The organism is Streptomyces sp. NPDC017448 (assembly GCF_044330565.1).
Classification (GTDB): domain Bacteria; phylum Actinomycetota; class Actinomycetes; order Streptomycetales; family Streptomycetaceae; genus Streptomyces.
Genome location: NZ_JBIRLM010000022.1, coordinates 1 through 57,671, shown reverse-complemented (window position 1 = coordinate 57,671; position 57,671 = coordinate 1). Strand labels below are relative to the sequence as shown.

The 57,671-nt window shown below is 74.2% G+C and carries 38 protein-coding genes (1 of these 38 running past the window's edge); 24 read left to right on the top strand and 14 right to left on the bottom strand.

The genetic code is table 11. The features are described from left to right. Positions 1–518, bottom strand: partial view of a hypothetical protein gene (locus ACH4K1_RS27935; RefSeq protein WP_398092343.1) — the 5' portion only. 313 nt of this gene lie to the left of the window's left edge; the window shows 518 of its 831 coding nt (coding positions 1–518); the start codon lies at positions 516–518; its stop codon lies off the left edge, out of view. Positions 519–955: 437 nt separating this feature from the next. Further along, positions 956–2,059 carry a M23 family metallopeptidase gene (locus ACH4K1_RS27930; RefSeq protein ID WP_398092342.1) on the bottom strand — a complete coding sequence of 368 codons (1,104 nt, stop codon included), beginning with the start codon at positions 2,057–2,059 and terminating at the stop codon, positions 956–958. A gap of 303 nt (positions 2,060–2,362) precedes the next feature. On the opposite strand from ACH4K1_RS27930, the gene ACH4K1_RS27925 reads away from it, so the two are divergent. The 4 genes from ACH4K1_RS27925 to ACH4K1_RS27910 all read left to right on the top strand — a co-directional run bounded on the left by ACH4K1_RS27925 (position 2,363) and on the right by ACH4K1_RS27910 (position 8,935). Beyond that, positions 2,363–2,902 (top strand): GNAT family N-acetyltransferase, encoded by a 540-nt coding sequence (locus ACH4K1_RS27925; RefSeq protein ID WP_398092341.1) that lies wholly within the window; start codon positions 2,363–2,365, stop codon positions 2,900–2,902. A gap of 116 nt (positions 2,903–3,018) precedes the next feature. Then, the gene (locus tag ACH4K1_RS27920; RefSeq protein ID WP_398092340.1) at positions 3,019–8,022 is read left to right on the top strand and encodes a caspase family protein; all 5,004 of its coding nucleotides are present in this window, start codon (positions 3,019–3,021) and stop codon (positions 8,020–8,022) included. After that, entirely contained in the window at positions 8,019–8,327 is a 309-nt protein-coding gene (locus tag ACH4K1_RS27915; protein ID WP_398092339.1) for a hypothetical protein, read from the top strand. The genes ACH4K1_RS27920 and ACH4K1_RS27915 overlap by 4 nt, the downstream gene beginning before the upstream one ends. After that, positions 8,324–8,935: a hypothetical protein gene (locus ACH4K1_RS27910; RefSeq protein ID WP_398092338.1), complete on the top strand. Its 612-nt coding sequence runs from the start codon at positions 8,324–8,326 to the stop codon at positions 8,933–8,935. The genes ACH4K1_RS27915 and ACH4K1_RS27910 overlap by 4 nt, the downstream gene beginning before the upstream one ends. A gap of 93 nt (positions 8,936–9,028) precedes the next feature. Here ACH4K1_RS27910 and ACH4K1_RS27905 read toward each other — a convergent pair whose 3' ends face one another. The 3 genes from ACH4K1_RS27905 to ACH4K1_RS27895 form a co-directional block, all read right to left on the bottom strand. Beyond that, the gene (locus tag ACH4K1_RS27905) at positions 9,029–10,501 is read right to left on the bottom strand and encodes an FGGY-family carbohydrate kinase (protein ID WP_398092337.1); all 1,473 of its coding nucleotides are present in this window, start codon (positions 10,499–10,501) and stop codon (positions 9,029–9,031) included. A gap of 130 nt (positions 10,502–10,631) precedes the next feature. Continuing rightward, the gene (locus ACH4K1_RS27900) at positions 10,632–11,405 is read right to left on the bottom strand and encodes a DeoR/GlpR family DNA-binding transcription regulator (RefSeq protein WP_398092336.1); all 774 of its coding nucleotides are present in this window, start codon (positions 11,403–11,405) and stop codon (positions 10,632–10,634) included. Further along, positions 11,402–12,064, bottom strand: a complete 663-nt coding sequence (locus tag ACH4K1_RS27895) for a histidine phosphatase family protein (protein WP_398092335.1) — start codon at positions 12,062–12,064, stop codon at positions 11,402–11,404. The genes ACH4K1_RS27900 and ACH4K1_RS27895 overlap by 4 nt, the downstream gene beginning before the upstream one ends. A 208-nt stretch (positions 12,065–12,272) precedes the next feature. On the opposite strand from ACH4K1_RS27895, the gene ACH4K1_RS27890 reads away from it, so the two are divergent. The 6 genes from ACH4K1_RS27890 (at position 12,273) to ACH4K1_RS27865 (ending at position 21,883) form a co-directional block, all read left to right on the top strand. Beyond that, positions 12,273–13,328 carry a 2-hydroxyacid dehydrogenase gene (locus ACH4K1_RS27890; protein ID WP_398092334.1) on the top strand — a complete coding sequence of 352 codons (1,056 nt, stop codon included), beginning with the start codon at positions 12,273–12,275 and terminating at the stop codon, positions 13,326–13,328. Positions 13,329–13,380: 52 nt separating this feature from the next. After that, positions 13,381–14,838, top strand: a complete 1,458-nt coding sequence (locus ACH4K1_RS27885; RefSeq protein ID WP_398092333.1) for an FGGY family carbohydrate kinase — start codon at positions 13,381–13,383, stop codon at positions 14,836–14,838. Between the two features lie 120 nt (positions 14,839–14,958). Beyond that, a complete protein-coding gene (locus tag ACH4K1_RS27880) occupies positions 14,959–16,038 on the top strand; it encodes a substrate-binding domain-containing protein (RefSeq protein WP_398092332.1) in 1,080 nt (359 codons plus the stop codon). A gap of 59 nt (positions 16,039–16,097) precedes the next feature. Beyond that, complete coding sequence (locus ACH4K1_RS27875; protein WP_398092331.1) at positions 16,098–16,946, top strand: ATP-binding cassette domain-containing protein; 849 nt, start codon at positions 16,098–16,100, stop codon at positions 16,944–16,946. Continuing rightward, entirely contained in the window at positions 16,943–18,202 is a 1,260-nt protein-coding gene (locus ACH4K1_RS27870; RefSeq protein WP_398092330.1) for a sugar ABC transporter permease, read from the top strand. The genes ACH4K1_RS27875 and ACH4K1_RS27870 overlap by 4 nt, the downstream gene beginning before the upstream one ends. Before the next feature lie 312 nt (positions 18,203–18,514). Continuing rightward, positions 18,515–21,883, top strand: coding sequence for a S8 family peptidase (locus tag ACH4K1_RS27865; RefSeq protein ID WP_398092329.1), 3,369 nt, complete (start codon positions 18,515–18,517; stop codon positions 21,881–21,883). A gap of 181 nt (positions 21,884–22,064) precedes the next feature. On the opposite strand, the gene ACH4K1_RS27860 is transcribed toward ACH4K1_RS27865, so the two are convergent. The 4 genes from ACH4K1_RS27860 to ACH4K1_RS27845 form a co-directional block, all read right to left on the bottom strand. Beyond that, on the bottom strand, positions 22,065–22,646 hold the full coding sequence (locus ACH4K1_RS27860; protein ID WP_398092328.1) for a hypothetical protein: 582 nt from the start codon (positions 22,644–22,646) through the stop codon (positions 22,065–22,067). Continuing rightward, a complete protein-coding gene (locus tag ACH4K1_RS27855) occupies positions 22,643–24,133 on the bottom strand; it encodes an ATP-binding protein (RefSeq protein WP_398092327.1) in 1,491 nt (496 codons plus the stop codon). The genes ACH4K1_RS27860 and ACH4K1_RS27855 overlap by 4 nt, the downstream gene beginning before the upstream one ends. Then, on the bottom strand, positions 24,130–24,813 hold the full coding sequence (locus tag ACH4K1_RS27850; RefSeq protein ID WP_398092326.1) for a response regulator: 684 nt from the start codon (positions 24,811–24,813) through the stop codon (positions 24,130–24,132). The genes ACH4K1_RS27855 and ACH4K1_RS27850 overlap by 4 nt, the downstream gene beginning before the upstream one ends. Before the next feature lie 102 nt (positions 24,814–24,915). Beyond that, the gene (locus ACH4K1_RS27845; protein WP_398092325.1) at positions 24,916–25,542 is read right to left on the bottom strand and encodes a class I SAM-dependent methyltransferase; all 627 of its coding nucleotides are present in this window, start codon (positions 25,540–25,542) and stop codon (positions 24,916–24,918) included. A 174-nt stretch (positions 25,543–25,716) separates the two neighbouring features. On the opposite strand from ACH4K1_RS27845, the gene ACH4K1_RS27840 reads away from it, so the two are divergent. Further along, positions 25,717–26,262: an MOSC domain-containing protein gene (locus tag ACH4K1_RS27840; protein WP_398092398.1), complete on the top strand. Its 546-nt coding sequence runs from the start codon at positions 25,717–25,719 to the stop codon at positions 26,260–26,262. A 151-nt stretch (positions 26,263–26,413) separates the two neighbouring features. On the opposite strand, the gene ACH4K1_RS27835 is transcribed toward ACH4K1_RS27840, so the two are convergent. After that, entirely contained in the window at positions 26,414–26,926 is a 513-nt protein-coding gene (locus ACH4K1_RS27835) for a hypothetical protein (RefSeq protein ID WP_398092324.1), read from the bottom strand. A gap of 1,076 nt (positions 26,927–28,002) precedes the next feature. On the opposite strand from ACH4K1_RS27835, the gene ACH4K1_RS27830 reads away from it, so the two are divergent. Both ACH4K1_RS27830 and ACH4K1_RS27825 read left to right on the top strand, forming a co-directional pair. Further along, positions 28,003–28,659 carry a DedA family protein gene (locus ACH4K1_RS27830; RefSeq protein ID WP_398092323.1) on the top strand — a complete coding sequence of 219 codons (657 nt, stop codon included), beginning with the start codon at positions 28,003–28,005 and terminating at the stop codon, positions 28,657–28,659. A gap of 147 nt (positions 28,660–28,806) precedes the next feature. Next, a complete protein-coding gene (locus ACH4K1_RS27825) occupies positions 28,807–29,358 on the top strand; it encodes a tellurite resistance TerB family protein (RefSeq protein ID WP_398092322.1) in 552 nt (183 codons plus the stop codon). Positions 29,359–29,555: 197 nt separating this feature from the next. Here ACH4K1_RS27825 and ACH4K1_RS27820 read toward each other — a convergent pair whose 3' ends face one another. Continuing rightward, a complete protein-coding gene (locus ACH4K1_RS27820) occupies positions 29,556–30,047 on the bottom strand; it encodes an FBP domain-containing protein (protein WP_073771667.1) in 492 nt (163 codons plus the stop codon). A gap of 82 nt (positions 30,048–30,129) precedes the next feature. On the opposite strand from ACH4K1_RS27820, the gene ACH4K1_RS27815 reads away from it, so the two are divergent. Together ACH4K1_RS27815 and ACH4K1_RS27810 are read left to right on the top strand one after the other, a co-directional pair. Next, on the top strand, positions 30,130–30,702 hold the full coding sequence (locus ACH4K1_RS27815; protein WP_398092321.1) for a TetR/AcrR family transcriptional regulator: 573 nt from the start codon (positions 30,130–30,132) through the stop codon (positions 30,700–30,702). Between the two features lie 55 nt (positions 30,703–30,757). Beyond that, a complete protein-coding gene (locus ACH4K1_RS27810; RefSeq protein WP_398092320.1) occupies positions 30,758–31,942 on the top strand; it encodes a GDSL-type esterase/lipase family protein in 1,185 nt (394 codons plus the stop codon). A gap of 102 nt (positions 31,943–32,044) precedes the next feature. Here ACH4K1_RS27810 and ACH4K1_RS27805 read toward each other — a convergent pair whose 3' ends face one another. Further along, positions 32,045–32,626, bottom strand: a complete 582-nt coding sequence (locus ACH4K1_RS27805) for a snapalysin family zinc-dependent metalloprotease (protein WP_398092319.1) — start codon at positions 32,624–32,626, stop codon at positions 32,045–32,047. 248 nt (positions 32,627–32,874) lie between these two features. Between ACH4K1_RS27805 and ACH4K1_RS27800 the strand changes: the two genes are divergently transcribed. Further along, positions 32,875–33,768, top strand: a complete 894-nt coding sequence (locus tag ACH4K1_RS27800; protein ID WP_398092318.1) for an NAD-dependent protein deacetylase — start codon at positions 32,875–32,877, stop codon at positions 33,766–33,768. 202 nt (positions 33,769–33,970) lie between these two features. After that, positions 33,971–34,801 carry an aldo/keto reductase gene (locus tag ACH4K1_RS27795; protein ID WP_398092317.1) on the top strand — a complete coding sequence of 277 codons (831 nt, stop codon included), beginning with the start codon at positions 33,971–33,973 and terminating at the stop codon, positions 34,799–34,801. Positions 34,802–34,960: 159 nt separating this feature from the next. Here the strand turns inward: ACH4K1_RS27795 and ACH4K1_RS27790 are convergent, their stop codons facing one another. Further along, positions 34,961–36,088 (bottom strand): endonuclease/exonuclease/phosphatase family protein, encoded by a 1,128-nt coding sequence (locus ACH4K1_RS27790; RefSeq protein WP_398092316.1) that lies wholly within the window; start codon positions 36,086–36,088, stop codon positions 34,961–34,963. An 87-nt stretch (positions 36,089–36,175) separates the two neighbouring features. Between ACH4K1_RS27790 and ACH4K1_RS27785 the strand changes: the two genes are divergently transcribed. The 6 genes from ACH4K1_RS27785 (at position 36,176) to ACH4K1_RS27760 (ending at position 53,500) form a co-directional block, all read left to right on the top strand. After that, positions 36,176–36,874, top strand: coding sequence for a response regulator transcription factor (locus ACH4K1_RS27785; protein ID WP_398092315.1), 699 nt, complete (start codon positions 36,176–36,178; stop codon positions 36,872–36,874). 64 nt (positions 36,875–36,938) lie between these two features. Further along, the gene (locus ACH4K1_RS27780; protein WP_398092314.1) at positions 36,939–38,012 is read left to right on the top strand and encodes a sensor histidine kinase; all 1,074 of its coding nucleotides are present in this window, start codon (positions 36,939–36,941) and stop codon (positions 38,010–38,012) included. Positions 38,013–38,049: 37 nt separating this feature from the next. After that, complete coding sequence (locus ACH4K1_RS27775; RefSeq protein ID WP_228994413.1) at positions 38,050–38,379, top strand: antibiotic biosynthesis monooxygenase; 330 nt, start codon at positions 38,050–38,052, stop codon at positions 38,377–38,379. 420 nt (positions 38,380–38,799) lie between these two features. Further along, positions 38,800–51,411 (top strand): amino acid adenylation domain-containing protein, encoded by a 12,612-nt coding sequence (locus tag ACH4K1_RS27770; RefSeq protein ID WP_398092313.1) that lies wholly within the window; start codon positions 38,800–38,802, stop codon positions 51,409–51,411. Positions 51,412–51,685: 274 nt separating this feature from the next. Further along, positions 51,686–52,573, top strand: a complete 888-nt coding sequence (locus ACH4K1_RS27765; protein ID WP_398092312.1) for an SIS domain-containing protein — start codon at positions 51,686–51,688, stop codon at positions 52,571–52,573. Positions 52,574–52,630: 57 nt separating this feature from the next. Then, positions 52,631–53,500, top strand: a complete 870-nt coding sequence (locus ACH4K1_RS27760; RefSeq protein ID WP_398092311.1) for a ketose-bisphosphate aldolase — start codon at positions 52,631–52,633, stop codon at positions 53,498–53,500. Between the two features lie 100 nt (positions 53,501–53,600). Here the strand turns inward: ACH4K1_RS27760 and ACH4K1_RS27755 are convergent, their stop codons facing one another. Further along, a complete protein-coding gene (locus ACH4K1_RS27755) occupies positions 53,601–54,734 on the bottom strand; it encodes a substrate-binding domain-containing protein (protein WP_398092310.1) in 1,134 nt (377 codons plus the stop codon). 398 nt (positions 54,735–55,132) lie between these two features. Here ACH4K1_RS27755 and ACH4K1_RS27750 point away from each other — a divergent pair, with 398 nt between their 5' ends. Continuing rightward, positions 55,133–57,544: a polysaccharide lyase 8 family protein gene (locus ACH4K1_RS27750; RefSeq protein WP_398092309.1), complete on the top strand. Its 2,412-nt coding sequence runs from the start codon at positions 55,133–55,135 to the stop codon at positions 57,542–57,544. Positions 57,545–57,671: the final 127 nt, after the last annotated feature.

Below are 57,671 nucleotides of genomic sequence, written 5' to 3'. Positions count from 1 at the left end.
GTGGGGGCGGCCATCGTCGCGACCAGTTCACCCGCCTCGTCACGGAAGTCGACGCCCCCGGCGGGAGCGGCCGCGGCCCGCATGCCCTCGGGCAGGACGAGGGGCAGCACCATGGGCGCTCCCGCCTGCGGGGCCTTGTGGAGCTTGAGGTACTGCTCGAAGCCGGTGCGGGTGGCTTCGACGATCAGATCGCCTCCGGGTACCGCTTCCGGGTAGGTGGCCGTGTTCCCGGACGGCCTCGGGGCGGGCAGGCCGCCCTTCCACCGCATGGCTGTCTTCCGGTCGCCCTCGCCGAGCGGGACCAGGTCGCGGGCGGCATCCCGCGGAGCCCCTGCGGCGGCCTTCAGGGAGCGGGCCACGGTGCCGCCCGCACCGGCGAGACGCAGACCCCCGGGGTGTGCGGCGGCGTCCAGGGGTTCCGTGACCGCCTGTTCCGCTTCGGGTCGCGCGTTCGCGTTGCCGCCGTCCGCGACAGCCCGGTGCGGCGTGGCCAGCAGAACGGCGCCGGCCGTGATCATGGCGACGCTCCCCGCGCGCCAAGCCGACTTCAACTGCTGTTCTCCCCTTGATGAGCTTGCTCGCCGTGCAGATGTTCCGGAAAGCAAAGCGTCCTTATATGGATCATATAAGCACATATTTGCGCGTTGAACCCAACCGCGTATCGGCATATCGGCACCCTGCTCCAGCACACGCCGGAGCGGATCGCACCTGTTGTGCCGAGGGGTCGGGTTGAAGGTCTTCCGTGCGCCCCTCCGGCCCCGGCCGGAGGGCGGGCCACGAGGAAAGCCCCCTGCAGGGCAGGGGGCTTGGCCGCCGGATCGCCGAATGACGGCTGCCGACTCGTCAGCAGCCGTCAGGCTCACCGCGTGTTCGTCCGTCCCGACCGGGCGGCCTCGTGCGGCGCCGCCCCTGGTGGGCGGCGCTCCCGGGGTGCACGGGTGGAACGGCGGGGGGGTCAGCCGGTGCGGTTGTAGATCGCCGTACCGGGGCAGGCGGTGACGCCGAGGCGGGTGGCGCACCCGGCGTACTGGCTGGACCCGTTCGACCAGAGCCAGCCGCCGATCGTACGGCCGTTGAGCCAGGTGTACTGGCCGTTGTAGTTCGCGTCGTACGTGCGCAGACTCCAGTGCACGTGGGCTCCGGTCGCGGACCCGCCGGCGCAGGTGTCCGTGCCGATGGTGCCCAGCAGGGCGCTACGGCCGATCGACGTTCCGTTGTAGTACGTGGTGTTGAACATGTGGTAGTAGTCCGTCGAGAAGCCGCCGGGGTGGATGACCCGGGTCCAGCCTCCCCCGGCGCCGCACATGGAGGTCGCCGTGCCCTCGCGCGAGGAACGGACCCGTCCGCTGGCGTTGCCTCCGGCGAAGTCGAGGCTGCTCCAGTAGCCGGTCGAGCCGGTGTGGGAGTGCGCCCCGCCGGTGAGGGTCATGTAGTAGTCGGGCATCCAGGGCAGCAGGAGCCCGTTGGTGTTGGCGGCCGCCGCCCCCAGGGCGGGCTCCTCCTGCGGTGCGGCCTTGCGCTGCGCGTACGCCGTCATGGTGCGCCGCTCCGCCGTGCCGACCAGCGGGGACCGTGCGACGTGGTCGGCGAATTCCCGGTCGCCTTCGAGGCCCGCGACCCACTGCCCGTCCTTGCGGTGGGCGATGTAGAGCCAGCCCTCCGGATCGCCGTGGTGCGTGCGGGGCGCTTCGACGTAGGCGACTCCGCGAGCCCAGTTCTTGGAGACGGTGCGGACGTCGACGACCACCTTGCGGCCCTCGTCGGCGAACTTGTCGACGGCGGCCTTCGCCGAGAGGCCCCGGGCGTCGTCGGACCGGGCCAGGACATCCGCGGAGACGGCGTCCACCAGCGCCTGCCGAGCGGCGCCGAGACCGTTGGCGGCGGCGGACGACATCTTCACGGTGACGCCGGAGGAGGGCGACGGGACGGCGTTCGCCGATGTCCCGGCGGACGACTCGGCGGAGTCGCGGAAGGCGGCCGTCGCCTGGGGGGCGGTGACGAGCAGCCCGGCGGCGGCGAGGGCGGCGACGGTGGTTCTCACGGACAGCTTGGAGAGCACGGGTGATGTCCCTTCTGAACATGAGGGCCTGCCGGTCCGGCAGGAACGAAGGCATGGCGGGGGTGGCCATGCCGGACGAAGGACAAGGACAGGGGAATGTCATGTCTTCATCAAGTTCTATGCGCATAGACTAACGCCAACGCGCGCTGCGGCGACAGACCAAGTAGCCATTAATGCAAGGGTGTTGATGAGCAACGAGGAGGCGGGACCGATAGCGTTCGAGAGGGTCGGCAAGGACACCGCGGTGACGAGCCCTCCCGCTCTGCCGGTTGGGGAGGGGGGCCTCCGTGCGAGGATCACGCCGTGAACGACCTACGTTTCCGGCTCGCCTCCGACGCCGATCTCCCCGCTGTCGTACGCCTGCGGGACCATGCCGCCCGTTGGATGCTGGCGCGGGGCGTCACCGGTCAGTGGCGGCCCGGTGAGCTGGGTGCGGAGCACTTCCGGAAGATCATGGAGAGCGGCGAGCTGTGGCTCGCGGAGAAGGGCGACGCCACCGTCGGGGCCTGGGAGTTGTGGTGGGAGGACGAGGACGCCTGGGGGCCGCGGTCCTCGTCCGCCGGGTATGTGCACCGGCTGATGGTGGACCACGCGGAAGTCCCGTCCGGGGCGGGGCGGCGGCTTCTGCGCGCCGCGGAACGACGTGTGGCCGAGACCGGCCGGGAGCTGGTGCGGCTGGACTGCCTGGCCGGCAACGCACGTCTGAACGCGTACTACCTCGACGCGGGCTACCGGGTCGTCGGCGTCAAGGAGGGCAAGCTCCAGCCGGACGGCTCGTCCAAGTCGTTCACCCTTCTCGAGAAATCCGTACGGGACGGCGGGGAGGCGGCCTCCTTCCGCTGAGGACCCGGCAACGGCCGCCGCGCACGCGGCCGGTGGTCCGGATCTGCTTGTGCGGACTCGGACCGGCCGCTCATCATGGGTACACGGGCGGGCAGGGCGAGCGGCGGGGTGGATGGATGGGCACGGATCGTCACGCGCTTCTGGTGGGGGTGCCGGAGCAGACCGGTCCCGGGTTCCCCCTCCCCTCCATCGGCGACCCCGTCCGGGAGGACCTGCGCCTGATGCGGGAGGCGCTGGAAGCCGGCGGATACCTCTGCAAGGTGATCGGCGCGCAGGACGCCGGTGAGAGCAGGCGTGACGTCATCCAGGACGCGATTCGGGAGGCGTTGCGTTCGGCCCCGCCCGGCGGTGTGCTGCTGGTCCACTTCTCGGGTCACGGCATGCACCTCGACGGCAAGGACCACTTCGTCCCCGCCAACGCCCAAGGGTGGGGGGACGGCGGGGTGGACGTGGACTCGTTGATCGACCTGGACCGGGACTTCTTCGGGATGCTCAGGACGACCGGCTGCCCCGCGGCCCTGGTCCTCGCCTGTTTCGACGCCTGCCGCGACGGGTCGGCCGAGCAGGCGATCCGCCCCTACCACTACCGCGCGCCGGAACCCACGCAACTGGTCGTCGCCAACAGCTGCGCGCCCGGGGAGACGAGCGGCTACGAGGAGGACGGCAGCCACTTCACCAAGGCCCTGGCGCACGCCCTGCACCCCGATTCGTCGCACCGTACGCTCCAGCAGGTCAGCGCGTCGGTCATGGCGCAGCTCAGGGGCCGTGACCAGCATCCGCGGTGGTCGCCCGCGGGCGAGCTGCCGGACTTCGTGGTCGCCGAGGCCGACAGCGTACCGGAGTGGGTGGCGGCGGTGTCCGGGGCGAGGCTGTGGGGTCTGCCGTGCAGTGATCCGCAGGCGCTGCAGGACGTGTTGCGCGAGCGCGTCGAGGCGGCGGTGCGCGACCTGTCCGGAAAGTACCGCAAGGCGTGCGAGCAGCTGCCGCACCCGTGGCGTGACGACGGCTTCCCGGTGCGCGTGCTGGACAGTGTGGTGGACCTCCCGGCCGGTACGCGCTCGCTCAGCGCGCTGGAGAAGGCGCTGCTGTGCGGCCTGCCGTTCATGCTCGCGACGGCCTTGGCCGAAGAATTCGCTTCCCTCTACGACGCGTTCCGGGGTTTCGACGGCTTCGACGCCCCCCGGGTCCAGGGTGTTCTGGCGGACCACGGCTTCTCCCCCCTGGAGGAGAACCGTGTACGCCGCCTCCACGCCCGGGGCCGGACCGCCGAGGCGTGGGCACTGGCCGCCTGGCGGTTGTCGAAGCGCGGCAGCAGCCTGCGCCTCGCCGGGGCGGAGGGGAAGGACCACCTGGCGGACTGCGCCGAACGCCTGGTCGACGTGCTGCTGCGGGGTACGGCGGCCAGCCACCTCAAGCAGCTGCGGACCATCGTCGACCGGCTGGCGCGGCACCACCTGTCCTACCCCAGTTGCACGGCCCTCACCTCGTACGCCGGAGACTCCAACCTCTTCAAGGTCACCGCCGCCGACGCGTCGCACCTCAACGACCACGACCTCGCGGTGCGGTGGTCGGTGGGCGCGGCGTTGGCGGTGGACGTCCGGGAGCTGTCGGAGATGGTCGGCGAGCACATCGGCACCATGTACCCTCTCGGACCCGAGGAGGTCCTGGCCTGCCTGGCGGAGGCGAGCCGACGCTTCGACGACGAGCGGGCCCTGGTGGAGGTCCTGCAGTGCCCGCACGGAGCGGTCCACAAGGCCCTGGAGGTGCACGCCTCCCGCTGCCGCGAGGCGCTCAGCCCGCTCCAGGGCGTGGGTCTGCCCGCCTACCTCACCTGGCTGCGCTCGGTGCGGACGATCGACGTGTCGGTGCACTCCGCCCCCGGCGCGTACAACCTACCGCTGCTGACCTTCCAGTTCGACCAGCGGGCGGTCTCCCACCTCCTCATGGGCAAGCAGCTCTACGGCGATCCGGCGCTGGCACTGCGCGAGCTGTACCAGAACGCCCTGGACGCCTGCCGCTACCGCATGTACCGCGACCGGTGGGCCGCGTCCCAGGGCGGCGGGGATCCCGATTGGAAGGGCCGGATCCGGATCACCCAGTACCAGGAGAACGGGCGCACCGTCATCGAGTGCCTCGACAACGGCGTGGGCATGACCGGGGAGCAGTTGAAGGACCTCTTCGCCCGGGCAGGACGCAGGCTCTCCGACTCCTCCGCGTTCCAGCACGAGCTCGGCGAGTGGCAGCAGGCCGGGATCGAGGCGCGGTTCAACAGCCGGTTCGGCATCGGAGTGCTCAGCTACTTCATGCTGGCCGACGAGATCACCGTGGTGACCCGGCCCACCGACGCCTACGGCCAGAGCACCGCCGAGGCGCTGCAGGCCGACATCGTGGGCACGGCGACCCTCTTCCGGATCGGTCCGGCCCGGCGTGACAACGGTGACGTGGCGAAGGTCCAGCACGGCGGCACGCTGGTCCGCCTCTACCTGTCGGACGAGCCGGCCGGCCCGACGGCGGGAGGCGTCTCCGCCAGCCGCACGCTCGGCGAACTGCTCTGGTACAGCGAGTTCGACACCCGGGTCCAGGACGAGTCGACGGGGCACCACGTGGTCTGGAACCACCATGAGCTGCGCATCCCCGACCGGCCGGCGCGGGAGGTCTGCGCCGTGGACGGCGCGCCCGGGGAGCTGTGGTGGGTGGAGGGCGACGGACGGCTGCTCGCGGACGGGATCGCCACTCAGCAGCAGACGTTCGGCTGCGTGGTCAACGTACGCGATCAGCGCGACCTCACGCTGAGTGTGAGCCGCAACGAGGTACAGAGCTGGGACCGGGCGAAGGTCGCGGACCTGCTCACGGCCCATCTGCCGAAGCTGGCGTCCTGGCCGCGGGTCACGCTCGCCTGGCTCCTGCGCTTCGGTCTGCGGGCCCCCCGGCTCGGGGACGACCTGTTGCGGGTGTTCGCGGACCGCCCGCTGCGGGTGGAGAACTCGCGCGACCGCGGCGGGCAGCCCTCCGAATCGACCCTGGGCCGGGGCAGGGTGCTGCGCCTGTCCGACATAGGCTGGTGCCCGCTCGACGTCGAACTGCTCACGGGCAACCCGTCCTCCGAGATCTCGGCGGGCTCCCTGGTCGGTGAGAAGCTCCGGGGTTGGCGCAGCTCGGTCCTGGGGCAGAACTCCCCCCTCGACCACAACGGGCGAGTACCGGTCAGAACGGTCCTCTCCCTGCTGTCGGCGAACCTGGGCGGTTCGTACTCCGGACTCAAGGCCCTGCTGAGCCCGCCCGGGGGCCCGGAGACCAGCGCCCCGTCGGCGAGCATCAGCGCCGCCGACTGGTACCTCCACTACTTCGCTTCGCCGGGCCGGCCGAAATCGGTCGTCTGGCTTCCGGTGGAAGTGACCGAGCGGGCCGTGCTGGGGTGGCGGCGCACCCTTTTCGGGTGTGCGGAGGATTTCTCCTTCCCCGACTCCCTGGAGGCGAACGCCGATGTGGCGCGTCTCATGGCCACGCAGGACATCAGGAAGGAGAAACACCTCTGGGAGCGGTGCGGGCAGTGGCCGTGGCACATCCTCGTCGCGACGGCGGCACGGCACAGGGTTCCCCTCGGGGAGTTGTGGGCCCGGTTCGAGGACTTCCCGGAGTCGTGGTTCGGCCCCCTTCCCGAACTGCCGGAACACCTCTTCGACCGCGTGCCCCGCCCCGGCGACGCCGTCTGGGCCAGCCGCACGGCCTCACGCACCGACGGGCTGCTGGGTCCGAAGGCGCTGCGTGACTGGGTCGCGCGTTACGACGTCCTCGGTGCCCCGCCGCACGTGCGCAGGTTGTTGGGCTACCTCGACGTACGCGATGCCCTCACTCCGGAGACCAGGTCCCTGGCCGAACATCTCATGTCCTTCGGCGACCTCCTGTACGACGGCGGGGTGCGGGTCCTCGATGTGGTCCGGACGGCCGCCCGTGGTCAGGCGCCGGTGGCCGATGTCCTCGACCTGGCGGCGCAACTGCGGGAACCTCTGGAGCTGACGGGCCTCCCCGCCGTCGACCACCCGGACGTGTGCCCCCCGGAATGGCTGGCCGACGCGTTCTTCCCGCCCCGGGAGCCGGACACCCCGGAAGAGGCGGACAGGTTCCTCAGCAAGAGCAACCTCTTCAGCATCATCGGCCATGTGCCCGCGGACCAGCTCCACCAGGGCTTCGACGTGCTGCGCGGGCTGGGCTACACCTGCCCGGTCGCCCCCTCCTCCCTGCCCGGGCTGCTGGACGGCGACGATGACCCCTGGGCGCTGGACCTCGTCACGGGTGAGTCCGACGCCCCCGACAACGGCGACCTCCTGTTCGTGGACTCCTCGGAGATCGACGCACGCAAGCTGCTCTGGTTCGCCGCCCGTCGCGGTCTGACGGTCGGCGCGGCGTTCGACATCGCCTCCGACGTCTCGGAACGGCTCGGCGTCCGACTCTCCGTCCAGCCGCCGGACGCCCTTCGGGACCTACTGGTGACGTCCGCGCTGTGGACCGCCGTGCACGGCGCCGAGAACCTCGTGTTCTCGCTGGCGAACCGGTTGAAGGTGACACCGCTGTCGGTGGCGCGGCTGGCCTACCTGGAGGAGATGACGCTGGGGGAGGCCGTGGAGGCGCTGCGGCCGTTTCGCGAGGTGGGCGTCCCGGTCCCCGACCTCGACGGCGCCGCTGGGGAGGTGCGGGCGTACAAGCCGACCGAGGACGACCTGTGGGCCCTGTCCCAGGACAGGGACGCCAGCCTGCCCGCCACCCCCCTGGACGTCGACCCGCTCAGCGTCCTGCGGGCCGCCCTGCGGCTGGGCCGGACCTTCCGGTCGGTCCACCGCATGTTCGCGGCGTACCGCCCGTTCGGTCTCACCCTCGACTTTCCCGAGCCCGCCGAGGAGACGGGCGTGCCCTGCTGGGAGGACGCCGTCATCCTCAGCTTCGCGGGGGACGGCCAGGCGCCCGCCCTGTCGGGCGCGGTCGGCGAGCGGCGCATCGCCTGGTGCGCCGAGGCGGTCGGCCGTCCCGACGATCCGGAATGGGCGCGGGAGCGTTTGCGGTTGTACGCGCCCGTGTTCGGACTGGAGATCCCCGACCCACCCCTACGGACGGAGAAGCAGTGACAGCCACACCGCGGCACCGCAAGAGGCTCGCCTGGGAGAACAGCCCCATGGGGTTGCAGCAACACGCCCTCACCGGCGACGGGGACGGCGGTCTGGTCTTCTCCGGCGCTTGCCCGCGGTGCCTGGGTTCCTTCTCCAGGGCCTATCCGGCCGCCTCCCCCGGCCAGACGAAGGGGTCCGGGGCGTCCGGCGGCACGGTGAAACCGCTCACCGTGCTGTGCGAGTGCGGTGTCAACCACCCCGGGCGCCCCGACGTCGAGAAGCAGGTCGGCTGCGGCGCCCACTGGCAGATCGGCCGGCCGTGAGCCAGCGCCCCGAGAGCAGATGGCAGGAGCTCGCGGACGAGCTGCCCTTCCAGCAGTTGGACATCGTGCGCAGACGGGCGGAGGGGTGGCGCAACGGCCTCGCCGGGCTGACCGGGCTGCTCACGGCCGTGCTCGTCCTCAAGGGACGCGAGACGTTCACGGAGCTGCCCCCCTGGGCGGTGGCCCTGGCGAGCGGCCTCATCGCCGCGGGGTTCCTGCTCCTCCTGGCGGGCACGCTGCTCGCCGTGCGGGCCAGCCACGGGCGCCGTACCGAGGACATCGTGACCAACGGCGCCGTTCTGGAGGAGTGGACGGAGCAGGAGACCAAGGACTCCCAGCGCGCTCTGTCCCGGGCCATCGGCTGCTTCGTGGCCGGGGTGCTGCTCGTGGCGTCCTCCGTGGGGGTCGCGTGGACGACGTTCCAGGGCCCGGCCCGGCCCTCCGGCCAGAGCGTCCAGGTGACCACGGTCGGCGGCGCCGTGTGCGGGCGGCTCGCGGCGTCCGACGGCAAGACGCTGCGCCTGGTCACCGGCGGCGCGCAGAAGGAGCATGTGCGAGCCGTCGCCATGACCGATGTGCTCGCCGTGGCTCCCGTGCCGGCCTGTTGAGCGGGCGCCCGGCCCCGGCCGGGCCTCCTCGCACGGCGCGGGGCCCGGCCGCCCGGGGAACGAGGCCGGGCCCGGCGGGCGCGGGCGTGCCCCTCAGCCGCCGTCGAGCCAGCCCCGGGCGCGCAGCTCCTCGGCGAAACGGCCGAACGCGTCGTCCAGTGCCGGGCGTTCGGCCGCCACCGGTTCGACGAGGGAGCCCCCGCTCACCATGGCGGCGGCGCTCGCCGCGAGGTTCTCGTGGAGGGTGCCGGTCGCGGCGAGGAGAGCCGCGCCGAAGGCCGTCCCGGCGCGCTCCACGACCCGGACCGGGCGGTCCAGGGCGGTGGCCCGGATCGCCGTCCACACGGCGCTGCGGCTGCCCCCGCCGGCGGCGTACAGGGGGCCCAGCACCGGGACTCCCAGCCGCCCGACCCGTTCCAGCGCCAGGCGTTCGACGAAGGCGACTCCTTCCAGTGCGGCCCGGTGGGCGTCGGCCTCGTCGCGGGGGCTGCCCAGGCGGAACCCGCGGGCCGTGCCGGAGACGAAGGGGAACCGCTCGCCTTCGCGGCGCAGCGGGTAGCACACGTACGACGCCGGGCCCCGGGCCGCCGCGGCGGCGTCCAGCGCGGGCAGGCGGCCCGGGGCGGTGTCGGCCAGCCACTCCCCTCCGGTGTTGGACGCCCCACCGGGCAGCCACCAGCCGTCGGGGTGGCGGTGGCTGTAGAAGGCTCCGGTCGGATCGCGGACCAGGTGCTCGGAGACCCCTTTGAGGACGTACGTGGTGCCGAGCACGCCCACGAACCGGCCGGGTTCGACCGCGCCCGTGGCGAGCTGGCCCGCGCAGCCGTCCGTCATCCCGAGGCGTACGGAGCACCCTCGGGGCAGTCCCGTGGCGTCGGCCGCCTGCGGGCCGACGGTTCCGGCCTCGGCGCCGGGGGCTCCTACCTCGGGCAGGAGCGCGAGCGGGAGGCCGAGGGCGTCGAAGACCTCGTGCGGCCACTCCGAGGCGCGGGCGTCGTAGCCGGTCTTGAGGGCGTGGCTCCAGTCCGTGGGGACCGGGCGGCCCGTCAGTTCGCGGCCGACGGCCTCAGGGGTGTGCAGGATGTGGCGCAGGGCGGCGCCGTACGCCCGATGGCACCACACGGCTCTGCCGAGCGCGGCGGTGGGCCCCACCGAGAGGCCGAGCGCGTCCCAGCGGGCGCTGCCCGCCCGCTGGGCCTCGACGTTGAGGCCGGCGGCCCGCCGGTCGTCGTACATCAGGGCGGGGCCGAGCGGTTCGCCGTCGAGCCCGGCGGGCACGATGGTTCCGGACGTGGCGGCGACGGCGACGGCGACCACCTCGCGGCCGGCCCGGGGCAGCGCCGCCGTGGTGCGGCGCAGGGCCGAGCGCACGGCGGGCCACCACGACCGGGCGTCCTGCTCGCTCGTTCCCGCGGCGGTGCGCACGGGGGGCGGCAGTTCGTTCCGCGCCTCGGCGAGGACCCGTCCCCGTCCGTCCACGCACACCACGCGGACGGCCGCGGTCGCCACGTCGACGCCGATCACGGCCGGGGAGCGGACGGGGGTGGGGCGGGGCTCGCTGCTCATGGCGGGGTGCGTCCTTCCCGGCGGGGCGGGCCCCACATGTCCGGGGATCACATGGCGGTCCGGCGTGATGGATGCGTAGGTGTGAAATTAACACGCGTTCCATCAGGGGGAGGTGGGGCCGCCTCGGGGTTCAGGACGTGGCCGCCACCGTCACCCGGGTCCGTTCGCGGAGCGCGGCGAGCAGGCCGGGGTCGGCTCCGTCGTCCACGACGAGGTGGTCCAGATCGCCGACGGGCCCCACGCGGTGCAGGGCGGTCCGGGCGAGCTTGGTGTGGTCCATGAGCATCACCTTCGTCGCCGCCGACATGAGCATCGCCCGTTTGACCAGCACCACGTCCTGCTCCTGGTGGTAGGCGGACCTGGCGTCGAGGGCCGAGGCGGAGACCGCGACGAGGTCGACGGAGAGCGCCTGGACCGCCTCGACGCAGGGCATCCCGAGGAAGGAGTCGTGGGTGCGCGAGTACTCGCCGCCCAGGGCGATCAGGCGGATGTCCTCGCACCCGGCGAAGACGTCGAGCACCCGGCGGGCGTTGGTGACCACGGTGAGCGGCCCGTGGCCGACCAGCAGGCCGGCCATGGCCAGCACCGTGGTGGAGTCGTCGAGCATCACCGACATGCCGGGCTCCACCAGGGCGGCGGCGGCCCGCGCGACGGCGTTCTTCTCCGCCGCCTGAACGCCGAGGCGGTAGTCGAGACTCGACTCGAACACCGTGGACGGCAGGGCGGAGGCGCCGCCGCGGAAGCGCCGCAGCACCCCTTGCCGGGCGAGGTCGTCGAGGTCGCGGTGGACGGTCATCAGGCTGACGCCGGTGAGCCCGGCGAGTTCGGCGCCCGTGACCGTGCCCCGCTCCATGACGTGGTCGGCGATGAGCCGTCGGCGTTCTTCGGCGGATCTCTTGGTCATGGAGGCCAGTCTCCCGCAGGGGCCGGGCCGGACGCGGGGGCGGGGGGCGTCGGGGCGGTGGGCACGTTGAGCGAGCGCAGCGCCGTCCCACCGCCGCGGATCTCGATCTCCGTGACGGCCGCGTTGTCCAGGCGCGGGAAGACGTGGCGGTAGCGGCCGAGGGGCAGTCCGAGCAGATCGCACAGGGCGATGCGCAGCAGGGTGTTGTGGGCGACGACGAGCACCGTGCCCCCCTGGTGGCGGAGGGCGAGGTCGCGGAGGGCGGCGGTGGCCCGGGCCGCGGCGTCGGCGACGGGCTCCGAACCGGGGAAGGCGCCGGAATCGGCGTCCTCGCGGAACCTGCGTACGGCTCCGGGGTCCTCCTCGGCCATCTCCTCGACGGTCCGGCCCTCGCCCCAGCCGAAGTCGACCTCCCGCAGCCCTTCCCGGACGTCCACGGCCAGGTGAAGGGCGGCCGCCGCGGGCGCCGCCGTCAGCCGGGCGCGGCTGAGCGGCGAGCTGGCGACCGCGTCCACGCGGCGGCGGGCGGCCCAGGCCCCGAGGCCGGCTCCCTGGGCGAGGCCCCGGGGCGTCAGGGCGACGTCGGTCACGCCGGCGTACCGGTTCTCCGCGTGCCACTCGGTCTCGCCGTGCCGTACCAGCAGGAGACGGGAGGTCATGGGGCGGGCCCTTCCGGGATCGAGGGCGGGAAGGCGGCCCGTCCCGGCCGTGCAGGCCGAGCGGGGCGAGCACATTGCCGGTTCACGTGGGCGCTGTTAAATTTAACAGAAATTCCACACCCCCGGCCCGGCCCTCGCGGCTCCGACGGGGCTCCGGTCTGCTCGCCACACCGGTCGGCGGCTCTCCTCGCGGAAGGATTCCGACGTCATGCGCATCCTCGCCGCAGGCGACCACTTCGTCCGTCCCGCGCTGATCCGCGCGGCGGTGGGCCGGGAGTTGGCCCGCACGGGCCGGGAGCTGCCCGAGTTCGGTGAGCTGACCCTGCCCTGGCCCCATGACCCCTTCGGGCCGGTCGGGGAGGTCCGCGAGGCGAGCGGCACGGAGGACGGGCTCGTCGAGGCGCTGGAGGGGGCGGCCGTCTGCGTGACGCAGATGGCCCCGTTCACCGAGCGGGTCTTCGCCGCCTCGCCGGAGTTGCGGTTCGTCGCCGTGGGGCGGGGCGGCCCGGTGAACGTGGACCTGGCCGCCGCCACCCGCCACGGCGTCCGGGTCAGCTTCGCCCCCGGCCGCAACGCCCCCGCCGCGGCGGAGTTCGCCGTGGGGTTGATGCTGGCCGCTTCACGGCGGATCAGTGCGGCGGACGCGGAGCTGAAGCGGGGCGTGTGGCGCGGCGATCTGTACGCGTACGAGGAGAGCGGCGGCGAGCTCGGCGGCTCCACGGTCGGGCTCGTCGGCTACGGTGCGATCGGCCGCATCGTGGCGCGGGTGGTGCGCGCCTTCGGGGCCCGGGTGCTCGCGGCCGACCCGTACGCCGACCCGGCGGTGGTCGAGGCGGACGGCGTCGAGCCGGTCGAGCTCGACGAGCTTCTGATCCGTAGTCAGATGGTGAGCCTGCACGCCCGGTTGACCGAGGAGACCCGTCATCTGCTGGACGCGCGCCGGCTGGGGCTGCTGCCGCGCGGCGCGGTCCTGGTGAACTCCGCGCGCGGCGGGCTCCTCGACCACGCGCCGCTGCCGGAGATGCTGCGCAGCGGCCGTCTCGGGGCGCTCGCCCTGGATGTGTACGACATCGAACCGATCCCCGCCGACTGGCCGCTGCACGGCGTGCCGAACGTGGTCACCACCCCCCATCTCGCGGGGGCGACCCGGCAGACGGCGCACCGCGCGGCGGCCATCACCGCCGCCGAGGTGGGCCGTTTCCTGCGCGGGGAGGAGCTGTCCCACCTCGCGAACCGGGACGTCCTGGCGGCCGGCCGGCCCTGACGGCCGCCGCCGGCGGCCGGGAACCCTTCGGCGCACACGGGAGGCACCAGGCGTGAGCACCATCATCGGTGTGGACATCGGGACGTCGGTCACCAAGGCCGTGGCGTTCGACGGGGCGGGCCGTGCCCGGGCCGCCGCCGTCCGGCGCTCGCACGTGGAGATGCTGCCGGGCGGACGGGTGGAGCAGGATCTCGACGACGTCGTGACCGGTGTCGGGGAGGTGGTGCGCGAGGTCGCCCACGCGCTCGGCGGGCCGCCGGACGCCGTGGCGCTCACCGGGCAGGGGGACGGCCTGTGGCTGCGGGACGCGGGGGGCCGTCCGGTGCGGCCCGCCATCTCCTGGATGGACGCGCGGGCTTCGGAGCTGGTGACCCGGTGGCTGGCGGACGGCACGATCGGCGCCGCTTACGCGCACACGGGCTCGGGCATGTTCCCGGGGTGCCACGGCCCGCTGCTCCACTGGCTCCAGCAGCACGAGCCGAAGACGCTGGACCGGGCGGCCGTCGCCGGGTACTGCGTGGACGCGGTGGCCCAGCACCTCACCGGCCGGGTGTGTCTGGACGCCTCCGACGCCACCCTGCCCTTCCTCGACCCGCGCACCCGCCGCTACGCGCCCGAGGCCCTGGCGGCGTGCGGCGTCGAGGGGCGCGCGGATCTGCTGCCGGCTCCCGCCGCCCCCGGCACGGTCCTCGGACTGGACGGCCGGGGCGCCCGTCTCCTGGGGCTGGCGGAGGGGCTGCCCGTCGTGGCGGGGCCGTACGACCTGCCGGCCTGCGCGATCGGCAGCGGGGTGCGCGCGGTGGGCGACGGGGTGCTCATCCTCGGCACGACCCTCGCCAGCCAGGTGCTGACCGACCGGGTGGACCTCGATCCGCTCGCCGAGCCCGCCGGCATGTGGCTGTGCACGCCCGACCCCGGCCGGTGGTTGCGCGCCATGCCCGCGATGGTGGGGACGGCGGCGCTGGAGTGGGTGCTCGCGCTCGTGGGCGCGACCACGGCCGACGTGGACGCCCTGCTCACCGAGAGCCCGCCCGGCGCACGGGGGGTCCACGCGTTCCCGTTCCTGTCCGAGGCGGGCGAGAGGGCCCCCTTCGTCGAGCCGTCGGCGCAGGGCAGGCTCGACGGGCTCAGTCTGGCGACCGGCCGGGCGGACGCCGTGCGCGCCGTCTGCGAGGCCATCGGCTACGCGGCCCGGCACTGTCTGGAGGCGGCGGGGCTGAGCGGGGACCTCGCCCTGTGCGGGGGTGGCACGCGATCGGTGATGTGGGCCCGGCTGATGGCGGACGTGCTCGGCCGGCCGGTCCGTATTCCGTTGGAGGAGCAGGTCGGGGCGCTCGGCGTGGTGTCCGTCGCCAGGGCCTCGCTGTCCCCCGGGTACGAGGCGCCGCCGGGACGCCACCGGGTGGTGGAACCGCGCGAGGACGTACGGGCGCTGTACGAGGACGGATACGGGCGGTACCGGGCGGGGTTGGCGACGGCGCGGGCCGGGTGGGGCGGCCGGGCGCGGTAGCGGGCGCCTCTCGGACCCCCGCGCCTGTTATTTATGACAGGTCCATTGACACTCCTAACACGCACGCTGTTCATTTGAGGCGAAGAAGGGCTCGATCCGCCTGAAGACCGGGGGGTTCCAGTGACGCCACGCTCAGTCAGACCACTCGCGGCAGCCCTGTCCGCCCTGGCGGTGGTCGCCTCTGTCGCCGCCTGCGCGACGGAGGCGCCGGGCGGACCGGGCGGCGGGCCGTCGCAGGACGCGAAGATCGCGTTCCTGATGCCCGACATCGCCTCCACCCGGTACGAGTTGTACGACGCCCCCCTCTTCAAGGCCAAGGTGCGGGACCTCTGCGGCGGTTGCGAGGTCCTGTACCAGAACGCGGGCGGCGACGCCGCGAAGCAACAGCAGCAGGCCGACTCCGTGCTGGCGCAGGGCGCCGACGTCATCGTGCTCGACCCGGTGGACTCCGCGGCGGCGGCGAGTACCGTCCGTACGGCGCAGGGCCGCGGGGTTCCCGTCATCGCGTACGACCGGCCGATACCGGCGGTCAGGGCCGACTACTACGTCTCCTTCGACAACGAGAAGATCGGCGCCATGATCGGCGCCTCCCTGGTGGAACACCTGAAGGCCGCCAAGGCCGAGGGCGGCCTCCTCCAGGTCAACGGCTCACCGACCGACGCGGCGGCGGGGCTGATCAAGAAGGGCGTCCACAGCGCGGTCGACTCCAGCGGTTTCACCCTTCTCGCGGAGTACGACACCCCCGCCTGGGAGCCGGGGAAGGCCCAGAGCTGGGTCAGCGGCCAGATCAGCAAGTTCCCCGGAAAGATCGCCGGGGTGGTCGCCGCCAACGACGGCACCGGCGGTGGTTCCATCGCCGCCTTCAAGGCCGCAGGGGTGGCCGTGCCGCCGGTGACGGGGAACGACGCCGAACTCGCCGCCGCCCAGCGGATCATCACGGGTGATCAGTACAACACCATCTCGAAGCCGATCAGGATCGTGGCGGAAGCCGCGGCCACCGCCGCCCACGCCTTCGCCCGGGGCGAGAAGCCCCGGGGCCGGACCACGCTCTTCGGCGCCCCGGCGGAACTCTTCACCCCCACCGTGGTCACCCGCGAGAACATCGCGGAGGTCCTGGTGGGAGACGGAAAGCCGCTGAAGACCGCCGAGGTGTGCACGGCGACGTACGCCGCCGCCTGCGCCGAGGCCGGCGTCACGTAGGCGCGCGGGCAGCTCCCGGCACGCCCCCGCCCTGCCCCCCGACCCGGAAGGCCCGGTCCATGACCGCCGATTTCCCGCCCCCGGCCCCGGGGGCTTCAGAGGGCCCCCTGCTCTCCCTGCGCGGGATCAGCAAGTCCTTCGGGGCCGTCGCCGCGCTCACCGACGTCGCTCTCGACATCGCCGCCGGAGAGGTCGTCGCCCTGGTGGGCGACAACGGAGCGGGGAAATCCACTCTGGTCAAGGTGCTCTCCGGGGTGCACCGGCCCGACGCCGGAACGGTCCGCTTCGACGGCACGACCGTATCCGTCCCCTCCCCCGCCGCCGCACAGCGGCTCGGCATCGCGACGGTGTTCCAGGACCTCGCCCTGTGCGAGAACCTCAACGTGGTGGACAACCTGTTCCTGGGCCGGGAGCTGCGCCGGTTGCGGCTGGACGAGGTGGCCATGGAGGTCCGCTCCCGCACCCTGCTCGGGGAGTTGTCGGCGAAGATCCCGTCGCTGCTCGCCCCGGTGGCGGCCCTGTCCGGCGGCCAGCGGCAGACCGTGGCCATCGCGCGGACCCTCCTGGGCGACCCCAAGGTGATCATCCTCGACGAGCCGACCGCCGCCCTGGGGGTGGCCCAGACCGCGGAGGTGCTCCGTCTGATCGAGCGGCTGCGGGAGCGCGGCCTCGCCGTCCTCGTGGTCAGCCACAACATGGCCGACGTGCGGGCGGTCGCGGACACCGTGGTCGTCCTGCGGCTCGGCCGCAACCACGGGGTCTTCGACGCCGCGGAGGCGACGGCGGCGGACCTGGTGGCGGCCATCACGGGGGCCTCGGAGAAGGTGGCCGGCCGCCGCCCCGCCCGGGGCCGGGGCGGGAGCGCGGCCCGTACGGCGGAAGCGGCGCGCGAGGGGGAGGCGTCATGACGGAACCGGCCGTCGCCGCAGGTCGGGACGGAGCCCGGGGCGGGCCCCGGAAGAAGCCGGAGAACGGCTCCGAGGCGGCGCGCGACCGGTGGCGGTCGGCGGCCGGGCGGCTGCGCGGCGGCGATCTCGGCCTGCTGCCGGTCCTCGCCGGCCTCGTCGTGATCTGGGTCGTGATGCAGATCCTCAACCCGGTCTTCCTGTCGAGCGCCAATCTCACCAACCTCGCCCTGGAGAGCGTGCCGGTCGGCACCATCGCGCTGGGCGTCGTCTGTGTCCTGCTCGTCGGCCAGATCGACCTGTCGGTCGGCTCGGTCAGCGGGCTCGGGGCCGCCGTCCTGGCCGTCCTCTTCGTGGACCGGGGGCTGCCGGTCTGGGTCGCCGCCGGGGCCGCCCTGGCCCTCGCGGGGGTGATCGGCTGGCTCTACGCCCAGGTCCACCACCGGATCGGGGTGCCCAGCTTCGTCATCACTCTCGGCGGCCTGCTCGGCTTCCTCGGCGTGCAGTTGTGGCTGCTGGGGCCCAAGGGCTCGGTCAACCTGCCCTTCGACTCGGGTCTCGTGGCCTTCGCCCAGCTCTGGTTCCTCCCGCCGTGGGCCGCGTATACGCTGGTCGTCGCGGGGGCGGCGGCACTGTACGCGACCGGCGCCGTGCGAGCCGCGGAGCGCCGCCGGGCCGGCCTGGCCGCCGCCTCCCGCCGGTTCCTCGCCGGGCGGAGCCTGGCGCTGCTGGCCGGTCTCGGGGCGGCGGTCTGGTATCTGAACCGGGACCGCGGGGTGGGCTGGATGTTCGTGTTCTTCCTGGCCCTGGTCCTGGCCCTGCACTACGTCCTGTCCCGCACCGCGTTCGGCAGGTCGATGTACGCGGTCGGCGGCGGCAGGGAGGCCGCCCGGCGCGCGGGGGTGAAGGTGGAGGCGGTCCTGACCACCGCGTTCGTGCTGTGTACGACGCTCGCCTGTGTCGGCGGGATGCTCTCCGCCGCGCGGCTCGCGGCGGCCAACCAGAGCAGCGGCGGCGGCGACGTCAACCTCAACGCGATCGCCGCGGCGGTCATCGGCGGCACCAGCCTGTTCGGCGGCCGGGGGTCGGCGTTCGCCGCGCTGCTCGGCGTCCTCGTCATCCAGTCGATCTCCAGCGGTCTCACCCTGCTGAACCTCGACTCCGCCTACCGCTTCATGGTGACCGGCGGGGTCCTGCTGCTGGCGGTGTCGTTGGACGCCGTGGCCCGGCGTTCGCGGGCCTCCCACGGCCGGGCCTGAGGCTCCGCCCCTGCCCGGCAGCGCCCTCCGACCCCAGGGCCACGGTCCCGCAGGCCCCGCGTGACGGGGCGGACACGTCGTCCCGCCCGCCTGCCGGGGCCCGGGGCGCGAGCGACCGCGCCCGGGGGCCGCCCGCCCGCTCCGTACCCCCTCCGGGCGGGCGTGATCGCGGTGGTCCGCTGTTACACAACGATCATTGAGTGGGTCGGAACGGCCTCGGCATACTCGGGAATCCGGGGCCGAACGCGTATCCGAACGCACCCCGGGCGGCCGGGCCTTCGCCCGCCGAACCACTCCTGAGCAGGGACCATCTTGCGAAAACGATCAACGAGGACGTATGCCCTCGTCGCTGCGGCCGCGGTCGCCCTCACGGCGGGCATGTCCGGCCCGGCGTCGGCGGGAACCGGCGGCCCGGCCACGGTGCTTCCGGCCACGGCTTTCCCGGGCACGGCCAAGGGCGCGAAGCCGGGCGGCAGTTCGGGCGAGACCGTCACCCTCATCACCGGCGACCGGGTCTTCGTGGACTCCCGTGGCCGGGCCGGCGGTATTCAGCGGGCGAAGGGCCGGGAGGACATGCCCTTCTTCACCGAGACCCTGGAGGGCCGCACCTATGTCGTGCCGCGCGACGCCCGGCGGCTGATCGCTGACGGAACGCTGGACCGGCGGCTGTTCGACATCACCGAACTCGCCACGGCGCAGAGCCGCAAGGCGCACCGGGCCGGGCTCAAGGTGATCGTCGGCTACCGGGGTTCGCACGCCGAGGCCGCCCGGACGAAGGTCCGTTCCTCGGAGGGCACGAAGCTCCGCAGAACCCTCTCGGTGCTCGACGCCGACGCCGTCACCGGCGTCGGCAGCACCGCCGCCACCGCGAACCCCGACGCCCTGTGGGACGCCCTGACCCGCCGCCGCGAGGACGGATCGGCGGCCCTGTCGTCCGGCGTCGCGCGGATCTGGCTGGACGGCGTACGGAAGGCGACGCTCGACCGCAGTACGGGGCAGGTCGGCGCTCCGGCGGCCTGGGACCGTTCGTACGACGGCACCGGTGTGAAGATCGCCGTCGTGGACACCGGGATCGACGCCACTCACCCGGATCTCGCGGGCAAGGTGGTGGCCGAGCGCAACTTCAGCGGCTCCCCCGACGCCAAGGACCGCAACGGGCACGGCACGCACGTCGCTTCCACCGCGGCCGGTACGGGGGCGAAGGACGCCCGGTTCAAGGGCGTGGCGCCCGGGGCGCAGCTGATCAACGCCAAGGTGCTGGACGACCAGGGCGTCGGCGACGACTCCGGCATCATCGCCGGGGTGGACTGGGCCGTCGCCCAGGGCGCGGACGTCATCAACATGAGCCTGGGCAGCACCGACACCGCCGGAATCGACCCGATGGAGGCCCAGGTGAACAGGGTCTCCGCCGAGAAGGGCGTCCTGTTCGCGGTGGCCTCGGGCAACAGCGGTTCGGACCGGGGAACGGTCGCCTCACCGGGCAGCGCCGACGCTGCGCTGACGGTCGGCGCGGTGGACGACGACGACGCGATCGCGGACTTCTCCAGCGCCGGGCCCCGGGTCGGGGACGGTGCGGTCAAGCCGGATCTGACCGCGCCGGGCGTGGCGATCACGGCGGCAGCGGCGGCGGGTACGGGCGGGCAGAACCCTCCCGGCTACACCACCCTGGACGGCACCTCGATGGCGACCCCGCATGTGGCGGGCGCGGCCGCGATCCTCAAGCAGAAGAACCCGGCCTGGACCGGGGCGCAGCTCAAGGCCGCCCTCACGGCTTCGGCGGAGGGCGGCTCCCCCACCGTCTTCCAGCAGGGTGCGGGCCGTCTCGCCGTCGGGCGGGCGATCGACCAGACCGTCGTCTCCGACCCGGTCTCCGTCAACTTGGGCACGCAGGCGTGGCCGCACTCCGACGACACCCCCGTCACCCGGCAGGTGACGTACCGCAACAGCGGCAGCACCGACGTGACGCTCGACCTGGAGCTCGCGGCGCCCACCGGCGGTGACGAGAAGCCGGCCCCGGCCGGGTTCTTCGCCCTCGACGCGCAGCGGGTCACGGTACCGGCGGGCGGCACCGCCGCGGTGGGTCTGACCGCCGACACCCGTCTCGGCGGCACGGTCGACGGTTCGTACGCGGTCACGGTCGTCGCCTCCGGCGGCGGGCTCGAGGTGCGCACCCCGGCCGCGGTGGCGCGGGAGAGCGAGTCGTACGACGTCACGTTCAAGACCTTCGACCGCGACGGTGCGGCCGGCTCCAACTGGCAGGCCGACCTGAAGGGTTACCGCGACTCCGCCGCCGGCCTGCGGTTCCTCCCCGACCTGTCGTCGGGCACTACCACGGTCCGCCTTCCGCGCGGTACGTACAGCCTCGCGGCCGACATGCTGGTCGACCCGGCGGCCCCGAAGAAGGGCGCCGACCTGATCAGCGTTCCCGAACTGTCGGTGACCGGGCCCACCACCGTCACCCTGGACGCCCGCACCACACGGCCCGTGAACGTCAAGGTGCCGGACCCGGACGCGCGTTCCACGCGGGCAGGGATGATGTACACCGTGAACACGCCCGAGACGTTCATCATGGAGGGCGCCGAGTTCAGCGGCTTCGACAACCTCCGCACCGCCTACCAGGGCGGGAAGATGGCCGAGGGCGTCCTCGCCCAGCAGTGGTCCGCGCACTGGGAGCGCAACGGCACCGAGTACAACGTCCTCACCGGAGGCCCGGTCCGGGAGCTGGCCACCGGCTTCGACAGGACCTACACGGCCGAGGACATGGCCCTGGTGAAGGCGGGCATCGGGTCGTCCGCGCCGGGCGCCGACGGCGCTCTCGCGGCGCACGGAGAGCTCGACCACGGAGGCGGCGTCGTAGCCCTCTACACCGTGCGTCCCGCGCCGGAGACGCGCAAGGTGTACCTGTCCACGGAGGACGGGGCCGCCTGGAACATCGTCGCGGGCGTCCTGGGCGCCGCGGACGCGGACGGCAACCGCTCCTTCGACTCGGTCTTCGAACTCGCCGGGCATCAGAAGTTCGCGGCCGGCAGGACCTACACCGAGACCTTCAACGTCGGTGTGCTGGGGCCGCGGATGGGCGCGGACGAGAGAATCGTGCGCGACGGCGACGACATCTACGGTGCGTTCCCGATGGTCAGCGACGGGGCGGGCCACTCCGGCTTCGCGCAGTACACCGGTGCGAGGACCACGATCCACCGCGACGGCGAGCTGTTCCTCCAGAAGGACGCCGCCATCGACCGGGAACTCTTCACGCTGACGCCCGACTCCGCCGCGTACAAGGTGGCGACCACCGTCCACCGGGATCCGAAGGTCAACCGCACCGGCACGCGGATCGACGCCTCCTGGACCTTCACCTCGGCGGCCGCCGGGAGCCCGACGGCGCTGCCCGTCTCCACGGTCCGCTTCCTGCCGAAGCTCGCCCTGGACTCCACCGTCCCGGCCGGCGGCCTGCATACCTTCCCGGTCCAGGTGCAGGGCGCGGCGGCCGGCGCCAACCTGAAGTCGCTGCGCGTCCTGGCCTCGTACGACGGTGCGACGTGGCAGCCCGCGCCGGTCATGGCGGGGAGCGTCACGGTGCTCGGCCCGGGGAGGGGCAAGGCGGTCTCGCTGAAGGCCGTCGTCACCGACAAGAGCGGCAACACCTCCATGGTCACGGTCCACAACGCCTTCTTCGGCAGGTGAGACCTCACGGGCCCCGGCCCGGACCCGCCGCGGCCAGGTACGGCCGGGGGCGGTGGTGAGGACCCGCCGGGCGGAACACGGCCCGGCGTGAGAGGGAGATGAGCGGCGGCCCGCCGGAGGGATGGTTCCGGCGGGCCGCCGCTCCGTCGTCGTCCCGTGCCCCGGCCCCTCCCCCGTGTGGTCAGCGTGCCGGGGCCGGGACCGGGCGGACGGGGCAGCCGGCCGGGGCCAGACGCCCGTCCCGGCCGACCAGGCGGACGGAGGGGGCGCCCTGCGGGTGGGCCGCGTACGCGGCCGTGCAGACGAGTTGGGCGCGGGCGGGCGCGGGCAGCGTCCGCACCTTCAGCCTCAGCCTGACCTCGACGGTGGAGCCGCGCGTGAGGACCCCGTCCGCGGCGGACGCCGTGCCCCGCAGCGAGGGGGCGTTGCTCAGGCCGGCCCGCCGCTCCTCCTTGTCCGGTCCGGCGAGCTGGGCGGTGACGGCGGCCCGGGCGGAGAGCGCCCCCTGCGGCTCCTCGCCGTCCGGGGGCGCGCCGCCGCCGTGCCACGGGACGTCGACGATGCGGGGCACCGGCAGCAGGTCCCCCTCCGGCGAGTAGAAGAACAGCAGGAGCCGGGTCTCCCGCGCCGGCAGCAGGTCGCCGACCGCCGGTCTCCCGGCTTCGACGACTCCGGTCTCCTGGATGCCGCAGCCGGTGAGCGGGCCGTGGGCGAGCACCAGCGGTACGGCGAGCCGGACGGCCCGGAGAAGGCGCCTCCTCATGGGGCGGCCGCCGTCCGGCGCGGCCCGTCGTCCGGGCGCCCCTGGCGGGAGGCGGGTCCTTCGAAGGGCAGCTCGACGGTGAACAGCGCACCGCCGCCGGGCGCGTTCCGCGCACGGATCGTGCCGCCGTGGAGCCGTACGTTCTCCCGGGTGATCGCCAGGCCGAGTCCGCTTCCCGATGAGCGGGAACGTGCGGCGTCCGCCTTGTAGAAGCGGTCGAAGATGTGCGGCAGGGCGGTGTCCGCGATCCCGGGGCCGTGGTCCCGCACCTCGACCACCAGGGCGTCCGGGCGCGGCGACAGCCGTACGGTGACCGGTTCGGCGCCGTGGCGCAGGGCGTTGCCGACGAGGTTGGCCACGATGACGTCGAAGCGGCGCGGGTCGAGGCGGATGCGGGCGCCCTCCGCCAGCTCCGTGCCGACCCGGTCGTGCCACTGCCGTCCGGAGAGGGTTCTGCGCACGGCCTCCGCCGCGTCCACCTCGTCGGTGTTCAGCTCGGCCGCGCGGGCGTCGAAGCGGGACATCTCCATCAGGTCCTCCACCAGCAGGGCCAGTTTGCCGGTCTCCGCGCTGATCAGGCGTACCGCCCGCGCGGTGTCCGGGTCGAGCCTCCCGGCGTCCTCGTCGAGGACGTCCGTGACGGCGAGCATCCCGGCGAGCGGGGTGCGCAGTTCGTGCGAGACGTCCGAGGCAAAGCGCCGTGCGCGCGCCCCGGCGTCCTTCAGCTCCTGTACGGAGTGTTCGAGGCGGGCCGCCGAAGTGTTGAACGTCCGGGCGAGGTCGGCCATCTCGTCCCGGCCGCGTACGGCGATCCGGGTGTCGAGCTGCCCGCCGCCCATGGAGTGCGCGGCTCGCCGCAGCTCACGGACGGGCCGCAGCACGCTGCGCGCCGCGAACAGGGCGGGCACCAGGGCTACGGCCAGCCCCGGCAGCGCGCCGTCGCGGGCGGCGGTCACCAGGGCGTCGATGTCGGTCTCCTCGTTCGCCAGGGACATCACGGCGTAGAGGACGAGGCCGCTGGGCACGGCGCGGCCGCCCGCGACGGCCCGGGTCATCACCGGCATCGCGATCGTCAGGTACACGTCCCCGCCCTTGACCACCCGCTGGAAGGCGCCGCGCGGCGACGTGCGCGCGGAACGGCGCAGTTCGGCGGTCAGGACGCCGGAGGCGGGCCGGTCGCCCGAGGAGACGCGGACCGATCCGTACTCGGCGAACACGATCCACGGATGGGGTTTGGAGCGCGCCGCGATGTCGTACAGCGCCCACCGGGTCGCCTCCCGGTCCAGGGGCAGTCCGGGGACGAACCGTTCGGCCTCCTCGCGGAACGAGGCGACGGCCGTGTCCTGCGCACGTTCGAGGACCGCGCTGCGCGCCTCGCGGTAGGTCAGTGCGGCGGTCGTGACCGCGCTGACGGCGGCCACCAGCAGGAACGCGAGCACCAGCCGGGTGCGCACGCCGAACGCGGCGGCCGCTCCGGGTATCTTCACAGCGGGCCGAAGCGGTAGCCGAATCCCCGCTGGGTCTGGATGTACCGGGGATGGTCGGACCGGTCCTCGACCTTGATGCGCAGGCGGCGCACGCAGGCGTCCACCAGGCGTACGTCGCTGTGGTAGCTGTGGTCCCAGACCTCTTCCAGGAGTCGCTGGCGGCTGAAGACCCGGCCCGGTTCGGCGGACAGGAACAGCAGCAGCTTCAGTTCGGACGGTGCCAGGGGGACCGGCTCACCCGCTTTGAGGACGGTGTGCCCGGCACGGTCGACGTCGAGGTCGCCGTGGTGTTCGACGGCGGGACGCGGGCCGGCGGGGGCTTCGACGCTGCGCAGCACGGCACGGATGCGGGCATCGATGACCTCGGTGCGGGCGGGTTTGACGACGTAGTCGTCCGCTCCCGCCTCCAGGCCGACGACGATGTCCACGTCGTCGCCGCGAGCGGTGAGCATGATGATCGGTAACTGGCTGGTGGCGCGCACCCGGCGGCACACCTCGACGCCGTCCATCCGGGGGAGCATCAGGTCGAGCAGCAGCAGGTCGGGGCGGAACGCGGCCAGCGCCTCCAGTCCGGCCTCCCCGGTCGCGGTGGCGAGGACTTCGTGGCCGCGTCGCCGCAGCCCCATCTCGACGCCGTCCCGTACGGAGGGGTCGTCTTCGACCAGGACGACGCGTGGCATGCCGTATCTCCAGACGCGGGGAGGGGGGAGAAGGAGGAGGCGGGTCCGGGGCCGCGGCGGGGTGGTGGCGCCGTGACGATCCGGTCCCCGGGGGGGGAGGGTTCAGCCGGTGACGCTGGTGTGCACGCTGACCGCGTAGCCGCCGCCCTCGTGGTAGGGGTCGCCGTTCCAGGTCGCGTACCGCTGTCGCAGTGTCAGCCCGGCCCGGGCGCACCAGTCGTCGAACTCGGTGAGGGCCACCGGCGCCTCCGCCAGCGGCAGATGGGCCGTGTCCAGTCCCATGCCGGTGACCAGCAGGCCGCCGGGGCGCAGTACGGCGGCGAGGTGTCCGACGACGGTCGCCCCGGTGCCGGGAGCCAGGAGGGGGATGACGTTCCCGGCGGCGAGCACCAGGTCGAAGTCCGTGTCCAGGCCGAGGGCGTCCAGCCGGGCCAGGTCGCCGAGGAGCCACTCCTGCCCGGGCGCTTCCCGGCGGGCGACGGCGAGCATCGAGGAGTCGACGTCCACTCCGGTGCAGCGGTGGCCCAGCTCGGCGAGGCGGATCGCGATGCGGCCGGTTCCGCAGCCCGCGTCGAGGACCTTGGCGGCGGGCCCCACCAGGGTGGCGCAGAAGGTCGCCTCGCCATGGACGTCATGGCCCGAAGCGGCGAGCCGGGCGAAGCGCTGCGCGTACTCCTCCCCCGCCTGTCCCCCGGTCAGTTCCGCCCAGCGGTCGCGCTGCCCAGTCATGTTTTCCCGTTTCCTCCGGTCGGCTCCCCCCAGCGGGAGCATAATCGAGCGCGCCGTACGGAGCCCCGCTCGGGCGGCCCCGGCCGCCGTACGGGCCGCCGCCCCGACCCGCTCGCCCGGGGACGCGGCTTCGGGGTACCGTCCCGGCAGGGCGGACGGAGCACGGAGGGCATGATGGGCGGTCAGGTCACGGCGGTGTGCCGCAGCGAGCGGTACGCGTTCAGCAAGCCCGTCCGCCCGTCCGTCACCCTGCTCGCCGGGCTCGGTGTGGAGGGCGACGTGCACGCGGGCAGGACGATCCGCCACCAGTTCCGCATGACGTACGAGCCCGATCTGCCCAACCTGCGCCAGGTCCACCTGATGCACGAGGAGCTCTTCGCGGAGCTGGCGCTCAAGGGGTACGACGTGTCGGCGGGCCGCCTGGGCGAGAACATCACCACCGCGGGGGTGGACCTCCTCGGCCTTCCCACCGGAGCTCGGCTGCGCCTGGGCGCGGAGGCGGTGCTGGAGGTGACCGGGCTGCGCAACCCGTGCGCGAAGATCAACGACTTCCGCGAGGGGCTGCTGGGCGAGGTCTTCTCCCTGGATCCCGTGTCGGGCGGGTTCACGTTCAAGGCGGGGGTCATGGCCGTGGTGCTGAGCGGGGGGACGGTCCGCGCCGGCGACCCGGTCGAGGTCGAACTGCCGCCGCTCCCCCACCGGCCCCTGGAGCGCGTGTAGGGGCCCTTCGCCCCGGAGCACGGGGCGGGCGGCCGGGTTCAACCCCGTCCCCGTCCCCGTCCCCAGGAGACGACAGCACCGGATTCCGCCGGCGGGACGGCCGTGCGGCGAGCGGGCACACGGGCGCCGGGGACCGCGTGCCCGCCCGGTCTCAGTCCTCCTGCTCCAAGGAGTCCGCGAAGGCGCGCAGCGCGTCGGCCAGCTCCTTCTTCGTGGGCAGTTCGTCGACCTTCTTCTCCAGTTCGCCGATGCGCTCGGCGAGCTCCGCGAGGTCGGCCGGAGCCGTGGGCGAAGGGGTGGGCCCGCCGGTGGCGGGCGGTCCGCTCGGACTGGGCTCGGACCCCCCGGAGGATCCGGAGTCACCGCCCTGCGATCCCCCGGAACCGCTCACGCTCCCGCCGCTGTCGGCGCCCTCGGAACCGCCCTCGCTCCCTCCCCCGTCGGTCCCTCCGGAACCGCTCACACTCCCGCCGTCGACGCCGCCCGAGACCTCGCCGCCGCCGCTCGACTCCGGGGGCACGCTCTCGACCGGCGCCGGACCGGTCGGCCCGTCGTCCGACGTCCCCGCCGCCAGCGCCCCGCCGACGCCGAACACCACCGCGGCGGCGGCTCCGACCAGTGCGGCCGTCATGCGTCCCGCCCGTATCTTTCCCATGGTCGCCATGGTGCGGAGCCTAACCACCGCGTCGGGCGGAAGGACCGGTTCCCGCAGAGCCGTGCGAACGATCGGCGGAAACGCGCCCCGGCCGTCGGGGACGGGACGTGCCGCTCGTCCGTGATCGCGGGCGGCGCCGCGTCGCCGGTGTGCCGGACGCGGGCGCGGTCGGCCCCGGCGCCCGGCACCGCGATGCGGCCCCGGTCGCGCGGTGCGGAGTGGGAACGCCCCCGGGGCACCGGCGGAAATGGGCTTCAGGTTCGCTTCAGTTCGGGCTGTTAGAGTGCAGTCCTGCGGCGGCAATTCGCCGAGCGGCTCGGGTATTTCGTCCTACGAGCCGAATCGACCGGGACAGGGAGCGTAGGAATGCGCCGCAAGGAGATGTCGGCCTTCTACGCCGTCCTCTCCGTGCTCCTGATGGTGTCCGCGCTCGCTCTCGGCTCCTTCGCTCAGACTCCGCAGCCCGCCGGCCCGGCGGCTCATTCCCCGGCCGTTTCCGTGTTCGACACGTCCGGGCCGAGCATGCCGCTGGAACGCCTGGACGGTGACGCCACACTCCAGCAGCGCCACAAAGCGGGAAACACGACGGCGTCCTCCCCCGTTCAGGCGGGCGCTCCCTCCTCACCGCCGGATCTGCACGACTGCGCGTCGGACATCGTCCGTCAGCACGCGTCGCCCCCGGGGTCGCGAAGTCCTGTCCAGCTCCGGATCCTTCGCTGCTGAGTGAGCGGCCCCTCGGTCCGGGCCGCGTCCCCCCGGGCCCCCGGACCGCAGGAGACGGTACGACGGCCCAGCCTTCGGCGCGGCACGTCGTACCGTCTCCGGCCCTGCGGTGAACCGACCCGTGCTGTTCGGGCGTCGGCCGTCCGCCGGTGAATACGCGCCGTCGCCCCGCTTTCCCCCCGTCCCGTATTCCGCAGTTCGCATTTTCCGCCCGTACGCGCATTCCGTGGTCCGCACCCCGGAGAAATGCGTCGCAATTCGGGCGGCACGGGTTTCTGGCGCATTTCTCGACCCGCCCCGTACGAAGCCGGATCGCCCGGTACTCCGGCCCCGGCCCCGCATCAGTCCTGGAGCAGACGCATATGCATCACATTCCCCTCGCATCGGAGCCGACGAGCGGCATCGCCGGGTGGGCGACCAGCCTCGTCGACACCATGGGCGGCCCGGGGGCCGGGTTGGCGATCGCCCTGGAGAACCTCTTCCCCCCGCTGCCGAGCGAGGTCATTCTGCCGCTGACGGGCTTCGCCGCCGGGCAGGGGGTGATCAGCCTGTTCTCCGCCCTCTTCTGGACGACGCTGGGGTCGGTGGTGGGTGCTGTCGCCCTATACCAGATCGGCGCCCTCTTCGGCCGGGACCGCATGTACGCCCTGTGGGAGCGGCTTCCCCTGGTGAAGGTCTCCGACCTGGAGAAGACCGAGAAGTGGTTCCAGAAGCACGGCATGAAAGCCATCTTCTTCGGCCGGATGATCCCGATCTTCCGTAGTCTGATCAGCGTCCCGGCCGGCGTCGAGCGGATGCCGCTGCCGACCTTCGTGCTCTTCACCGCTCTCGGCAGCTTCCTGTGGAACACCGTCCTCGTCATGGCGGGTTATCTGCTGGGCGACCAGTGGGACCTCGTGGAGCGTTACGTCGGGGTGCTCTCCAAGGCGGTGCTCGTGCTGGTCGTCGCGGCACTGGTCGTGGCGGTCGTCCGCAGGGTGCGGACCCGCCGGGGGGAGCGGCAGAAGGACCACACGTGACCGTTTCGGCGGACCGTCCGGGGCCCGGCGCCGCGGACGGCTCACCGGTCACCCGGCGGGGGCCGCCCCCGGGCGGTCCCCGAACACCCGTTACTGGAAGCCGCGTACGGTGCGCGGACCATCGATCCGATCGACAAGGTGGCAGACATGGCTATGTGGGACCGCATCAAGGAACAGGCCAAGGGGTTGCAGCAGCAGTCGCAGGGCGCCGGGGGCGCGGCCGGCGGCCGGCAGCCGGGAGCAGCGGCGGGGGGCGGCTCGAAGGAGAAGCTGGTCGGGCTTCTCAAGTCCCAGCTGGGTTCGATCAAGACGGAGTTGAAGAGCGGTGCGTACCGGGATGCCAGTATGGCGATGTGCGCCCTGGTCGCGGCCGCCGACGGCTCCGTCGACCCCGCTGAGCGGCAGCACGTGGAGTCGCTGATCCTGCGGAACGACGTCCTGCAGAACTTCCCGCCCGAGCAGTTGCGGCAGAGGTTCAACAAGCACGTCGACCAGCTGATGTCCAACTTCCCGCAGGGCAAGGCGGACGCCATGCAGGAGATCGCGAAGGCGGCGAAGAAGCCGGTGGAGGCCAAGGCGGTCGTCCAGACCGGCTTCGTGATCGCCGGTGCGGACGGGTACATCGCCCCGGCCGAGGCCCAGGTGCTGCGCGAGGCGTGCACGGCGCTCGGGGTCTCGCCGCAGGAGTTCGGCCTCTGAGGTCCGGCCGTAAGCACCCGGTGCGGGCCCCGGCCCCCTCATGAAACCGGTCGCCTCGCCGTGCACGGCGGCGGGTACGGAGCGGGTCGCTCCGCCCCTCTCCTCCTCGGCCGCCCCGGGCGCCCGGTGGAGCGGCGGGCGGCCACGCCTCTTCTCCTCCTGCGGGCCCGGCTCCGGGCCCGCAGGAGGAGAGGCGGTCAGGCGGTCACCTTGGCGATGAACGCGGCGAGGTTCCCCACGGTCCGTTCGATCTGCTGCTCCAAGGGGAGGGACTCGCGCAGCCGCCCGCCCATGCCCGCGTCCTTCTTCCCCCGTACATAGAGGGAGCAGGCGAGGTCGCTGCACATGTACGTACCGACCGAGTTGCCCTGCTGGCCCGCCTTGCCCGACCGGGGCGCCACCAGCAGCGAGACTCCCCCGGTGTGGACGGTCAGACAGATCGGGCACATGCTGCGGCGGGTCTGCCAGGAACCGGCGTCGGAGGAGCGGAGCTGGATGGCGACCGGCCCTTCCCCGGTCGGCAGCACCAGGTAGGCGCGGTCGGGGGCCTGCGGGTCGCGCCAGCCCAGGAAGTCGAGGTCGTCCCAGGGCCGGTCGGCCAGGTCGCGCGGGACGGACAGGCGCTTGGCCTCGCCCTTGGTGCAGTTCACGAAGGCGGTGCGGATCTCTTGCTCGGTCAGGGGCTTCATACGAACCACGCTAAGTTGCCTAAAAGCATTAGGCAAACGTATATTTTCTTAGGTCATCAGCGGTAAGTATTCGGGGAGCGGCATGGCGCGAGCAGGGCTGGGCACGGAGAGCGTGGCACGGGCGGGGGCCGAACTGGCGGACGAGATCGGCTTCGAGCACGTGACCCCCTCGGAGCTCGCCCGGAAGCTGGGCGTGCGGACCGCGAGCCTGTACTCGCACGTCAAGAACGCCCACGACCTCAGGACGAGGATCGCGCTGCTGGCCCTGGAAGAACTCGCCGACGAGGCGTCGGCGGCCATCGCGGGACGGGCCGGCCGGGACGCGCTCCACGCCTTCGCCGACGCCTACCGCGACTACGCGCTCCGGCACCCGGGCCGTTTCGCCGCGGCGCGGCACCGGCTCGACCCGGAAGCGGCGGCGGCGAGTGCGGGCGCACGGCACTCCCTGCTGACCCGGGCCGTCCTGCGCGACTACGACCTGGACGCCGCCCAGGAGACGCACGCGGTGCGGCTCCTGGGCGGGTTCTTCAACGGTTACGTGCAACTGGAGGCGGCGGGCGGCTTCAGCCACAGCTCCCCCGCCTCCGAGGAGAGCTGGAGGGAGATCATCGACGCGCTCGACTCCCTGCTGCGCGCCTGGCCCGCCCCGTCCTGACCTCTGGCACGCCCCCGCGGCCCCCGCCCTCGCGACGAACGAAGAGACCGAGCACATGAGCACCCCTCACGACTGGACCACGACTCCGATCACCGCCGACATCCTGCGGGGCGCTCTCGACCTGGAGCGGACCGAGCGGGGGGTGCTGCCGCACCGGCTGCCCGCGCGGGCACGGCGGCAGATCCCGGACGGGCAGCTCGCCATGGCCGAGTCGCAGCCCTCCGGGGTCCGCCTGGCGTTCCGCACCCGGGCCACCGCCGTGGAGCTGGACGTGGTGGCCACCAAGCGGGTCTACGCCGGAGCACCGCCGCGTCCCGACGGGGTGTACGAGCTCCTGGTGGACGGCCGCCTCACCGCCCGGGCCGGCGTGCCCGACGGAGACACGCTCACGATCGACATGGCCGCGGGGGCGACACGGGTCCGGCCGGGCCCGACGGAGACGCTCCGGTTCACCGGGCTGCCGGGCGACGAGAAGGACGTCGAGATCTGGCTGCCCCACGACGAGACGACCTGCCTGGTCGCCCTGCGTACCGACGCCCCGGTCCTGAGCCCCCGGCCGAGCGGACGGCCCGTCTGGCTGCACCACGGCAGCTCCATCAGCCACGGTTCCAACGCGACCGCCCCGACCGGCACCTGGCCCGCCCTGGCTGCTTCCCTGGGCGGGGCCGAACTGATCAATCTGGGGTTCGGCGGCGGCGCGCTGCTCGACCCCTTCACGGCCCGCGCCATGCGCGACACACCGGCCGACCTGCTCAGCGTCAAGATCGGCATCAACGTGGTCAACGCCGATCTGATGCGGTCGCGCGCATTCGGTCCGGCCGTCCACGGCTTCCTCGACACCCTCCGCGAGGGACACCCCACCGCTCCCCTGCTGGTGGTCTCACCGATCTGCTGCCCCATCCATGAGGACACCCCGGGCCCCAGCGCCCCGGACACCAGCGCGATGAGCGAGGGACGGCTGCGGTTCCGGGCCACCGGTGATCCGGCGGAGACGGCCGCGGGAAAGCTCACCCTCACCGTCATCCGGGACGAACTGGCCCGGCTCGTCGAACAGCGCGCGGCCACGGACCCCCGCCTGTACCACCTGGACGGGCTGGACCTCTACGGCCCGAGCGATCATGCGGAACTCCCGTTGCCCGACGCCCTGCACCCGGACCCCGCCGCCCACCGGCGCATCGCCGAGCGGTTCGCGCGGCACGCCTTCGGCCCCGGCGGGCCGTTCGCCCGGCAGGACCGGTAGCCGCGCGCCGTTCTCGGCCGGGACGACGGGCGGGGGCCGGGACGACGGGCGGGGGCCGGTGCGGCACGAACCCGGCGCCCCGCCCTCCGCCGTCCTCTCCGGCTACGGGGCGTCGACCAGGAGGCGGCCGTCGGCCGGGGCGAGGGAGGCGAGGCCGCGCCCGTAGGCGGCCTCCACGCGGGACCGCTCGGTCGCGTTGGGAACCGCGTTCGTGCAGCTCGTTCCGGCGCTGGAACCCGACATCAGCTGGGAGCAGGGGCCGGGCTTGGTGTCCGGCAGGCCCAGGCTGTGGCCGAGTTCATGGGCGGCGATACGGGTCTTGTCGTGCCCTTGCGCGACCGCCTGGCTGCCCAGCTCCACCCGGGCCTGCCCGCCGGGGCGGACCGGGCCGAGGGTGGCCTGCGGCCAGCCGCTGGTGGCCACGATCTGTATCTCGGCACGGGTGCCGGGGGCGGCTTCGACGAGCTTGACGTTGCCGACGTTCGCGTTCCAGGAGGCGACGCCCGCGGCGATCGCCGCCTCCCAGCCGCCGGCCCGGCTGTCGTCGTAGCGGAGCGTCACCGCGGCTGCCGTGCTCTCCGTCGCCGCCGAGGCCGGCACGGGGGCGGCGTGCGAGGCCGTCGCCGCGGCCAGGGTGATCGCCGCGGCGACTCCGGCCGCCTTGAACCATCTCGAATCCAGCATTGCTGTCCCTTCACTCATGGGGGGGCTCGGCTCCACGGGGGAGCCGGGCGAGTGGGAGGACGGCGCGCGGCTCACGGGGAACCGAGCGGCCACGATGACCGGTTGCCGCTCTCCCGGGGCCGCAGGAACCTATGCCGCACGACCACCTTGATCATGCACCTGCCATAAAACACGGCCGGAAACCTCCCCCCGCCCTCAGGCGGCTCCGGGCCCGCCGCGCCCGGCGGCCGACTCCGTACCCTGGGGACATGCGCATGCGACCCACGCTCAGCTGGAGCTCCGCCGAGGAACCGCCGCCGGGCACGACCGACCTGGAACCGGTGGTCGAGGCGCTGCGCGGCGGTGGAGTCCTGGTCCTGAGCGGAGCCGGCATCTCCACGGAGTCGGGCATCCCCGACTACCGGGGCGAGGGCGGGAGCCTGAGCCGGCACACCCCGATGACGTACCAGGACTTCACCGCCGACGCCGGGGCCCGACGCCGCTACTGGGCGCGCAGCCATCTCGGCTGGCGTACGTTCGGGCGCGCCCGGCCGAACGCCGGGCACCGGGCGGTGGCCGCGTTCGAGCGGCGGGGGCTGCTCACGGGCGTGATCACCCAGAACGTCGACGGCCTGCACCAGGCCGCCGGCAGCGAGGGCGCCGTGGACCTCCACGGGCGGCTGGACCGGGTGGTCTGCCTCTCCTGCGGCGACCTCAGCCCGCGCCGCGAGCTGGCGCACCGGCTGGAGCGGGCCAACGAGGGCTTCGCGCCGGTGGCCGCCGCGATGAACCCGGACGGCGACGCCGATCTCACCGACGAGCAGGTCGGGGACTTCACCGTGGCGCCCTGCGCCGTCTGCGGGGGCATCCTCAAACCGGACGTGGTCTTCTTCGGCGAAGCCGTGCCCCCGCCGCGGGTCGAGCGCTGCCGCGCGCTGGTCCGCGAGGCGGACGCCCTGCTGGTCCTGGGCTCCTCGCTGACCGTGATGTCCGGGCTCCGGTTCGTCCGCCAGGCCGCGGAGGCCGGTACGCCGGTACTGATCGTCAACCGGGACGCGACCCGGGGCGACCGGTACGCCGCGCCCCGCATCGCCCTGCCGCTGGGAGCGGCCCTCACCACCGCGGCCGACCGGCTCGGCATCCCCCTCCCCGGCCCCGCGTAGCGGACGAAGTGAGGCGGACGGGCGCCGACGACGGACGGCCGGCCGCCCCCGGCGCGACTCTGCACGCAGAGAGCATTACCGATATAGATACTTATGGGCAGTTTTCTGCCCGGTCAGTCGGGTATCCGGCAGAGAGGCGGAGTGCGGCGTTCCGCCTTCCGTTCCCCTCCGCCTTCCGAGGCGCCGACAGCGAGGAGCAACCGTGCCCGCAGTACCCGACATCACCCTCAACAACGGTGTGACCATTCCCCAGCTGGGCTTCGGCACCTTCCAGATCCCGCCGGACGAGACCTGCGAGACCACGCTCGCCGCTCTGGAGACCGGCTACCGGCACATCGACACGGCGCAGATGTACGGCAACGAGAAGGGGGTCGGCCAGGCCGTCCGCGAATCGGGGCTCGACCGCGCCGACGTCTTCGTGACGAGCAAACTGAACAACGGCGCCCACGCGCACGACGAGGCCCTGCGGGCGTTCGACCGCACCATGGAGGAGCTGGACCTCGACTACCTGGACCTCTTCCTCATCCACTGGCCCCTGCCGGGAGGTCCGGGCGACTTCGTGGAGGCGTGGAAGGCCCTGGAGGAGATCTACCGCTCCGGGCGCGTCAAGGCGATCGGGGTCTCCAACTTCCAGGAGAACCACTTGCGCCGACTGCTGGACGCCGCCACGGTGGTGCCCGCCGTCAACCAGATCGAGGTGCACCCCTACCTCACCCAGGACGCCCTCCGCGCCTTCGGGTCGGAGCACGGCATCGCCACGGAGGCCTGGTCGCCCATCGCCCAGGGCAAGGTGCTCTCGGACCCGACGATCGCCCGCATCGCCGAGCGGGTGGGCAGGACACCCGCGCAGGTGGTGCTGCGGTGGCATCTGCAGCGCGGGGACATCGTCTTCCCCAAGTCGGTGACGCTGAAGCGCATCCAGGACAACTTCGCGCTCTTCGACTTCGAGCTGACCGAAGGGGACGTCGGGGAGATCGCGGCCCTCGACCGCGGCGAGCGCACCGGGCCCGACCCGGACACGTTCAACGGCTGACCCGGCCCACGCGCGGGGCGGGCCCGGCCCGGGGCACGCCCCGCGTACGCGAGGCCTCGACGCGGGTCGGCGCGCCGGTTTCCGCCGCTGCGGGCTCTCGGGGTGTCGCGGCCGGAAAGGAAACGGAAAGGAAAGGGCGGGCCGCGGAAGCCGCCGTGTTCACCAGCTGACCCGGGCCGCCACCGGCAGATGGTCGCTGCCGGTGGCGGGCAGGACCCAGGAGCTCTCCGGCCGCACGCCCCGTACCAGGATGTGGTCGATGCGTACGACGGGGAACGCGGCCGGCCAGGTGAAGCCGAAGCCGGCCCCGGCCGCCTCCTGGGCCGGTTCCATCCGCGACGTGAGGCCGGCGTACGCGCGGTCGTCCAGGGTGCCGTTCAGGTCGCCGAGCAGCACCGCCCGTCCGTTCTTCTCGGCGGCGACGGCCCGGCCCAGCGACTGCGCGCCCGCGTCCCGTCGGCCCACGGCGAGCCCGGCCCTGGGGTTGACGCGGACGGACCCCAGATGCGCCACGTAGACCGCCAGCGGCCCGTGGTCCGTGGCCACCGTCGTCCGCAGGCCCCGGTTGTCGGCCATCTTCACCTCGGCGGGCTTGGCGTCGCCCAGCGGCCCCGCGTCCAGGGCGACGTCGACCGGCCGGGTGTCCGACAACGGGAACCTGCTCCACACTCCCACCGTGCTCTGCACCGTGTGGTGCGGATACGCCGTGGCCAGTTCCTTCTCGTATACCCCCCGGGCGTGTGCGGCCAGCTCCTCCAGGGCCAGCACGTCCGCGCCGGAACCGGCCAGGGCGCGGGCGGTGCCGACCGGATCGGGGTTCTCCGCCCCGACGTTGTGGGAGGCCACCACGAGGTCGCCGCCCGGACGGGTCTTGTCGGTGAGCAGTCCGCCGAAGAGGTTCAGCCAGACCGCGGCCGGCAGGAGCACGGCGAGGGCGGCGAGGGCGGAGCGGCGCAGCAGCGCCCCCGCCAGCAGCACCGGGACCGTCAGGCCGAACCAGGGCAGGAAGGTCTCGACCAGGCTGCCGAGGTTCCCGATCCGGTTCGGGATGCTCGCGTGGAGCAGCGGGAGCAGGCCCAGGAGCACCGCTGCGGCCGCGAGCAGTCGGCCGCGCCGCCGGAGGCCCGGCCTGCCGGGCGGCCCGACCGTGCCGGTGGAGCCGGTCGTGTGCGTTCCTCCGGCCGGGTGCGTCCGGTCCGCCGGGTCCGTCCCGGCCGTCGTCATCGTCTGTCCTCGTCGGCTGCCGGCCACGGTCGCGTTCTCGGGTCCTGTGCGGGGTCGAGTCATGGTGCCAGTGAAGGCGGGGCCCGGTTGCCGGCGCATATGCGCTTTTCGATACGCGGACGACAGGCGCCGGCTCCTACCATCGGGGACATGCGTGTGCTGATCGTCGAGGACGAGCTCTTTCTGGCGGAGGCCGTCCGCGACGGTCTGCGGCGGGCGGCCATCGCGGCCGACATCGCGGGGGACGGCGACACCGCGCTGGAGCTGCTGAGCGTCAACTCCTACGACATCGCCGTCCTCGACCGTGACGTTCCGGGTCCCTCGGGCGACGCGATCGCCCGGCACATCGTCGCCTCCGGGAGCGGCACGCCGATCCTCATGCTGACCGCCGCCGACCGGCTCGACGACAAGGCGTCCGGGTTCGGACTCGGCGCCGACGACTACCTGACGAAACCCTTCGAACTGCGGGAACTCGTCCTCCGGCTCCGGGCTCTCGACCGCAGACGCGCCCACAGCCGGCCTCCCGTACGGGAGATCGCCGGCCTGCGGATCGACCCGTTCCGCAGAGAGGTGTACCGGGACGGCCGGTATGTGGCGCTGACCCGGAAGCAGTTCGCCGTGCTCGACGTCCTGACCGCGGCGGAAGGCGGTGTCGTCAGCGCCGAGGAGCTCCTCGAACGCGCGTGGGACGAGAACGCCGATCCGTTCACCAACGCCGTGCGCATCACCGTGTCGGCCCTGCGCAAACGTCTGGGGGAGCCCGGGATCATCGCGACCGTGCCGGGCGCCGGGTACCGCGTCGAAGCGGGGGCGGACGCCGGGGCCGAGGATGGCGAGGAGCGTGGTTAGGGGCGGGCACGACGGGGTCGGGGTCGGGGCCGGGCCGGAGGGAAGCCCGCCCAGGCGGCCCGGGTTGAGCGTCCGCCTCAGGCTCACCCTCAGCTATGCCGGGTTCCTCATGGTCGCGGGCGTCCTGCTGCTCGCGGCGGTGTGGGTGTACCTCCTGGCGTACGTACCCGACGACTGGAACCAGCGCATGCTGTACCAGAACCCCAACCGTCAGCTCCTCGCGTACACCTTCGCCCCGGCGGCGGGCACCGTGCTGGCGGTGCTTCTCGTCCTCGGTCTCGTGGGAGGGTGGTTCCTGGCCGGCCGGATGCTCGCCCCCCTGACCCGGATCACGGCGGCCACCCGGACCGCCGCGCACGGCTCGCTCTCCCACCGGATCCGGCTGCCGGGCCGCAGGGACGAGTTCCGCGAACTCGCCGACGCCTTCGACACGATGCTGGCCAGGCTCGAAGCCCACGTCGCCGAGGAGAAGAGGTTCGCCGCCAACGCCTCCCACGAGCTGCGTACGCCGCTCGCGGTCTCCAGGACGCTCCTGGAAGTGGCCCGCGCCGACCCGGACCGGGCCGCCGGTGACATCATCGACCGCCTCCACACCGTCAACAACCGGGCGATCGATCTCACCGAGGCGCTGCTCCTGCTCAGCCGCGCCGGCCGGCGCTCCTTCGCCCGGGAGCGCGTCGACCTGTCGCTGCTGGCGGAGGAGGCCGCCGAGACCCTCCTCCCCCTCGCGGAGGAACGCGGCGTCACCGTCGAGGTGCGCGGCGCCATCGCCCCCACCAGCGGATCGCCGGCCCTCCTGCTGCAGCTGACCACCAACCTCGTGCACAACGCGATCGTCCACAACCTGCCGGGAGGGGGCACCGTCCGGGTCACCACGAGCGTCCGCCCCGGGGCCGTGGAGCTGGCGGTCGAGAACACCGGGGGGCCGCTCTCCCCCGAGCTGGTATCGACGCTCACCGAACCGTTCCGGCGCGGCGCCGAGCGGCTGCGGACCCACGACGCGGGCGTCGGCCTCGGGCTGGCCATCGTCGAGACCATCGCCCGCGCGCACGACGGTACGCTCGCCCTCGCCCCGCGCCCGCACGGAGGGCTCCGCGCCGCGGTGGGACTTCCCGCCGCCCCGCCCACCGACGGGTGAGCCACGGCGCCGGAGTGCCGTACGGCAGGATGGGGCCATGAGCGTAGTCAAGATCAATGTGCTGACCGTCCCCCCGGAACAACGCGAGACGCTGGAGAAGCGCTTCGCCTCCCGCGCGCACGCCGTGGAGAGCTCCGACGGCTTCGAATGGTTCGAACTGCTCCGGCCCGTGGAGGGCACGGACGACTACCTCGTCTACACGCGCTGGCGCGACGAGGAGTCCTTCCAGGCGTGGATGGAGGGCCCGATGAAGGCGGCCCACCGGGGCGGCGACGCCCCGGACGGCGAGCGCCCCAAGCCGGCGGCCGGAGGATCGACCCTGTGGTCCTTCGAGGTCGTGCAGCAGGCCGCCCCGACCGGAGCGTAGCCCCGCCACGCGTACGCACCGCTTCCGTCCTGTCCGGTGCGGCCGGGCAGGACGGGAGCGGTGACCGGCCGCTCCTCGGCCGGACCCCCGGCGGGCCCCCGGCCGGCCGCGTTCGCGCGGCACGGTACGGCGGATGACGCCCTGGCCCGCCGCCGCTCGGCCGAACCCGGCGCGGACGGCGGCCGCCACGCTCGGCTCCCCCTACGCGCCGACGCCGCGCAGGGCGGTCGACCGCCCCGCTCGGCGCCCGCCTCCACGGCGGCCGCGGGAGGGGCCGGGAGACGCCCGCCCGGGCGCGGGTCCTGCGCCGGGTCACCCTCGGGGCGCATGCCGTCTCCTCCCGGTGGTTGATTCCGTTCGCCCCGTCCGTTTTTAAGATCATTCTCTGAACAACGGATCGATCGACCGGTGGAGCACCCCATGACCCTGCTGGATGTACTGCTGGACGCGGTGCGTGAGGCCCCCGGGCAGACCGTCGTGCATGTGCGCGGCGACGGGAGCGAGCTGACGGTCACCCTGCGCGAACTCCTGGAGGAGGCCGTGCGGGTGGCCGGCGGCTTCCGGGAGGCGGGGGTGGCGCCGGGGACCTGTGTGCCGTTGCTCGCCGACCGCGGTGAGGACTTCCAGCCCATGTTCTGGGGCGCGGTGGCGGCCGGCCTCGTTCCGGTCCCGCTGGCTCCGGACGCCCGCCGGGCCCTGCCGGTCTGGGAGCACCTGGGCCGGCCGCCCGTCGTCGTGGACGCCGCGACCGCGTCGCTGGCCGATGCGTTCCCCGCCGGTGCCGAGGTCCTGGCCCTCGACGCCCTGCGGGAGGGGCCGGTGTGGCGGGAGCCGGTCGCCGCCGGGCCCGAGGACGTCGCGTTCGTGCAGTTCTCCTCGGGCAGCACCGGCCTCCCCAAGGGGGTGGAGGTGACGCACGGCGCGGTGCTGGCCAATCTGCGGCAGATACGTGACGCCTCGGCGCTGTGCGCGGACGACGTGGTGGTCAGCTGGATGCCGTACTTCCACGACATGGGGCTCATCGGCACGCATCTCGCCCCGCTGGCCGCGCGCGCCCGGCAGGTCAGGCTCGGTCCGCTGTCGTTCGCCAAGCGGCCCGGCCTGTGGTTCGAGGTGGCGGCCAGGCACCGGGCCACCGTGCTGTCCGCGGCCAACTTCGCCCTGGCGCTGGCCGTACGCCGGGTTCCCGACGAGGCCCTGGCCCGGCTGGACCTCTCGGCCGTACGGCTGCTCCTGGTCGGGGCGGAGCCGATCGCGCCCGCGGTGTGGCGTGCCTTCGCGCTCAAGACCCGGCCGGCCGGGCTGTCCCCGGCGGCGGCCCAGCCCGTGTACGGCCTGGCGGAGGCGACCTTGGCGGTGTCCTTCCCGCCGCCGGGCGAAGTGGCCGAGCCGCTGGTCCTGGACCGGGCCTCGTTGAGCCGCGGTCTGGCGGTCGACGCCGAACCGGGCGAAGCCGCCGTGGAGTTGATGGACGTCGGCCGTCCGGTGGCCGACTGCTCGGTACGTGTCGTCGACGACGCGGGGGCCGTCCTCGGGGACCGGCGGGTCGGGCACATCATGGTGCGCGGCCCCCAACTGGCCCGCGGTTACCACGGACTTCCGGCCGTGAGCGCGGAGGTGTTCGCCGACGGGTGGCTGCGCACCGGTGACCTCGGGTTCCTGCGGAACGGGCGGCTGTGCGTCACGGGCCGCCACAAGGACGTGCTGTTCCTCAACGGCCGCACCTTCCACGCCCCGGACCTGGAAGAGGTGGTGGCGGCGACGCCCGGGCTGCCGTCCGGAGCCCCGGCGGCGGTCGGGTCGACCGACCCGGTCAGCGGCGCGGAGCGCGTCGTGGTGTTCGTCCCCTGGGCGCGGCCTCCGCACGGGGCGGCGGAGGTGCTCGGACGTGTGGCGGCACGGGTGGGCGAGGCGCTGCTCCACGACGACGTACGGGTGCTGGCCCTGCCGCCCGGGGCGTTTCCCCGTACGACGAGCGGCAAACTGCAGCGGCGGCGGTTGCGGGAGCGTTTCGAGGCGGGCGAGTTGGCCGTGTACCAGCGGGGCGTGCGCGGGCAGGTGACGGGCGCGGACGTCACGGGCGACGGCGGTCCGCCCGTCGCGGCGGGTGGCGGCGCAGGCGCGTCGGTCGGGGCGGACGGCGGTTCCGGCGCGCCGGTCGGGGTGGACGGGGGTGGTTCCTCGGTCGCGGCGGCACCCCGCGCGGCGGTGCCGCGGGGTCGTGCCGAGACCGTCGAGACGGTCCGGGGCGTCTGGGGCCGGGTACTGGGACGGCCCGCCGCGTCGATCGGGTCGCACCAGCCGTTCGGAAGCCTCGGGGGCACGTCGCTCAAGGCGATGGAGGTACTGGTGGCGCTGGAGGACGCGTTCGGTGTGACGCTGCCTCCGGCGGTCATCCGCGACCACGGCACGGTCGCTGCGCTCGCGGACCACCTGGCCAGGATCGCGCCCGGGACGGCTGCCGCCGCTCCTCCCTCCCGCGCCCCGGGCACAGGAGGGAGCGTCGCCCCGTCGGCCGGGGAAGCGGCCGGGTCAGCCGGGACGGCCGGGGCTCGCGCCACCGCGTCCCGTTCCCGCCCCGCCACCGCTCCGGGTCCCGCCCCCGCCTCCCCCCAGGGCTCCGGGGCCGTCGGCTCCGCCGCCGTCATCGGCCTCGCGTGCCGCTTTCCCGGGGCCGACACCCCCGAGGCGTTCTGGGAGCTGCTCGTCGAAGGGCGCGACGCCGTCGCCCCCGTACCGCACGGGCGTTGGGGCGAGGACCCCCGCGACCGCCACGGCGACCGGACGCGGTGGGCGGCGCTCCTGAAGGATCCGGCCGCCTTCGACGCCGGGTACTTCGGCATCGGAGCGGAGGAGGCGCGGGCGCTCGATCCGCAGGCGCGGCTCTTCCTGGAACTCGCGCACGAGGCCCTGGAACGCGCCGGCTACGCGGGTCCGCGGCGGCGCGGTCGCCGGATCGGCGTGTTCGCGGCGGTCGGCGACAGCGGCTACCGGGAGGTTCTGGACCGGGCGGCGGCGGACGGCCCTCCCCTGCCCACCGCGCTCACCGGGAACCTTCCATCCCTCATCGCCGCCCGGGTCTCCCAGTGCCTCGATCTCGACGGGCCCGCGCTCGCCGTGGACACGGCCTGCTCGTCGGGGCTGGTGGCGCTGCATCTGGCCCGGCGCAGCCTGTTGGACGGCGAGTGCGACCTCGCCGTCGTCGGCGGGGTCAACCTCCACCTGACCTCGTCCGCGCACCGGCTGCTCGAAGAGGCCCGGGCCCTCTCCCCCACCGGGCGCAGCCGCGCCTTCAGCACCGACGCCGACGGCTTCGTACCCGGGGAGGGGGGCGCGGCGCTCGTCCTGACGCGCCTGGACGCGGCGCGGCTCGCCGACGACCCGGTGCTCGCGGTGGTCCGGGGCACCGCCGTCAACAACGACGGCCGGTCGATGAGCCTGATGGCCCCCAACCCCTTGCGCCAGCGCGAGGTCATCACCCGGGCGTACGAGGCGGCGGGCGTGGACCCCGCCGCGGTGACCTACGTCGAGGCCCACGGGACCGGCACGGCGGTGGGAGACCCGATCGAACTGCGTTCGCTGGCCCACGCCTTCCCCGTACGGCCCGACGGCGAACCCCGGCTGCTCGGTTCGGTGAAGACGAACATCGGGCATCTGCTGAACGCGGCCGCGCTGCCCTCCCTGGTGAAGGTCGTGCTGGCCCTGGGCCACCGCAGACTGCCGCCGTCGCTCCACCACGCCACCCCCTCGGCGGACCTCGCCCCCGCCGGCTTCTCGGTGGTGACCGAGGTCCGGGAGTGGACGTCGGCCACACCTCTGGTCGCGGGGGTCAACGCGTTCGGTTTCGGCGGGACCAACGCCCACGCCGTCCTCGAACAGGCTCCGCCCGTCCCGCTCGTGGCCGCCCCGGCCCCGCCGCCGGGGGAAGCCGTAGGGGAGGGGCCTCACCTGCTGACCCTCTCGGCCCGGAGCGCGGGCGCGCTGCGGGACGCGGTGGCCCGGCTCGCCGAGCACCTGGAGGACCGTCCGCACGTGTGCGAGGGCGATGTCTGCCTGACCGCGAGCACCGCCCGGGACGAGGGGCCCCACCGGCTCGCGATCGTCGCGGACGGTGATCTGCGGGAGCGGCTCGCCGCCGTCGCCGCGGCCTCCGCCGGAACGGGCGGGGCGCGCGGGCGCCTCGGGAGCGTCGTCCGGGCCCGGCCGCGGGTGGCGTTCCTCTTCCCGGGGCAGGGCGCGCAGTCCCCCGGCCGGGACCGGGCGCTGTACCGGACGGCCCCGGTCTTCCGGGAGACGTTCGACGAGGCGTCCGCACTCGTAGGCCCCGTCTGCGGCCGGACCCTGCTGGACTGGGGCCTGGACCCGGGTGTGGACCCGGCGGCGCAGGCGGCGACGGAGGTGGCGCAGCCGCTTCTGGTCGCTTCCGGGGTGGCGCTGGCCCGCCAGTTGCGCGCCTGGGGCGTGGAGCCGGACGCGGTCGCCGGCCACAGCGTCGGGGAGATCACCGCCGCGTGTGCCGGCGGCCTGCTGACGCTGCCCGACGCCCTGCGGTTCGCGGTCGAACGCGGCCGTCTCATGGGCGGGTTCACCGAGCCGGGAGCCATGCTCTCCGTGCTCGGAGGGGACGAAGCCGTCGCCGCCGCGGTGGCCGGGTCCGCCGGGGCGCTCACGGTGGCCGCGTACAACGGTCCTGGCCTCCAGGTCCTCTCCGGGAGCGTGTCCGCCGTGGAACGCGCGGCGCTCGACCTCGATGCCCAGGGCGTCCCGACGCGCCGTCTGCGCGTCTCCCGGGCCTTCCACTCCCCCCTGATGCGTCCGATCGCCGACATGCTCGCCGACGCGGCGCGGGCGCTCTCCCCGCAGGCCCCGTCCGTCCCGCTGATGAGCACCGTCACGGCCCAGTGGCAGCCGGTCCTCGGCCCGGAGCACCTGCGCGACCACGCCGAACGCCCGGTGCTGTTCGGGGCGGCCGTGGAGCGTCTGGCCGGAGAGGGGTACGACACCTTCGTCGAGGTCGGACACGGCGCGACGCTGTCGGGTGCGGTCCGCGCGGCGACGAAGGCGTACGCGGGCGGCGCGGACCGGGAGGCGGTCACGGTGCTGTGCGCCCTGCCGGCCCCTCCCGCCGGCCGGGCGGAAGGCGCGGGCGGGCCCCTCGACGGGCGCGGCGGGAGCAAGGACCTTCTGGGCACTGTGGGGCGGCTGTGGTCGCTCGGCGTTCCGCTGGACCGGAGCGCGCTCGACGCGGGGCACCGCCGGATTCCGCTGCCCACCTACCCCTTCCAGCCCAGCCGGTACTGGGCCGATCCGCCTGCCGGCCCCCTGCTGCACCGGGTCGTGTGGGAGGAGGACGCCCTGCCCGCAGCGGCGGCGGAGGCCGTGCGGTCGGTTCTGCTGACCGGGCCCGACGCCGCCTCCGTCGACCGGCTCGCCTCCCGGCTCCGTGCCGAAGGCGTCCGGCGGCACGCACCGGGCGACGGGCCGCCGGACGCCGTGGTCCTGGTGGCCGGGCCCGCCCCCGGCCAGGACACCGCCGACGCCCTCGGCCGGGCCCAGGAGGCCGTGACGGCCGCCTTCGACGAGGCCCTGGCCCGGTTCGACGAGAGCGGCGCGGACCGGCTGCTGGTGCTGACCGAGGACGTGCACGCCACCGGGGCCGTACGGGAACGGCCGCGCCCCGCCCACGCCGTCCTGGGGGGCCTCCTGATGGCTCTGCCGCAGGAGACCGCGGGCGCGGTCGCCACCGCCGTCGACCTCTGCTCGGCGGACACCCCGTCGCAGCGCCTGACCGCCGTCCTCGCCGAGCTCGGGGCGGACCGCGTCCCAGGAGGGGCCGTGAACGTCGCCTGGCGGGGCGGACGCAGGTTCACCCGCCGCTGCGTACCGTCGGCGAACGGCGCCGCGGCGCGGTGGCCGCTGCCGCCCGACGGCGTCTTCCTCATCACCGGGGGCGGCGGCGGAATCGGCGCCGCGCTCGCCCGGGACCTCGCGGGCCTGGGCCGCCCGACCCTCGTCCTCGCCGGGCGTTCCCCCCGGCCTCCCGCGGGGTTGGTCGAGGAGCTCCGTGCGCTGGGCGCGACCGTCCACTACCGTGCGGCCGACGTCTCGGTGGAGCGGGACGTGGACGCGCTCGTCGCGGAACTGCCCCGCCTCGACGCCCTCTTCCACGCGGCAGGCGTGGTGCGGCCGGGAACCCTGCGGAACCGGCGCGTCGAGGAGACGAGGGACGCCCTCGCAGCGAAGACGCGCGGCGCCCTGCTGCTCTCGCTCGCCCTGCGCCGGTACGGGCTCGACCCGGCGGTCCGCGTCGCGTTCTCCTCCGTCAGCGCCGTGCTGCCCGGTCTGGCGGGCGCGCTGGGCGACTACGCGGGGGCCAACGCCTTCCTCGACGCGTTCGCCGCCTCGGAACGGCACGCGGGCCGGCACTGGCTCTCCGTGAACCTCGCGGCGGTGGCCGGGACGGGCATGGCGGCGGGCTTCGGCCCCGGAGCGGGCTCCCCCGGCGTGCGCAGCGGCGGAAGCCGGCCCCTGGACCTCCCTCCCGCGCTGGCCGCGCTCCGTACGGCCTGCGGCGTCGACGCGGCACAGCTCCTGCTCGCCGACCTGTCGCCGCGACCGGCGCCCGCCGCGGGGGCGGACCTCCCGGGCGCGCCCCCCGCGAGCGACCCGGCCGCCTCGCACCCGGCCCCCGCGGCCGATCCGCGTCCGCGGGGGACGGCGAGGAGGGAGGCCCGGCCGCCCGCCTCCACTCCCACCGCCGCGTCGATCCGTCGGCTGCTGGCCTCGGCACTGGGGCTGCCCGACGCGGCGATCCCCGACGACGAGCCGTTCCTCGCCCTCGGACTCGACTCGCTCGCCGCCGTCGACCTCGTACGGCAGCTCGAACGGGAACGGGGCACGGCCCTGCCCGCCACGCTCTTCTTCGAGTACCGGACCGTCGCCGAACTGGCCGCGTACCTCGACACCGCCCCCGCCCTCCCCCCTGCGTCCGTCTCCTCCCCCGCCCCGGTCCCGGTGCCCGAGGGCCACTCCTTCCCGCTCACCCCCGTCCAACTGGCCCTGCACACCGGCAGCCGCCTCCACCCGGACGTTCCGGCCCACGGTTATGTCCGGCAGACCGTCCGGGGCCCCCTGGACACCGCCGTCCTGGGCCGCGCGCTCGCCGCGCTCGCCGACCGGCACACCATGCTGCGGATCCGTGTCGACAGCGGTGAAACCGCCGGGGGCGGGCCGACGCAGTACGTCGCGCCGCCCGCGGCGCTCGGCGACTGGTACGAGGTCCGCGACCTTCCCGACCGTGTCGAGGAGCTGGAAGCGGAGTTGCGCAACCGGCCGTTCGACCTCTCCGCCGAGCCGCCCGTGCGCGCTCTCCTCGCCCGCGAGAGCGCGGAGCTGTCCCACCTGGTGCTGGTGGTCCACCACGCGGCCGGGGACGGCTACAGCCTCAACCTCCTGGCCGGGGAGCTGTGGACGCTCTACACCGCGCTCGTCCACGGCGAGGAACCGCGTCTGCCCGCGCTCGACACCGACTTCGCGGGGTACGCGGCCGCTGCCGCCGCCGAGCGGTCCTCCCCCGGCGGCTCCACGGCTCTCGACGCAGACCGGCGGTACTGGACCCGGCGGCTGGCCTCCCGGGGCGAGCCGCTGCGCCTGCCGTACGACGGCGACCCCTCCGCCCTCCCCGCGGCGCCCATGACCGCCCGTCAGAGCGCCCTCGACGCCGGGCTGACCGCCGCGTTGGAGGAGCGGGCCGCCGCTCGCGGGGTGAGCCTGTTCCACCTGCTCCTCGCCGTGCACGTGCGCTGCCTGGCCGGGTGGAGCGGTCAGCGGGACATCGCGGTGAACGTCGCCCGTGCCCGGCGGGACCACCGCGGGACGGGCCTGGACCGTCTCGTGGGGCCGCTCGCCGACTCCCTCCCCCTGCTGTGCTCGACCGAACCGGAGGAGCCGGTGGAGGCGCTGGCCGAACGGCTGGCGGCCGTCTGGCTGGAGAGCGAGCGGCACGCGAGCCCCACCGGGCTGGACCTGGCCCGCCTGCTGCCGCCCGACCCGGCCGGGGCCGGGCCCCGCACGGTGTCCCCCGCCGGCTTCAGCTTCTCGCGCTTCCCCGTCGCTCTCGACGAGCGGTGCCCGGTGAGGGTGCGGCCGACCGCCGCGGGCACCGCCACCGCCGCGACGCGCCTGAGCCTGCTGTGCTGGCAGGACGAGTCCGTCCTGCGCTTCTCGTGGAACTTCCCCGCCCGGCTCTTCGACGCGGCGACGGTGGACCGGCTGGACCGCGGCTTCCGCGAGGCGTTGGCCGCTCTGGTCCGTCCCGGCGCCCCGTCCCTTTCCGCGGCGCGGCCGGAGCCCGGCGCGTCCGAACGGCCGCCGTCCACCGCCGGGGGCGAGAGGCCGGGTTCCCCGGCGCCGGCCCCCGCGGCGGCCCGCTCCCCCCGCCCGGACGCCGGGACCGCCACGCTCGTACGGCGGTTGGTCGAACGGTTCCGGGCCACGCCGGACGCGGTCGCCGTCGACACCGGCGACGCCACCTTGACCTACGCCGGGCTCGACCGCGCCTCCCACTCCCTCGCGGCCGCCCTGCTGGCCCGCGGGGTGACCCCGGGGAGCCTGGTCGGCCTGCTGACCGAACCCGGCGCCGACACCGTCGTGGCGGTCGTCGCGGCGCTGCGCGCGGGGGCGGGCTGGGTGCCGTTGGACGCCGGCCACCCGCCCGCCCGCCTGGTGGACCAGCTCACGCGGTCGGGGGCCCGTACGGTCCTGTGCCACGCCGCCACCCGGGCGGTGGGCGCGTCTCTCGGCGACGTGGCCCTCGTCTCCGTCGACGACGCGACCCGCCCGCCCCGGGGCACGGCGGATGGAGCAGACGGCCTCGCCCCGGCGGGTTCGGCTCCGGCGCCCGCTCCGCCGGCCGGGGGAGGCCCCGTACCCGATCGCCCGGTCGACGCCGACGGCATCGCCTACGTGATCTTCACGTCGGGGTCCACCGGGCGGCCCAAGGCCGTGCCCATCACCCACCGGTCGATGGAGAACTACCTCGACTGGGCGATCGGCGCCTTCGGTTACGACGAGCACGACCGGCTCGCCCAGACCGCGTCGCCCTGCTTCGACGCCTCCGTCCGCCAGCTCCTCGCCCCGCTGCTCGTCGGCGCCACCGTGGTCACCGTGGCCTGGGAGCTGTTGCGCGATCCCGACCGGCTGCTGACGCACGTCGAGCGCGGCCGGGTCACCGTCTGGAGCTCCGTCCCCACCCTCTGGGAACAGCTCCTGGGCGCGGCCGAGGAGCGGGTGCGGCGCGGCGCTCCCCGACCGGACCTGTCCGCCCTGCGGTGGGTCCACGTCGGCGGCGAGGCGCTCTCCCCGGCCCACGTCCGCCGCTGGTTCGACTTCTTCGGCGACGGCGTCCGGATCGCCAACCTGTACGGTCCGACCGAGGCGACCGTCAACACGAGCTGCCACATCATCCGCGCCCGGCCCGGCGAGGAGGTGCGGCGGCTCCCGATCGGCCGCCCCGTCCTGGGTGCGCGGGTGATGGTCGTCGGGCCCGACGGGGAGCGCCGCAGGCCCGGCGAAGCCGGCGAGCTCCTCATCTCCGGCGTCGGCCTGACGCCGGGATACCTCGGCGAACCGGCCCTGACCGAGGCGGCGTTCACGGTTCGGGACGGTCGCCGCTGGTACCGCAGCGGCGACCGGGTGCGGTGCGGTGAGGACGGCGTCCTGGAGTTCCTCGGGAGGCTGGACGACCAGGTGAAGATCCGCGGCAACCGGGTCGAGCCGGGTGAGATCGAGGCGGTGCTCCAGACCCATCCGGAGGTCGCCCACGCCGTCGTCCTCGTCCAGGAGGGACGGCTGATCGCCTTCGTGACCCCCGGCCCCGGACCCGGGCCCGCTCTCGCGGACGCCGCGGCGCTCCGGAGCCATCTCGCGACGTCGCTGCCGCCGTACATGCTGCCGTCGCGGATCACCCGGGTCGGCAGGATGCCGCTGACGGGCACCGGCAAGATCGACCGCCGCGCGCTCCTGGACCTGCGGGAAGCGCCCGCTCCGGCCGGGGCGGCCACGGAAGCCGGGACGGGCGCGGGGGCGGCCGACGCCCGTACGGAACCGCGCACCGCGCCCCGTACGCCGACCGAGGTCCGGCTGGCCGCCGTCTGGTGCGCGGTGCTCCGGACCGACGACGTGTGCCGCGAGGACGACTTCTTCGTCCTGGGCGGCGACTCCCTGCTCGTCCTGGAGGTGTTCGCCCGGCTGGAGAAGCAGGGCGGGCCGCTCCCCCGGCCGACCGTCGTCTACCGTCACCGGACCCTCGCAAGCCTCGCCTCCGCCCTGGACGCGGAAGCGGCCGTGGGCGGCGCGCCGGACGCCGCTGGCCGGCGGCGCGAGGCGGTGGGCGAGGCGCCCGACCGCTCCGCGGCCCACCGCCCGGCCGCGGGCCCCCCGCCCTTCCCGCTCACCCCGACCCAGCGCGGCTTCCTGCTGGCCGAGGCCATCGCCCCGGGCGCGACCTCGTCCTGGCTCACCCGGCTGCGGCTGCACGGCCGCCTCGACGCCGCCCGCTTCCAGAGGGCGGTGGACACGCTCGTCGTACGTCATCCGATGCTGCGTACCGTCTTCCCCTCAGGAGCGCGTCCGGCCGTCCAGCAGGAGCTCGCGCCCGCGCTGCGGCTGCCGGTCGACTTCGAGGTCCTCACCGAACCGGATCAGGTGGAGGAGCGGATCGCCGCCGAGCGGGCCCGCCGCTTCGAACCCTGGGCCTGGCCCCTGCTGCGCCTGCGGGTACTCACCGTCGCGGCAGACGAACACGTCCTGGTGGTGCACGCCCACCACATCATCGGAGACGGCTACAGCGCCGCACTCCTGATACGCGAGCTGACCGCCGTGTACGACGCCCTGGTCGACGGCGACGAGCCGGACCCGGCCCCTCTGCGCAGCACCTTCCACGACCACGCCGAGCGCCTCGCCCGGCGGACGGGCGCCGACGCGGCCGGGTTCCCGGGCGAGCGCTCCCCGGAAGACGAAAGCCGGTGGGCGCGGCTCAGTGCGCCCTACGCGCCGCCGGTCCTCTCCGCCGGTACGACAGGGTCCGCCGGTACGACAGGGACCGCCGGTACGGTTCGGCTCCCCCGCACCCCACCGCTCTTCCACACCCACGGCTTCACGCTCGACGCCGACCGGGTGGGGGCGCTGCGCGGGCTGGCCGCCGCGCACAGCGGGTCGAGCCTCTACCTCCCCGTGCTCACCGCCTACTACCGGGCCCTCGCCTCGGTGGTCGGCCGGGCGGATCTCGTGCTCGGCCTCGCGGTGAGCGGCCGGGACCACGGCCTGCCCGACGCGCACCGGGTGTTCGGGCCGTACGCCACGGCCGTCCCCCTGCGCCCGGCGGGCCCGGCGTCCGGGCGGCCCGACGACGTGGGCTTCGACGACGACCTGCGGCGCGTCGCCGCCGAGGCGGCCGAGGCGCGCACGTACGAGGGGACCGTGCCGTCGCTGCCCAACGGGCTGCCGCTGACCTCGCAGTTCTTCTTCACCTATCTGGACTTCTCCGCCCTCGGTCCCCGGAGCGGCCGGACGCTGAGGGTCAGCCGGGAGGACGGTGACAGCGCTTTCACACCGCCCCCGGCCGGTACGGACGTGTTCCTGGCGGCCGCGCCGGAAGACGGGCGGCTGCGGATCACCGTGCGGGGGTCGGCGACCGCGTTCACCCCGCAGGCGCTGACCGCGTTCGCGGAGGCGGTACGCGACGGTCTGGAGGCGGCGGCCTCGACCGGGTCCGCCGCCGGTCCGGGCGGCCCGGAGCATCCGCGGCACTCGGGCCGGGGCCGGCAGGAGGTGTGCCCGGACCGGGGCGGCGTACGCCGGCGGGAGGTGTTCCGGGACCGGCCGGACGAGGGCTCGGACCAGCGGATGGACGCCGCGCTCATCGGCTATCCGCCGTCCCCCGCCGACCTCGCCCGGATGGCGGGTCTGCCCGAAGCCGCCCTGCCGCGCGAGGAGGTGCGGGCTCTGCTGTTTCCGGCCGGGCGGCCCCGGCTCCTGGAGACAGTCAGCACTCCGCTGGGCCGGTCGGGCTTCGTGTGCGTGCCGGTCTTCGCGGACGAACTGGCCCCCGGCGCCCCCCTGCTCGGGCACATCGTGCGGGGCGTGGAACTCGCCGCGTCGCACGGTGCGCGCGCCGTCTCCCTGGCGGGCATGATCCCCTCCCTCACCGGCTACGGCTTCGACGTCCTGCGGGAACTGGGCCCCACCGGGGCCGCCCCCGCTCTCACCACCGGGCACGCGGCGACCGTCGTGTCCGTCGTCCGGACCGTGCACGCCGTGCTCGACGCGACCGGGCGGCGGCTGGACGCGCTCACCGTCGCGTTCGTGGGGCTGGGATCGATCGGCTCCTCCTCACTGGAGTTGCTGCTCAGCCGCGCCCCGCGGCCGCCGGCCCGTCTTCTGCTCTGCGATGCGCCGGGCAGCGGACCGCGTCTGAAGGAGTTGGCCGACAGCCTGCTGGAGCGACGCCTCGTCGAGGACGTGGAGGTGGCCGAGGCGGGCCACGGGCTGCGCGACGCGGTGTACGGAGCCGGTCTGATCGTCGCGGCGGTCGGCGGGGGCGGCGCCCTCCTGGACGTCGGCCGTCTGGCGCCGGGCACGGCGGTGGTCGACGACTCGTTCCCGCACTGCTTCGACACGGCGCGGGCCTTCGACCGGATGGACCGGGTGAAGGACGTCCTGATCGTCGGGGGCGGGCTGCTGAGGGCGGGGCCCGTACGACGCCGGGCGGCAGCGGATCTGCCGCCCGCGGCGGCGGCCGGATACCTGGCCCGGCCGATGGTGCCGGACACCATCGCATCGTGTCGGCTCGAGTCCCTTCTCCACGCCTCGGGGGCCGCCGTGCCGCTCGTCCGGGGGCTGGTCGACCCGGCCACCGGCCTGGCCTACTGGGAGGCGGCGGAGGCGGCGGGGGTCCGGGCCGCGCCCCTGCACCTCCTGACCCGAACCATCGACGTGGACGGGCTCGACCGGGCGGTCACGGGTCGGGACTGAGTCTGTCGTCCTTGGGTGCGCGGGCTGTCGGCGTACCCCAGCGGACCGCCGGCTCGGTGCTGCCGCTGTGAGCGGAAGCGTTCGCCAGGGCCGGTTACGCGCATGACCGCGCCCTGCTGCCGACGGCGTTCCCGGAGGAGGACGCCACCGGGGCAGGGGATGTCGGCGCTCGGGCCTCCGCGACGGGAGAGCGCCCCCTTCCTGCTTGATATTGCTTGAAATGCGCGCCTAAAATGCAGCTTCGAGCATCGATGGCACCGGGCAGGGAGAACAGATGACGCATGTGGCTCAGGAGCTGGCCAGCCAGCCCGACTGCTGGCAGGTGGCCGCCGGCATGGCGGACGGACTCGCCCACCGGCTGCCGGCGGCCGGTGAGCGCATCGCCGTGGTGGGGTGCGGGACCTCGTACTTCATGGCCCAGGCGTACGCGGCCCTCCGGGAAGGCAGCGGCCAGGGCGAGACCGACGCGTTCGCCGCCTCGGAGTTCCCGGTCGGCCGGCCGTACGACCGGGTCGTGGCGCTGAGCCGCTCCGGCACCACGACGGAGGTGCTGGGACTCCTCGCGCGGATCGCCGGCACGACCCGCCGCACGGTGGTCATCGGCGACCCGGACACCCCGATGGCCGCCATGGCCGACGACACGGTCGTGCTCGAGTTCGCCGACGAGAAGTCCGTCGTGCAGACCCGCTTCGCGACCTCGGCGCTGACCCTGCTCCGCGCCCACCTGGGTCTGCACACCGACGCGGTCGTCGAGGACGCCCAGGTGGCGCTCGCCGAGCCGCTGCCCGCCGGTCTGGTGGAGTGCAGCCAGTTCACCTTCCTCGGGCAGGGCTGGAGTGTGGGGCTCGCCAACGAGGCGGCGCTGAAGATGCGCGAGGCGGCGCTGGCCTGGACCGAGGCGTATCCGGCGATGGAGTACCGGCACGGTCCGATCAGCATCTCCACCCGCTCCACCGCGACGTGGATGCTCGGCGAGGCCCCCTCCGGGCTGATGGACGAGGTCCACGCGACCGGGGCGCGTTGGGTGGCCGGCGGTCTCGACCCGCTGGCGGAGCTGGTACGGGTGCAGCGTCTGGCGCTGGCCGTCGCCGAGGCCCGCGGTCTCGACCCGGACCGGCCGCGCCACCTCACCCGCTCGGTCATCCTCAGCACCCCGGCCTGACGGCCCGGACGTCCCTCCCCCGCCCACCGGCACCCCGTCCCCCACCCCGGAGTCACCATGCCCATCGCCGCCACCGGCGACCTGATCGCCGAGGCCGACGCGCAGCAGTGCGCGGTCGCCGCGTTCAACGTCATCACCCTGGAACACGCGGAAGCCATCGCCGAGGGCGCGGAGGCCGCGGGCTCGCCGGTGATCCTCCAGATCAGCGAGAACGCGGTCGCCTACCACCGGGGCAGACCGCGTCCGCTCGCACGCGCCGCCGCGGAGGTGGCGGCCCAGGCCGCCGTCCCCGTCTCGCTGCACCTCGACCACGTGCAGTCGACCGCGTTGCTGCACCGGGCGGCGGACTGCGGCTTCAGTTCGGCGATGTTCGACGCCGCCCGGCTGCCGTACGCCGAGAATCTGGCGGCCACCCGTGCCGCCGCCGTCTGGGCGCACGAGCGGGGGCTGTGGCTGGAGGCCGAACTCGGACAGGTCGGCGGGAAGAACGGCGAACCGGCGCTGGACGCCCATGCCCCCGGCGCTCGTACGGACCCCGAGGAGGCGCGGTCGTTCGTCGCGGCCACCGGGGTCGACGCGCTGGCCGTGGCGGTCGGCACCTCGCACGCCATGACCTCGCGGGACGCCGTCATCGACCACGCCCTGCTGGGCAGGGTGCGGGAGGCCGTGCCGGTTCCGCTGGTGCTGCACGGTTCGTCCGGGGCCTCCGACGAGGAGCTGTCCCGGGCCGTGGCGGGCGGGATCCGCAAGGTGAACATCGGCACCGCGCTCAACATCGCGATGACCGGCGCGATACGGGAGCGGCTGGCCCGGGACGACCGGAGCGTGGACCCCCGCCGGTATCTGGCGGACGGGCGGGACGCGATGGCGGCCACGGTCGCCCGGATGATCTCGCTGCTGCCCGCGGGGCGTGCGCACGCCGTCTGACGCCACGAAGACGCCGGGAACCGGCGGGGTGGATGCCCGCCGGCCCCGGTGTCCTTCTCGGGCACGGCTCTCTTCGCGCCGAACCTCTCCGGCCGGACGGTCAGGAGGCGGCTTCCGCCCCGCAGGAGACCCGGACCCGCAGCGCGGGCAGGATGTCCAGGTGCCGGCGGGCGGCACGGCTCCCGCCCTCGGCCTCCGCCCCGGCGCCGCCCGCGCCGGGCTCCGCCACCCCGAGGCGGGACAGCAGGAGCCGGGCGGCGGCGGCCCCCACGGCGTGTTTGTCGGGGGCCACGGCGGTGAGCGGCAGGTCGGCGAGGCCGGCGACCTCGTCGTCGTACGCGATCACCGCCAGGTCCTCGGGCACCCGGACGCCCCGGGCCTGGAGGCGCGGGATGAGGACGATCGCGTCCGCGTCGCTGTGCACGATCGCGGCGGTCACGTCGCCGCTCGCCACGCCCTCGCAGAGGTACTCCAGCGTCCGCTCGAACCGATCGGCCTCCGACCGCGGCGGGATGCCGTCCAGCGGGGACGCCGTCACCGGGGTGAGCCCCAGGGCCTGGACCGCGGCCCGGTAGCCGGCCCGCAGCCGGGGCGCGGTCGGGCTGTCCTGCACGGCGAGCGCGATCGCGCGGTGGCCGAGCCCGGCCAGGTGCGCGACGGCTTCGGCGGCGCCGTGCGCGTGGTCCGAGCGCACCCGGTCCAGGCGCGCCGCCGGATGCCCCAGGGGCGCCGAGCGCTCCACCAGGACGACCGGGGTCTCCTGCTCCGCCGTCCACAGCCCCTCGCCCGGCTCCGGGCAGCCGCGCTCCCAACTCGGGGTGAGCAGGAGCCCGTCGGCGCCGGTGGACAGCAGTCGGCGGGTCTGGGCGGCGTCCTCGCCGGGGAGGTAGCGGGAGAGCCCGATCGTCAGCCGGGCGCCGGCGGCCTCGACGGCCTCCCGGGCGCCGTGCACGACGTCCGCGTAGTAGTACTCGGTGGTGGGCACCACCATGCCCACCACCAGCCCCGCGGCGGGAAGTGCGGCGGGGCGGGCGGGCCGCGGCCGTCCGGAGGGCCACACCACCGCACCGTGCAGCCGTTCCACCAGCCCCTGGGCGGCCAGCGCCTCGACGTCCCGGCGCAGGGTGACGGCGGACATCCCGAGCTCCTCGGCGAGTTCGACGACGCGGAGGCTGCCGCGTTCGCGGACGAGTTCGAGCACCCGCTCGTGGCGCCGGTCGACGTGCAGTCGCATGGACCCCCCTGGAATCGGATACGGCTGGGCTGCGGCCCGACGGTCCTCCGGAGACGGACGGCGCCGCCCCGGCCGGCCGTGCGGATTCCCGGCCGGACGGGTCTCGGCCGGGAGCCGCCCGGACGCTCCCACCCTATCGATCACCTTCGCTCGAAACGATCCGACCGCCGTTCGCTCCTGTGCGAGCCCGCGCACGCCGATTCGGAGGCAGCGCACTCTTTCACCCCTCGGGAAACGATCGATACGATCAATTCGGTCGGAGTCGTTGAGCGAGTCGTCCGGCGACTGCTAGAAAGTGCCCGCCCGCTCAGAACAGTCGGACCCCGGGATCAGTTCGGCGCCCCCCGCGCGCCGGGATCCCCGCCGGAGACACGCCACCCCGACCCGGAGCTCTCCCCATGACTTCTGCCTGGTCCCGCCGCACCTTCCTGGCCACCTCCGCGGCGCTCACCGCCACCGCCGCCCTGACGCCACCCGCGTCCGCCGCTTCGCCCTCCGCCTCCCCCACTGCCGACCCGTACGCCGCGCTCCGCACGACCTGGAGCGCGCTGATCCTCGGCGAGGGCTTCAGCCCGACCGCCGAACCCTTCAAGAGCCGGCTGGCCGAACTCGGCGCCAAGGCCCGAGGTCTGCTGGAGACCATGGCCCCCGTGGACGGCTCGCTCTGGCCCGACGCCGTGTTCGCGGACCCGGACCCGGACACGGACGCCGAGAGCTACGTCCTGTCGGGACGGATGGCCGACAGTTTCGTCCGGCTCACCACCATGGCCCAGGCATACCGCCGACAGGGCACCGGCCTCACCGGGAACACCGGACTGCGCGATGCCGTACTCACCGGCCTGGAGCACCTCAACTCCCAGGTCTACAACGACGGGCAGAGCCGGTACGGCAACTGGTACAGCTGGCAGATCGGCGCACCGCAGGCCCTCCTGGACGTGTGCGTGCTGATGCACGACGCCATCGCCCCGGAACGGCTCGCGCGCTACTGCGCCGCCGTCGACCACTTCGTACCGGACTCCGCCGTCTCCTCGTACACCGGGACCAGCACCGGGGCGAACCGGGTGGACCTGTGCCGGGTGCTGGCCCTGCGCGGAGTCGTCGGAGGGACGGCGGCGAAGATCGCGCTGGCCCGCGACGCGCTGTCCCCCGTCTTCCCCCTGGTGACGCGGGGAGACGGGCTCTACGCCGACGGTTCGTTCATCCAGCACACCACCGTGCCCTACACCGGCAGTTACGGATCGGTGATGCTCGGCGGGCTCGGCATGCTGTTCGCGCTGCTGAAGGGCACCGCCTGGGAAGTCACCGATCCCCAGCGGCAGGTGGTCTTCGACGCCGTGGAGAACGCCTGGGCCCCCTTCCTCTTCAACGGCCTCGTCATGGACGGCGTGGCGGGACGCGCCATCAGCCGCGGTGAGAGCGACGACCACCGGCGCGGCCACCCGGTACTCGCCTCCATCGTGCTCCTGGGCCAGGGCGCGTCGGCCGCCGAGAACACCCGGTGGCGGTCGTTGGTCAAGGGCTGGGCACAGCGGGACTACTACAGCCCGCCGCTGGACAACCCCTCCCTGGGGCTGACCGCGCTGGCCCGCATCAAGAACGTCCTGGACGACGCCTCCCTCACCCCGGCCCCCGAGCCGGACGGCCACCGCCTCTTCCCCGACATGGCACGGTCCACGCACCGCCGTCCGGGCTGGGCGGCGTCGCTGAGCATGGCCGACCGGCGGATCACCTACTACGAGACCGGCAACGGCGAGAACCTGCGCGGCTGGCACACCGGTTCGGGGATGCTCTACTGGTGGGGCGACACCTTCGCCAACGGCCAGTACAGCGACGCCTTCTGGCCGACCGTCGACCCCTGTCGGCTGCCCGGTACCACCGCCTCGCGCAAGGTGCTCGCCAACGGCGCGGGCGGTGACTGGGGCGCCTCCCTCCCCGATGTGAACTGGGTCGGCGGGGTCACCGACAAGAAACGCGCCGCCGTCGGCCAGTACCTGAAGGGCCTGTCCAGCACGCTGACGGCGAAGAAGTCGTGGTTCTTCCTCGACGACACCGTGGTGTGCCTGGGGGCGGGTATCCGGAGCCGGGACGGCGCGCTCGTGGAGACCACCGTCGACAACCGCAACCTCGGGCCGGCCGGCAACGCCCCCTTCACCGTCGACGGCTCGGCCAAACCCCTCACGGTCCCCTGGTCGGCGACGCTCACCGGCGCATCCTGGGCGCATCTGGCCGGGCACGGCGGCTACGTCTTCCCCGGCGGGGCCGCGGTGAAGGCGCTCCGGGAGAACCGGACGGGCCGCTGGCGCGACATCAACACGGGAGGTTCCACGGACCCGGTCTCCCGGAAGTACCTCACCCTCTGGTTCGACCACGGCGAGGACCCGTCGGACGCCGCGTACGCGTACCAGCTCCTGCCCGGCGCGTCCGAGCAGCGGACGGCGGCGCGGGCGGCGGACGCCGGGTGGTTGCGGGTGCTCGCCAACACGGACGGCCGGCAGGGGGTGGCGGTGCCCTCGCTCGGCCTGACGGCGGTCAACTTCTGGTTCGGCGGCAGCGTCGGACCGCTGGTGGCGGACGCGCCGTGCTCGGTGATGGTCACCGAGCACACCGACGGGACGGCGACCGTGTGCGTGAGCGACCCGATGCGGATGAGGACGAGTCTGACCCTGACCTGGAACCGGGCCGTCGCCTCGGTGGTGTCGAAGCCCGCGACGGTGACGTCGGTGACCACGGGGGCCTCGCTGCGCCTCGTCTTCGGCGATCTGTCCGGAACGCGCGGGGCGACCCAGACGATCAGGGTGCGGCTGTCCTGACCTCTGCTGATCCGGCCGTGGGGGGGGGGGGGGGGGGGGCGGGCCCCCCCCCCCCCCGCGCGCGCCCGGCCCCCCCCCCCCCGGGCGCCCAAGGGACAGCAAACACGGGAGCAGCGCCCCCCGGCGC

Coding starts and splice junctions, on each gene's coding strand:
- ACH4K1_RS27920 (WP_398092340.1), top strand. CDS start 3,019: ATGGGCACGGATCGTCACGCGCTTCTGGTGGGGGTGCCGGAGCAGACC.
- ACH4K1_RS27905 (WP_398092337.1), bottom strand. CDS start 10,501: ATGAGCAGCGAGCCCCGCCCCACCCCCGTCCGCTCCCCGGCCGTGATC.
- ACH4K1_RS27900 (WP_398092336.1), bottom strand. CDS start 11,405: ATGACCAAGAGATCCGCCGAAGAACGCCGACGGCTCATCGCCGACCAC.
- ACH4K1_RS27895 (WP_398092335.1), bottom strand. CDS start 12,064: ATGACCTCCCGTCTCCTGCTGGTACGGCACGGCGAGACCGAGTGGCAC.
- ACH4K1_RS27890 (WP_398092334.1), top strand. CDS start 12,273: ATGCGCATCCTCGCCGCAGGCGACCACTTCGTCCGTCCCGCGCTGATC.
- ACH4K1_RS27875 (WP_398092331.1), top strand. CDS start 16,098: ATGACCGCCGATTTCCCGCCCCCGGCCCCGGGGGCTTCAGAGGGCCCC.
- ACH4K1_RS27870 (WP_398092330.1), top strand. CDS start 16,943: ATGACGGAACCGGCCGTCGCCGCAGGTCGGGACGGAGCCCGGGGCGGG.
- ACH4K1_RS27860 (WP_398092328.1), bottom strand. CDS start 22,646: ATGAGGAGGCGCCTTCTCCGGGCCGTCCGGCTCGCCGTACCGCTGGTG.
- ACH4K1_RS27850 (WP_398092326.1), bottom strand. CDS start 24,813: ATGCCACGCGTCGTCCTGGTCGAAGACGACCCCTCCGTACGGGACGGC.
- ACH4K1_RS27845 (WP_398092325.1), bottom strand. CDS start 25,542: ATGACTGGGCAGCGCGACCGCTGGGCGGAACTGACCGGGGGACAGGCG.
- ACH4K1_RS27840 (WP_398092398.1), top strand. CDS start 25,717: ATGGGCGGTCAGGTCACGGCGGTGTGCCGCAGCGAGCGGTACGCGTTC.
- ACH4K1_RS27835 (WP_398092324.1), bottom strand. CDS start 26,926: ATGGCGACCATGGGAAAGATACGGGCGGGACGCATGACGGCCGCACTG.
- ACH4K1_RS27830 (WP_398092323.1), top strand. CDS start 28,003: ATGCATCACATTCCCCTCGCATCGGAGCCGACGAGCGGCATCGCCGGG.
- ACH4K1_RS27825 (WP_398092322.1), top strand. CDS start 28,807: ATGGCTATGTGGGACCGCATCAAGGAACAGGCCAAGGGGTTGCAGCAG.
- ACH4K1_RS27820 (WP_073771667.1), bottom strand. CDS start 30,047: ATGAAGCCCCTGACCGAGCAAGAGATCCGCACCGCCTTCGTGAACTGC.
- ACH4K1_RS27815 (WP_398092321.1), top strand. CDS start 30,130: ATGGCGCGAGCAGGGCTGGGCACGGAGAGCGTGGCACGGGCGGGGGCC.
- ACH4K1_RS27810 (WP_398092320.1), top strand. CDS start 30,758: ATGAGCACCCCTCACGACTGGACCACGACTCCGATCACCGCCGACATC.
- ACH4K1_RS27805 (WP_398092319.1), bottom strand. CDS start 32,626: ATGCTGGATTCGAGATGGTTCAAGGCGGCCGGAGTCGCCGCGGCGATC.
- ACH4K1_RS27800 (WP_398092318.1), top strand. CDS start 32,875: ATGCGCATGCGACCCACGCTCAGCTGGAGCTCCGCCGAGGAACCGCCG.
- ACH4K1_RS27790 (WP_398092316.1), bottom strand. CDS start 36,088: ATGACTCGACCCCGCACAGGACCCGAGAACGCGACCGTGGCCGGCAGC.
- ACH4K1_RS27785 (WP_398092315.1), top strand. CDS start 36,176: ATGCGTGTGCTGATCGTCGAGGACGAGCTCTTTCTGGCGGAGGCCGTC.
- ACH4K1_RS27775 (WP_228994413.1), top strand. CDS start 38,050: ATGAGCGTAGTCAAGATCAATGTGCTGACCGTCCCCCCGGAACAACGC.
- ACH4K1_RS27770 (WP_398092313.1), top strand. CDS start 38,800: ATGACCCTGCTGGATGTACTGCTGGACGCGGTGCGTGAGGCCCCCGGG.
- ACH4K1_RS27765 (WP_398092312.1), top strand. CDS start 51,686: ATGACGCATGTGGCTCAGGAGCTGGCCAGCCAGCCCGACTGCTGGCAG.
- ACH4K1_RS27760 (WP_398092311.1), top strand. CDS start 52,631: ATGCCCATCGCCGCCACCGGCGACCTGATCGCCGAGGCCGACGCGCAG.
- ACH4K1_RS27755 (WP_398092310.1), bottom strand. CDS start 54,734: ATGCGACTGCACGTCGACCGGCGCCACGAGCGGGTGCTCGAACTCGTC.
- ACH4K1_RS27750 (WP_398092309.1), top strand. CDS start 55,133: ATGACTTCTGCCTGGTCCCGCCGCACCTTCCTGGCCACCTCCGCGGCG.